The sequence below is a fragment of the Chitinophaga hostae genome (assembly GCF_018224885.1).
GTDB lineage: Bacteria > Bacteroidota > Bacteroidia > Chitinophagales > Chitinophagaceae > Chitinophaga > Chitinophaga hostae.
In genome coordinates this window covers 115344-173014 of the sequence record NZ_JAGTXB010000004.1, presented here as the reverse complement: position 1 = coordinate 173014, position 57671 = coordinate 115344, and the positions used below count along the sequence as shown (strand labels likewise).

Genomic DNA, 57671 nt, shown 5'->3' with positions numbered 1-57671 from the left:
ATCCTCTTTTATTATCTCCATCATAATTAAGAAGTAATTGATTAGATATTTCTAATTCAGAATCATACTTACCGATAATTTTGTTTCTTAACTTATTTTGTTTAAATTTTTCTTCTCCACATGGTATATGAACAACTACGTTATCTAAGCTAACAAACGAATTTTCCTTTGCAATATAATATCCTCGCTCCAATGTAATTAACTCCATTGCATTTAAATCAATATCTAAAATTGAATATCCAATATCTCCTCCGTCAAAGCATAAAGTTGCATGAGTGGTATTACAGTAAATGCCATTATGTGAATTAAATTGAGTTTCTATATGCTCTTTATGAACGTGTCCGGCCAGCATTAAATTGAAGCTTCTATGAATTAAATCCTGCAACTCATGGTAGTTGTATTCCCTAAAATAGTTTAAAGGATGATGAAGCATTAATATTTTGCAATCTGAATCGTCAATTTTATTAATAGCTTGCTTCAACTTATCTGTGGGAAATAATAAATTTCCATTGTCTTCATGGAATCCAGAACACAACCAAGAAGAATTAATCGTTACAATCGCAACCTTTTTCCCTTCCATTGAAACTTTATGAATTGTGAAAAACTCATTAAATATTTCAGATTTATCGGAAAAATTTAGTGCAGCGTATTCATAATAATTCTTCCCAGACTGCAAGCTTAAATCAAAATCTCTAGGATTACCGGAAATCCAACTATTCAATTCCTCATTACTTCTTATTTTAGATCCTTGATCTGAAAAGTAGTCTATAATAACCCTTGAGCAATCATCCCTATTAATATCATGATTACCTGAGCAAATAAAGACATGCTCCTTACTAACATGTAATTCCTCTATTAATGGCTTAATTAATAAATCGTGTGCACCTTCAAAATCTTCTTTCTTTTTGCCACTAAATACAAGGTCTCCTGAAAATAATATTAAGTTGACGGGACTTCGAGAACTTAGATGGCTAATTAATTTTTTAACTATATTTTTTTGTTCATATTCATTCTTATTACTTCTGTAGTGGAAATCGCCAATGTGTAGAATTCTCATTTAGTGGTAATTTGAGTGATGAAATAGATGTGATTTAAAGGTGCTCGTTAGGGAGAAAATCTTTAGGAGAGCATTTAAAAAAGCCTGCTATTAAATTCAGATGACTTATATTGTATTTTTTACTATATTTAATATTTTCTACTTGAGCTACAAACCCATTTGATTTAAAGCCCAACGCAATAGACAAGTCTTCTTGCGAGAACCCTCTCTCAGTTCTCATTTCCTTTACCTTCTTAATAACGTAGATATCAATTGGAGTACGCATCAATCACCTATTGGTAAGTAGCAAAAATGGCGATTCAATAAAAAAATGACAATCACCTATAGGTAAGTGTTATTATTTTCCTTAGATTCGCAAGAAACAATTGAGGTTTTTCCTTTATTATGATAGGGCTTTTTTGGGCAAAAAGTCTTGGGGACTACATTCCAGAATCTTTGCTAGCTGATTAAGATGCTTGATGTTATAATGAGATGGATATTTTGAGCTCTCCACTTTACCAATAAAGCCCACCGACATGCCTAATTCATTTGCGAGATCGGCCTGAGATAAACCTATCTCAATCCGCTTCTCTTTTACCTTATTGATAACATATAAATCAATCTTGCTTTTCATAATCACCTATGGGATAGTATAAAGATCGGATAGACGTACATGAAAGACAATCACCTATAGGAAAGTATTTTAATAAATAAGATATGGGATTATACATAACTAATAACTCACCGGAAAACGACAAACATTTTCGTTTGTTCCTTCGAGGTGATGAAACAGGGCTGAACTACATATACAATAACCTGTACAAACCAATCTTCTATTACGCCAGGCGAATAATAGAGGATTCTTTTGTTATAAATTCCATCCTCCAGGAAGCCTTCCTCCGGGCATGGGATTTCAGAACCCGAATGATCAGCATGCTTCATCTTTTCCGGTTCATCCGTTTATGTGTCCGGTGGGGCTGTTATGAATACCTCAGAAAGAAGGTCAGTAAATTCCACAGTAGCTTTATGTACCTCGAATTTCTGGAGAACAGCCATCATGCCTCCTTTAACCCAGAGGAGGAGGTAGAATCCCTCCAACTATCAGGGAAAGATATTGAACGCCTAGAAAGAATAGAAAAGGCCATTCCATATTTACCCACCAACAGGCAAACCATCATAAGGCTTTATATGCTCCACGGTCTTAACTATAAAGAAATAGCAAAACGATTTGCGGCTCCTTACCAGCATATAACAACAGAAATCCAGGAAAGCATTGAATCTCTAAAATCAATGTTAATGCCTCCTCTTCCAAAGCATGCCACCATCAGAAAAAAATATCACGATAACTATACAGCACACCTAACACCAGAACAAGCCCAGATATATAAGCTACGTCACCAGGACAAATACAACTTTGACAGGATTTCCCAGGAAATAAACAGACCACTAGCCGATGTCGTAAATCAGTACGTTTCAGCCAATCAAACCTTACAAAAGGCCCGCAATCATGGAAACAAGAAAAATCACCGTTACACGTAAAATACAGCTACTCATCAATAGTGATGACGACCAGGTAAGACATACAACCTGGCAAACGCTTTGGCAATGGCAGCATTTCTGCTTCCGGGCGGCCAACCAAATAGCTACCCATCATTTTATCCAGGATCAAATAAAAGAGTTGTTTTATCTAAAGGATGAGACAAAGGTAAAACTGTCCGACGTCCACAAAGATCCGGATGGAATATTAACCACATCCAAAACAAATACTACTTATCAGTTCCTCAGCAAACGATATAAGCAGGAAATGCCAATGGCAATACTTGGGTGCCTTAATAATACCCTCGTATCTACCTATAATAAAGAAAAAGAATCATATTGGATAGGAGACAGATCGCTGAGGAACTATAAGCGCAACATCCCAATACCAATACCCGCCAAAGCTTTACTCAACATACATGCTATTGAAGGAAGCAGAAACTACTCTCTTTCTCTCTATGGCCTTCTCTTTAGGACCTACTTCGGTAAGGATATAGACGATAAATACAGTATGTGGAAACGGTCGATAGATGGAGATTATAAACGCTGTGACAGCTCCCTGCAATTAGATGGTAGCAAGATTTACCTACTAACTGTTTTCCAGTTTGCTAAGCAGGTAGGTAATCTGAAGCCTGAGATAATTGCAGAAGCCTCGCTTTCTATGGAAATACCCATCGTCGTAAAAATCAACAGGTATCAATATAGAATAGGCACAAAAGAAGATTTTCTTTATCGCCGCCTGGCCATCCAGGAAGCCATCCAACGTTGTCAGAAATCATCCAGTTTTAACAGGACAAAGAACGGTAAAGCACGGATGCGCCAAAAAGTGAATTCCTTTCGCGATGCAGAAAAAAGGTATATCAACTATAAACTCCATGTTTATAGTAAGCGGGTAATAGATCTGTGTATTAAACATCAAGCCGGCACCTTGCTTCTGCTGGATCAGCAAGCAACGGAAGACCTGGCAAAAGAAAATAAATTCATAGTAAGAAACTGGAACTACGGAGGATTGAGGCAAAAGATAGGCTACAAAGCCAATAAAGCGGGAATTAATATAATCATAGAATAGCTCCGTTATCTAAAAAATATTAGAGGGTGCTTGTACACCCGTAGAGTGAGGCTTCATGTGTACTCACTAAATATCCTTTCCTTTTACAGTATCCATATCAAGGGTATATACAATTACATGGTTCGCGGCTCACCAACAAGCGTACCTGCAATATTGAAGGGTGTATACAACAGAGTCAGTACTCAACAACGTATTAAACCATTTTTATTATTTATCTAACCTTCTAGAATTATGAAAAATAGTAACCCGCCAATCGACTTGTCTGACATTAAAGACGACTACAGCCAACGGCCATTCAGACTTTCACAACATGAAATAGATAATCCGCAATTGGTAATTGCAGATTTTTGGGGAAGATATTCCCTTTCAAACTTTAGAAAACTGTTATGGAATGGATTTATTAAAAATCTGATAATGGGTCAGATAGATCCCCTTGAAACCACAGAGCTATACATAGATATAGAAAGAATGATTGAAGTTACTTTCCTCCTCAGAAGTCAGACTCCTGATCATCCACAGGAAGACATATAACGTCTTACCAATAGTAGGCGTAGTGATTCCAAAATAAATATCAACTCAAGACATCTATGGTACAAAATAATTCAGCACATATATTTTGGCTAGAGAATTTCCGGGGAGTAGCCCACGGTAAGCACTTCGTTTCCCTCATCGACTTACCTGAATTCATAAAAAAATGTAGTGAAACCGGGCTGCGCGTTGTTGGCTTTAATCTCGACAGCCCGGTTCAATACCTAGAATGCATTCTTGAAGCCAACGAAAGTTATATTCATCATTTTGGGAAGAAATCACTAGAAACATGGTATTTCAGACCTTAGATAATATCAACTGCCCTTCAACTTCTATATAATGCTCTAATCAGGTTTTGTCAAGGAATGGGACTGTACTTGTTGATGCTGAATAATGCTACGGATGATGATACAGTCCCATTCCTTGACAAAGCAGCCCCCGGCAGGGGAGCAAACATCCCTGATTCCTGGCAGTTCTATTATGGAACTGTCCCTTAATCTAAAATATTAAAGCGATCGTCCCTTCCTCCTTCTTTTCTTTTGTCTCCGTTCATATGCTTCCTGGGTTAATTCGTAAGGCAGGTATCCAGATGTCATTTCGGGTTCCAATAATATCTCGATTAAACTTGATAGTTGATCAATAACCGGAGCCAGAGAAGAAACATAATCAATTTTACTGATGAAATCCTTGTCGGTGCTTCTCCTGGCAAGCGCGTCTAAAGTTTTCTGTTCTAATTGCTTATGTCTCAATTCCATCTTTAGGGATAGAATCCTTTCAATTTTTGCCAGAGAGAAACCAACTTCACTCCCTTTGATCTTCACTTTTTTTTCATCAACAAAGGAAATGCCTCTTCCTTTAATTATTGTATACCCCAATACTGCCATGGCTTTTTCAAAGGCCGGATAATCATTTGCCGCTCTTAGTGTTTGCTTAATATCATTTTTCAGTTTCGTTTTCCGCTCATCTTTCCGGGGAATTAACCTTTGCTCTTTTGATAAAAAAGCCCGGGGACTTAGTACCTCTTTCAGTCCCAATCTTTGTTCCTGTATCCGGCAAAATGCTGCCATTCGCTTGTAGTTATTACTATCACTGGCCGCTTTACCGTCAAGGCCTACCCTATTAGCCACAATATGAAAATGCTGTTCACGGGTATCTTTATGTAAAACTACCAGGTATTGATGATCTGCAATATCAAACTCCTTTGCCAGTGCCTCTCCCAATTCAATCAATTGATCCCTTGTCAGGTGGTCGCCGTCAGCCAGCCGGATAGAAAGGTGCAACACTGGTTTTTCCACCCGTTTACTCAGGCGGGCTACATCCTTAAATTGCTCCGTCAACTCATATTTATCTCCGAAACATTGATTGTAAGCAAGTATTTCAGCCCTGTCTTTATGTTGAATGTTATCTTGTAGGGACATATTTTCTTTCCGGTCTTCGGACAAGGATCTTTTATCTTCCAACACATAACTAATCAGATGATAGAAAGAACTCCCAGTTACCACCATGCCGATCACCTTAGATAATTTTTTATGGCCACCGCTATTTCCTTCAATACCGACACCAGTCTTTGAAGATTTCCCCGTTCCTCAAGAGATAAATTCTCACCTTTGTTTCTCTTCCAGGCTATTTGATTAATGTTGGCGGCAATATGATTAAGCGTTCCTGAGAACGCCAATACTTCTGGAGGAAGTACTTTTACCCGGCGATCAGCCTGACCATTTATACAGATCTCCCGGATATATTCCGAGATATTCTGGTTTGATTCCCTGGCCTTTTGAGCAATTATCATCTTTTCAACTGCTGAACATTTTAGCGTTAGGATAATGTTCTTCCTGATTTCTTTTGAAGGACGCCCTCCTTTATTCCGCTGCCTCATTTCATTCTGCGTCATATTTCAATTCGTTTTATTTTTTGAATCCGCCGGTTAGCGGATGAAAAATCCTGTCCACAAATGCGCTAGCATGCGGTGGGTCAGAAGTTTTGGTATTACCAAAACATAGCTGGCTATACCGAACTTCAAGACCCATATGCTCCTGCCCGCATGATGTTGTATCCTATAATTTGTCTTCTAATTTAGGAGAAGTCATCTTTTTACCCTCCCCATCCTTTCCGATTTTCCTGGATCCTGGGTTAGCCGATTTATTCTGAGACGATAACTCTACCTCAAAAATCATGGGGTTATCTATTCCGTGTTTATAGATATTCTTTTTCAAGTCCATCCAAAGTTGAATGTTATAATCAGCTAGTTCCAGCAATTCATCGCGGGTTAGGCGGAAGGGATTATGTACGGATGTTGGGGAATTACTTTCAGAAACGCCATCGTTGCAGGCAAATATATTAGGGCGATACCCTTCGCCAAGTTCCAACGATTTTCCAATAGCTATGCTATTTCCAAATAACTTAATCTGCTTACCAGAGCTTAAATGCAATATTTTCCTTTTGAAGTCAGCCATAATTAGGGGTTTTAAACAATTAAATAATTGCTCCAGATGGGAGCGAGATACATTGAAAAGTACCAGCAGGATCACTTCTATGCCTGTTCGTGATATCAGGTTGGACGCAATTCCTGAAGTTATCCGGCGAACGCCCAGGGGTTTACGCCGGTAAGATTAGATGAAAGACAGCAGACCAACATCTATAGTCGGTTTATTCTCATAACGGAGGCAGGCAGACCTTCACGACCATTTACAATAATATTATCTGACGCGATTAATATTATGTTATTACATAATTTCCATTCATAGCAAGATGATTTGAACACCTTAAACTGTCGCATTCTCTCCTTTTTCTGTTTCATACTTCATGATTTAGTCATCAAATATGAACTTACTTGTAAGAAAAAAAGAGGTAAGTATACTTGTTTCTGGTAATCATTTCAGATTCCTTTGTTTCTACAAAAAATTGGCAACTCTATCTCAGTATCGCATTCAGCCTTCCGGTCGCTACGATAATACACATTGAAATTATCAGACTGTTCGCGAAGATTCCAACGCTTCAATTCACATAAAACAGCCGAACTTTCAATTTAGCTGCCATTTGAGGTCAATAAACTGTTATTCCGGGTTTTTGCTTATGAAAATAAAAACGGCTGGTTTTTTCACCTGCTTTTATCCTTGAAAAAGGTATCTGCTGACAAAATTTGCTATCACCTACTGAAGGTATTAGGCGCATTAGGACTGTTAGGTTTTGAGAAAAATAATTCAGCTGAAATCCTGGTATACAATTGAACGGTAAAATACAAAATGCTCAATAGTAGTAATTCTATCAAACTTTAGTGCTAACTTCGACAGACGTTTTTCAAATATTCTGCGTAACTCATAGCTGGGACCCCATCCGAGTTCTCGGCAGACCTATTGTTTATGAAATGAATGAAACACACTCAAACTTCGTTGTCTATGAATCTGGCTGGACTATTTCAGGTCCAGTAGTTCGCATTGTTCATGGAGACAGTAAATCGATTAACATTGGACAGAACCTGGCATCCACCAATGGTAAAGGTTACATTGTTAAAAGCAAAGACACGAACCTTGGTAGTCAGGGTAATAAACGTGCAGAGAAACTCTTTGGTGGGCTACCTTGGCTAGTTATTGTAATGGAAGCTGTTGGACATAAAGAACGCGCATCCGTAGGTGAGATGCAGCATGTTTGGCCCGAAGGTATTTGATATCATTGATTTAAAAGTGAAAGCAATTTCTGTAAAGCGTCCTTGCAATTTTTATATGACAAAAGCTTTAAACCCAGACCAAAGCCAACTTGCAAATATAATGACCGACATTTCTGAAAGATGTCATTTTGCTGCCTGGTTGACAAATTTGGAATATGTTTTATGGGACGCTGTTATAAATGGACAAAGAAAATATGGACATGACGAAATTACACCACATGATATAGGTGAATTAAAAAAATTATCTAAGGCATGTAATTCATGGATCTATTTTGACGATGAAACTGAGGAGACAGCCATTAATTTAAGCACCTGGACGCTAATGTTCGACAAAGCTGTCAATGATAAGCCAAATATATTACAAGGTTGACAATACTGCACACAAAAGCCCACCAACGCAAAGCCCAAAACCGTTACCTACTATTATACTAGCCGTTATGCTGACAAAGTTTTCTGAACAGACTGTTGACAATTTTTATTTTCCCTCATTCATTTTAACAAAGGGTGACATTATAATTATTCATCTTCCTTGCGGACCATATTTTCGACCCGTTGAACTGAAAATGATTGATATACTGACAGGAAAACAGTACAATGACTTAATTGAAATCAATACGCCTTTAAAATATGTAGAACACATAGCAGAAAAGTCGTTTTGGCATCGCTTTTTTCCTTTGACCGTTGGCGGCTATCTTGACAAGTATGCCAACAAGTCAAATCCAGTTTGCAACATGATCTATAACACAAAATGGATTACGCCAAAGACCAAAATACAAACACTAGCAGGAACTCCCAGACGACAACTTTCCCTTTATGCAACTTTATCATGGACAGACAAAATCATTTTTGACTTGGCAGGGGTTGATCCCCAAGGTGGACAACAAATTTATAATTTTGTAAAAACGGTAGTTCAATCAGGCGGTTCAGCTATACTGTTCGACTATACTGACGAATTTAAAGATGATTGCACAAGATTTATCAAAGCGCAGTACTTGGGCGAAGACAAATAACAACAGGCAACAGTGATTTTGTATTATGCTGGGATAACCAACAAAGATTATCTTTAGTTTTAAATTTGGCTTTTAGTTATGAGCTGGGATAATGTTCCTTAATTACAACCACAACACAAAGCCGTAAACCGTTATATGGTATTCTGGAAGAACCAACTCCGAAAAAAACCTTTCGCTACCTCATATCAGGAATCGAACCACGCAAACTATTCTTTTATAACGACTTAAATATTAAGTTGTAAATTCTCCTAATTTTTGAAAAATTAGGAGAATTTAGAAAGCGTACACATAATTTTTCAAATTAATTTTTCCGCTAAGCAAATGCGTCTATTTTAATTCGACTAAAGACCAGTTATATATACAAAAAATATTTAAATTCAAAAGATAAAATAATTTTGGCTTTTATCCAGATGCAGCAATTCCTAGTCAAACCATTTGGTCTGCCGTTTCTTTAAAGATCAAGGCCAAGTTCCAAGGAGATATCTTTTGTCAACTTAGAAAAAATCCTTTTGTGGTGTTTATCCGGCCTGCCGCTGGCACCGAAAATCAATTCTTTTACTTCTTCTTCAGAGTGGAACAGGTACTTTCCATCAATTTTAAAATCCTTAAGGTCCTTAATTGCGCTGTTGCTGTACAAATAGGACTTTGTAAGAATATCCTGGACGTGTGAAAGATCGTAATTGTAGCGCTCCTTCAGGGCAAACAATTCTTTGTTCCTATTCGCCTGCTCTAGTCTATCTGGATCAGCACCGGGGCATGGAATTAAATCAAGCGCAAATTTTTCCCTGTTGATCAAAAAATCAAGCGCATTTACTTTTATGCTGAATGCAAGCAGATTATCAAAACCATAGATAAAAGGATGCAAATACTCACCTGGCTGAACTAGAGTGTCCCTTTTCAAATTTGAATTGCACACATAACAAGCCGGTATAAGGTTGTAAAATGATAATGCTAAATAGGGATAATCTGCTTTGCCATAAAAGTGATCAAATGTTGGCCTTGTTTTTTGAGCGCCTTTTTTTAATGTTATTGTATATTGAGCATTACAATACAAACACGTATTGGTTCCTATATTTTTAGCATGATTATAAGCGAGTTCACCCTTGTTTTTCAAAGTGAAGCTGTAATTATTCCGGTCGTAATTCCAAATCGAAAGTATTATTTTGTTAAACCATTTTTTAGCGTCCTTTGCAGTTTTCCTTGGGTACCTTCCACGATAGCGGTTCATTGCCAGCACGATTTTAGGCTCCAATTGAGCAATATGATTTTCTAACCTATCTAATCTACCAATGAGAATATCTTCCAGATTTGCCTCCAGATATTGGAATACTTCTCCCAGGTAAGTCGGCTTGGGTTTGCGGCGAAGCTTCTTCTTAATAGGTATATTTTTTATAATCAGACGACCAAATTCCTGCGCCAAATCATCCAACTGATCTAAGGTAAGTGGGACTTTAATCATGTCCTTTTATTTATTTAGCTTTTACTCTTTTTTAGTTTCTTCCGCTTGATTTCCTCAATTCTCCGAGTTAAAATTTCTAGTTCGCCATCATCCGCATTTTGCGTTTGCCAAATCATTTCCATTTTTCTTCTTAAAATGGGCTCTCCAATCTGGTCGATAAGTTTAAGATGCTGGTCTTTCTCTTTTTTATTAAATTTTCTGTTGTAATTCTCTTCGTTTAAGTCTTTTAGTAATCCTTGCAGCTTATCCTTTGCAAAATCCCCGATTAAGATACCTTCCATGTAAAAGGAATCTGAAAACAAGGTATGAATGTTAGCTCCAAAGGTCAATTCGCGGTCATTGTTCTTTCCTAAAATTTCCAGTGGCTCCCCTTCCTCCTTATTTAAAAAGACAATATTACTTTTTGGCAGATCGGAAGAGATAAATGGGCTGTTGGCCGTGAAAATGATTTGCAGCCTGTTGTCCTTAAATAATGTGGACAGAAAATCGATTGTGGTCTTTAGAAATTTGCGCTGCCAGGCAGGATGATAACCAATATCCCCTTCGTCGATTAAGATGACCAGATCCTTATAATAGCCCCACTTTAAATCCTTTGCTACGGAAAAGAACCTAGCCATAAAAGACAGATAAGACTGTTCACCGCCGCTTAAACTGCGCCAAAAAAAACTCACAAATGGGGTTTGCCCTTTCAATTGTAAAATATATCCCATGAGTTCCCTAAAATCATTCATTGTCGTATCCACAATGGGGATGCTAAATGACTTCTGCCGGACTTTCGAAAATGTACTTCCCGTTTTGGGCAAGATCATTTGTTTAAGTTTGTCGAAAAAGGACTCTATTACACCCGCATAGTCTCTGTATTGCTTCGGAAGAAGCTTTGATGCCTCGTCGTTTTCAGACAACTCCTTGAAAAATGCTTTTAAAAATTGGACTGGACTTAGGGAGTCAATTTTGTGGATGGCTTTGTTCTCCCTAAATGGGGCAATGTTAGGATGAGCATCAAGGACTTGCCGGCAGAAATTGGCAAAGATGGCAATAGCCAATTCCTCAAAAACATAAAACTCATTTGTTGCTTTGCTTAAATTTTGCCTTAGTTTATTCAGTACGCCCTGCACCTGACTCAAGCCGGGACTAATGTTTTTTTTGCTTTGTAAATACAACTGATCATCTTCAAGTATACCAACATCAACACTACTTGGCAAATAGTCTAGTCCGTGATCTTTCATACTTGCAATCAGATCAATTGCTTTGGCAACCTCACTTGTGATGAGGTGATCCAGATCAGAATTGCTGTCAAAGTCAATTTTAGTGATCCCTAATTCCCTGAATTCCTCCATATTCCTTCTCCGCTGGCTAGAAAGAAAAAAGGTGGTGGACAAATTATAAAAACCTGTATTTTCCAGTGCCTGCAAATTTGAATTGTAGTCCAGTAAATAAGAATAATAGATATAGTTGTTCTGCTTAAGATGTTCTTTAACCGGACCACTTAATGGTTTCTGATACGGTATAAATTTAAATGTTTCATTCGTTTCATTAACCTTATTGAGTTTCATCGTATGGGGATGAAGCACATAAAAAACCTCATTTTCACTCTCCAATACAGAATAAACCAGTACATCTTCGCTAAGAGTGTCCAAAAATCCTTCTGAAAAATGGTCACACATGTAGCCCAATATGCTGGATTTACCGGCGCCATTTTTTCCTATAATCGCATTTACATTTACAATATTTTCCTGCTCAAATAAAAACGGTAGATAGTCATTGTTCTTCTTAATGATCATTTTATACTGGGAATGATCGAAAGGATGATCTTTTGGTAAGTCGGGCTGCATTTCAATAATATACCGGGATGAAACGTTGATGCCGGACTCCTTAATGGAATTGTAGCTCTTAATCCAGATGTAATGTATTTCCATATTGTCTATAATAAACCAAAGTGAAACTTATTCTTTCTATACGATAACCTTATGGCTGTTTAATTTTAGCATTACTTTTTAAGACCCTCTTAACCACAGGCATGGTTTATACCCTGATTACTGGATAGGGAAGTTTGCAGTCTTTGGTTAAACCATAGACTGCAAACATTTATTCATCGTTCGAAGATCTGCGCATTAAAGGTGATTCCAATATTGGGATGGAATCCGGCCATATCATTTGGTAACTCCTTTTTTTCTTTGACCGCCCATCTTAGGTCCGTAAATATCTGAAAGTAATTAATCTGTGCTGCAAACTTTACACCCAGGCAATTGACCTTGGTTGCAACATTGTCATTCCTTTCTTGTTTAATCAGGTATTTATAATCTTTCTCACTCGAAGAAGGCACCACAACGCGGCTATAATAAGGGGTCAGCGAAATAGTAATATTAATATCATCATCCCGCAAAAGCCATTGTACTGAGCCACCCAGTGTGTAATTTAACGTATAGAAGTTTTTTGTAGAATCAGCCAGCCTTCCGCGTATATTCTTAAAGGAAAATTCAGCAAAAGGAGAAAGCAGAAAGAACTCCATATCTGAACTCCCGTTAAACTTAAAATTATAACTGCCTCTTAGATAAGAAGAATTAACTCCTACATCCGGAAACAGGAAAGTACTGTTTAACAAACTATCTGTATTGGTGGCATTGATATTAAAAGCCATTAATATCTCTGCAAACTGGCGCTCAGATCTAAAGGGGCGGAAATATCCCGAGAACTTACCCGAAGCATTCAGGTTTGATAATGTGGATGTACTGGTATTCCCGATACCATAAATCCCGAACCTCGCTAACTCCTTTATACTGAACTTTCCGCTTTGGGGTTCCAAATTATTGTATTCAGTTTCCACCTTACTTTTTTCTTCCTCAAGGCTCTTTTGCTCCCTTTGTAATTCGAAAATTTTGGCCCTCAATTTTGCCACTACCGTCAACTCTGAAACTCCGCTGGGTGCAATCGCGAGCAGTTCACCAGATTCTCCTAGGCTTTCCTGATTCTTCTTCAATTTTTCTTTGAGTTCGGACAACTTTGCCTCAAGCTCTGATTTTTTCTTCTGATAGTTACCATCTCTTGATTTCAGGTTCAAATTAACAGAGGTTTGGCCCAAGACGATAAGGGGAAATACAATCACTAGCAAAAATAGGATGTGCTTGATCATAGTGGGGTTTTTTGATTAGGAATATTTTGAGTTATTGATACTCATTTTGAGGGTATTCCATACAGATATAGTAAAATTCAGGTATTCTATCCCTATTTTCCTTCCCCTTACAAAAATCTTAAAGTGACGGGTCTAATTACCTGCACGTCCTCTCCCAGGTCAGAAAATATGGAAAAAATAATTTTGACTGCTACAACTCGAATTCATACATCTTTGGTTGATTCTCAAATAGGGATTCTACAAAGAGCCTTCTGGAAACCAATGGTTTCCTAAAAAGCATGTTAAAAATAAGGGATTGTATCAATTCCGCCTAATTTTCTGATGCCAAACACTTGCTTCATTTACCGTACGATCATACCCGGTAAATAAGATAAAAAAGTAACAATGGTTTTATTTACGATTTAATGATACTGGGCTTTCAGGAAAGCGATCACCTTTTCTTTTGTGATCTCAAAGCGCTTCAGTGTACGCCGGACTTCTTCCCGGCTCTCACTTTCTCCGCAAAAACGACGGTTGTGGAAGTCTATCACATCGCATAAAGTCCGTGATTTCGCCGTAATTCCGGCGAAAGAATTTTTAACAATGGCAGTGCGGGCCAATGGTAGAAAATTGCAGGTTGGCAAAATCCATACTGTTCATGACCTGTAGTAAATGAGGCTATTTTCTGCCTTTGGAATTTCTACAAAACTCGTGAGCAGATTAACATTTTATAAGCGTCACCTCTTCAAATCCCTTTAAATTATTACTTTGCTCCCAGATTTCTCTAATTTTACGACCAGCTTCTTCCGGGGTAATCCTTATGTACTTATAAAAATCACGCAAACTCTTATGTCCACTTATTTTCATAATTAGTTCAACCGGAGTACCTGCAAAAAATTCATAGGTGCAAAAAGAGCGACGACAGGTATGAGACGTTGTAGCCTATTGTTTGTCTTCTGATTTAAGAGAAGCCGCCTTTTTACCCTCCCTTCCTTTCCGATTTTCCTGGATCCTGGGTTAGTCGATTTATTCTGAGACGATAACTCTACCTCAAAAATCATGGGGTTATCTATTCCGTGTTTATAGATATTCTTTTTCAAGTCCATCCACTTACTTGTAAGAAAAAAAGAGGTAAATATACTTATTTCTGATAGTCGACCCAAGATCCCTCTTCTACAAAAAATTGGTAATCCTATCTCCGTATCACACCCTACTTTCCAATTGCTATGATAGTACATATTGAAATTCTCAGATTGATCGCGAAGACTCCAGCGCTTCAATTCACATAAAACAGCTGAACTTTCAATTTAACTGTCATTAGGGTTAATAAACAGTTACCTTGGCTTTTTGCTTACGAGAATAAAAATGGCTGGTTATAATTCACGAATGAAACTTTTCCGGCCCTGAGGCTTCTCTTCTGCAATACCGCATCGAAAGAATCGCCGTGTTTACATCAATTTGCTATCACCTCGTACTTCAGCAACAAAAAATCGGCTGGATGCTTTATACTAAACTCACATAAACCAGCGTTGCCCACTTTCCTGATAAAAATTTGTCCGGTCTTAAGATTGCTTACTTTAATCATTTTCCCCGCCAGGAATTTCAATTTCACTTTTCTCATAGCCTCCTGATTATTGATTTCCCTGAACAATAAAAGGTAATTGTCTTTCAACCCTTCCTCGCTAACCATCTGAAACCCGGACCAACTTTCATTATCTGGTTGATGTCCAATTGGGAAAGTGTAAGCTGTAAACATACTTTTTCTATACCTTTTATACAATGCAATAAAGTCTTTCAATTCCCTTGTACCGGCGGAATCAAGGTACTGGGCACTTTGAAAAAAACATGGTACAAAAGGCAACCCCATCGCAAAACAATAGGAGTGGCTGTGCAACGGAGCATCACTACGATCCCCGTTTGAACGCTTTGGGTTTTGCAGCAACACTTGCAGTTTGTTACTATTAAAATATTTCGACATTAGCCAATGCTGCATCAATACCTGATAGGGTACCATAGTGAGATGTTCTGGCAATCCTTCCTGTATATTTTGAAAGTAAATACTGCCATACTCCTTGAAATAGTACCACCCATAGCGAGGATCATCATATTCGGGACAAAGCGTGAACTGAGTTTTCATAGGTGCATATTTCATGACATCCCTATATTTTTGGGTGCGGTCTTCATAATCTTTTCTGTCTTTCAGATGATCAAAGTCCATTTTCCAGGAAACGAATCCCAATTCATCCACATTTTTCCTCAGTTCTTCGGTGGTAACATATTGCGCTGTTGCCCATAGGCCAAACCTTAACTTATATTCGTCTGCTTTAGCTTTTAAATCCTTCCAACCGTTTTTATACTTTGGGGTAAAGCCTTTTGCATCGCTGAAGCGGCCCCCCTTTTGCCAGCCATCATCTATTTGCATGAGTTCCACGCCTACATTGGCCAGCGCAGGAATTTCCTTCATTAAATAATTTTCATCTGTGAATTGTGCACCATCCGGATTGGCCGGTCCCCAGGTATTGCTCAATAAAAACATATCTCTATCAGGAAAAACCGGATACCTGGCCCTATCAAACTTTTTCAATGCCAGTTGCATTCCGTCATTGCCCCCATCCCAGAGTATAATCCAGGTGGCCCAACACTCCCGGTAACGTTCGGGCAGTATTTCCTTTGCCGAAAGGCCCCACCCCGTAACTGACAGGCCAATGGGGCTGGAATAAAAACTTCCTGTGTAATGTGCTTTCTGGTTAACGCATTTGGGTGATTCTTTTACAACACATACTCCTTCACTTCCCTGGTTATATTCCACGCTGATGCCGCTGGCCCAGTCGTTATCTTCCGTTAAAAAAAGCGGGTAACCTGTTACTATCTTTTCCTCCAACATCAAGCGGCTGGGATCGTGCCGGCCACCGGGATTGTTGTAATATCCCCAATACCTACGCTGGTTTTCCGCCTTAAAATTCAAAGGCAAATAGTCACAACGGGGTCCAGGCGTAGCCATATTATTTCCAAAGCGATTTTCTATCCCTTCATCATCTTTGATATTGACGGGATCAAATCCCGGCATGGCTTTCACGCGAATTTGTGTACGCATGCCCACCGCATCCGGGTAGACCCAGACCACGTATTGAAGCATTAGTTTTGCATAGGGATACCTAAATTCCGAAATGATCTGTAAATGCCGATTACTGAAGCCTTCATCATCATCTTCAGACACTGTTGTTTTCAGCCATTCTGCGGTTGATGTATCATTTATAGCGCCTGGAAGGTCCCAGTCGCAGACTGCTTTTGGATTTGAAACAGCAAATTCCCTTTTCTTGCGCAGATCCTGCAGACTAATGGTTTGCAGTCCCTGGCCCGTCAATTTCCATGCACGCGCTATTTTACCTGTTGATGCAATGATTTCCGGACCTTTCAGCGTAACACGAGCATTTTTTAAAATGAATACCGAATCGCTTTGGCGTTGTATGATACAATGGTTGTCTTCGGCTTTTAGAAAAAAGGGAAGAGAAAGAAAAAAGATAATAAACATTAACAGCCGGGAATTACTATGCATCAAAATCGATTTTATTTGACTGAGAAAGTATTAGTTTAATATAGTGAACCAAGTTTTTCGTAACCTCATCTGTGTTACATTACTAAAATTGTCCCGGCGTGAAATTATAACATGCCGGGACAATTTACGGATACGGCTTGCAACAAAATTTATTTTCACGGTGCGTCCCAACCCGGATTTTGCGTAAGATTCCTGTTACTCCGGGTAATATCTTCCAAAGGAATTGGAGACAGGTAATCTTTTTCTGGTCTGAACTTAAAACCGTTAGGAAGCACAGATTTCCAGGGGTCATAATACCCTTTGCTATCCAACTGGGTTGACAGCGTTGCATTGGTAGCAGCGTCGTAATCAGCCGGATCGTATTTGAATCCCCGGGGTCTGCTGGCGTCGCTATTGAATAAGGCATGCGCCCTCCAGCGCTTCCAGTCATCCATTCTGTATCCTTCACCAAACAGTTCGGTATTACGTTCATTGCGAACAATGGCCAGGATATCAGCAATAATGTACCCATAATTCGGCCAGGTGGCATCTACATTAGGAAGATGATTGGTAAGCGCCGGCATTCCAACCCTCGCCCTTATCTTGTCTATGTTATCGGACAAGTCGGGCAGGGTATTGTTTAATTCCACATAGGCTTCTACATAGTTAAGCATTATTTCCGGTACCCTAAAGCAAATACCTGAGGTCGTAGGATTTCCCGCCTGGCTGTTGTAGTTAATGTCAGGATTATTCCCCTTTTTAGGCCAATAGCCGGTTGCAGTTGCATTGTAATAATTAGTGCCAAGATTTTCACAAATGGTATAAACCCGGTTAGGATCAAGCACATTATTAAAATGGTCGCCAGGAACAAAAATGGATTGCCCAAAACGAGGATCTAATGCTGCCTTCAGATCGGGTAAACAAGAGGCGCCCTTCTTAGGAAACAGTGTATTGTTGGTAACATCAATCGTATTCCCATTTTTATCAAGGAAAGCCTGAGCCAAAGCCAGTGTATATCCTCTGTCAAAATATCCAACTGTTGTCCACCAGTTTACGGAATTACCTGTAGCTCCGATAATATTGTTTGAATAAGTATGACTTAACGTAACCTCATTCACGGTGGAATAATTTTCCTGGTTAAACAGATTAAAATAATCTACCCCAGGATGCCCTGTACTGTAAATCATACCTGCAAAATCGCCTGAAATTGATTTCAATTGTGTATAAGCATCTATGACCTTCTGGAAATATGCGCTGGCATTTACCCCAGAGGCCGAAGGTGTATTTTTATGATACTTTGCCCAGCTGGCCTCATATAGTGCCACTCTTGATTTATAGATAAGAGCTGTTTCTTTGTTAATTCTATTAACTCCCACTGTGGCACGAGTTCCTAAAAGATCTATGGATTTATCTATTAATGCCATAATAGAATCTACCACCAGTGCGCGAGTGTCTCTTTTCCGGGTCAATGCCGCCTGGTCAGTAGCGCTAATGGCATGTGAGTACCATGGAACATCACCAAACTGCTTTACCAGGTTGTGATATACCAACGCCTTTAAAAAACAGGCTTCTCCTAATGTCTGTTTGTATTTTTCGAAAGGATCTTTGCATTGCTGATAATTATCGAAGAAATAGTTTATTTCATACACAGGCCCCCAGCTCCAGCCGCCACTACCGGCCGCTGTTGGAGTAACGGTTTGCCCATTCATATATCGACTATATCCTCCAACATAGCCCCCTCCCATCATATTGTCAGAGGTAGCATCATTCCAAAAATTAGTTTCGGGAAGCCATTGGTATTTCCCAACTATATACATATCAAGCTGGGCTGCGGTTTGCCAGTAATTTGTTTGAGATAAGGTATCCAGTGGCCCTTTATCTAAAAATTTTGTGCACGATACCAATAAAATGGTAAATACCAGTAGTAGCAGCCATCTCGCTTTTTTACAGTTTGTATATACTGAGGTATTCATTGTTATAATTTTTTAAATTGAGCATTAAAATCCAAGGTTAACACCGAAAGAATAACTTGCCTGTTGGAAATAATTCCTTCCCACCCATCCGGCGTAAGAGTTAGAGGCTGGTATTTCCGGATCTACCCAATAAGGCAAGGAAGAAGAATGGATAGTAAAGAGGTTCTCACCGGAAAAATATATCCGGCAGCTCTGAAACCTCGATCTATGTACCCATTCAGCAGGCAGTGTATACATCAGCTGAATATTCTTGATCCGCAGATAGGCCAGATTAATCAGATAACGATCGCTTGGCTGGAAGTTTTTAAAACCGTCACCGCCAATATATGGCCTTGGGAAAAAGGCATTCGTATTGGACCCTAGTTTTGCCAACAACTCGGGTGAGCTAGATGCATCCCTATAAAAATCCAGCTGTTTTCCTCCTTTGTAAATATTGACATCAGAGTTATTGCCGGTTTCTGATCCCATACCCCAATAATACATAGAGTAGTTGCCTACCTGGTCACGCTTTCCAACCCCTTGTGCCAGTATGGAAAAATCGAGCCGCCCTGCCTTTCCTAAAGCGTAGCCCAGGCTGATATTAATACTGTAGTTATATCTTGGCGTGGTGTTGCCAATCACCTTTCGATCTCCTGGATTTTCAACGGTTCCATCTCCTGTTGACAATGCATCAGTCGATTTATTGTTCAATTTTTCATATTTCACATCCCCAGAATACCAGTTTGTGCTAAAGATGGATTGAGATATTTTTAAGGTATTGTCGGGATTAAAGTCATTCTGATTTAATAACCGTTCTACATGGTAGCCCCATATTTCCCCCATTTTCATACCTGGATACCATTGTCCCACATAGTTTTGCGCCACATTATACTTTGTAATGGTGCTTTGCGCATCTGATACGAAAACCCTTACGCCATAGTCCAGCTTGTTGGAAATTTTATCCTTCCATCCCAGCTGCAACTCAAATCCCTTCGTCACAAATGCGGCATTATTTACTAATGGCGCAGTAGTACCCAGCACTGATGGTACCGGGCTTGGAGGCCCCAACATATCCCAGGACCTTCGGCTGAACCAGTCAAACTCCGCAGAAAGCCGGCTGTCAAGGAACTTCAGTTCGGTGCCAATATTAAGGGTGGTTATTTTATTCCAGGTAATATCGGGGTTTAGCAATCCCGGTGTATTCACATACGGTAACGTTTGGGCACCAAAAACCCAGCTGGTATTCGGGCTAACGGATAAAGTAGGAATATACAGGAAGTTAGCAATGTTACCCTGATCACCTAGTGTACCGTAAGATGCCTTGATCTTAGCATAATTTACGATATGCTGCAATTTACCCCAAAACTTTTCGCTGCTAATGTTCCATCCGGCAGACATAGAAGGGAAAAATCCCCATCGTTTGCTTTGAGCATAACGCGCCGAACCATCATAACGACCGTTCACCTCCAGCAAAAACCTGTCATCAAAGACATAATTAACCCTTCCAAAAAAACCAGCAGTCGACCAGGTGCTCATGGCGTCGCTAGCAGTCTTATTCTGTTGGGATAAATTGATGGAATAGTTATCTGGAATAAGCATATTTCCACCGCTGCCACTCAACCCACGATTATTCGTTTCCTCGGCTTGCATACCTCCCATTACTTTGATGAAATGTTTACCTAATGTGGTAGTATAGGAAGTATAGCCTTGTGTTGTCCAATAGTTGGAAAAATTGTATGTTTTGCTAATAGATGAACTACCGGCAATAATTGTTCTTCCATCCGCATAAAAATGTTGTACGACCTGGTTATTCAATGCCTGATAATCTTCAAAAAACATTCGCCACGTACCATCAATATGGATATCCCAACCTTTTGCGGGATTGAGATTCAGTTCCAGTACGTTATCCAAACGGTGCTGATCATCGCGGCTTTGTCCCCCCTGTTCTCCGTCAGCGATACGACTGGACCAGTTATAGTAGCCATTAGGATTTTTTTCAGGCACCACTGGCCATGCTCCATATACATAACCATAAAGCAGTCCCATGCCAGCCCCCCCTAAGGTGGGGGTAACTGTTTTAGCTAACGAATAACGGGTGCGAAAACCCAGTTTAATCCAACTGTTAATATCTGTATTAAAACCACCATTCAGGCTGAATCTCTTATAATTATCAAAATCAGACACGTGTTTAAATATGCCTGGTTGATTCAGGTACCCTGCGGAAACGAAGTAATTTGTTTTCTCTGTTCCGCCGCGCAACGACAATTCGTGTGTTTGCCTTTTAGCGTCTTTCAGCCATACTTTAAACCAGTTGGTATTAGCCATTCCATTTTGTCCCCATCCCCATGATCCATCCGCCAATAATGGTACGAGCTGGTCTAGGGTATATTTTCCAGGATTCTCCACATTTCCTTTAATGATGGCTAATTGGTCGGCATTAAAATAAACGCTTTGATGAGAGTTGATGTAAGATTCATTTCTGGCCAGTGCGAATGTATAGGCATCCAGGGGATCAGGATAGTTCACTGGCTTTACAATAGCATAACTACCTGAATAGGTAAAAGCTGGTTTCTGATTCTTCTTTCCCTTTTTCAGTGTAACCATCAACACTCCGTAAGGCGCACGTGATCCATAAATAGCACTGGCCGCTGCATCCTTCAAAACAACCACGCTTTCAACATCATCTGGATTCAATGTATTAAAATCCTCCATATTGGTAGGTATTCCGTCAATAACCACCAGTGGGGGTGTACTACTATTCAAAGAAGCATTTCCCCTGATAGCAATCGTTTGTGCTTTTCCCGGAGCAAATCCAGAAGCTGGTGCATTGAAAGTGATTCCGTTTGCAGTGCCTTGCAGCAAGGCTGTTACATTAGTCGCGGGCCTGTTTTCCAGTTCTTTTCCACTAATCACCTGTACTGCACCTGTAAGGTTTACTTTCTTTTGGGTACCGTATCCGACTACCACTACCTCGTCTACTTTACTTTCAGCCGACTTCAGTGTAATATTCAAATACTGTTGAGAGGCAACTGTAACTTCCAGTGGTGAATACCCTACGTAAGAAAATGACAGTACCTGCCCAACCTCCACGCCAATTGAGAAATGCCCATCTGAGGCTGTACTGGTACCAGTTGTTTTTCCTTTTATCTTTATCGAAACACCCGGTAGCGGTTCCCCTTTTTCATTCTTTACTATTCCTGTAATCGTGTTCGCATAATTATCTTTTGTACGTACAATAAATTCATTAAATGTGGAATTGTCTGAAACAGTTGAGGCAAGTTCTCGGTTGATGTTTTTTCGGCCATCTCCGGCAGAAACATTTAAGCTAATTAAAGAAAGGAAAGTTACTATTTTCAAGTAAGGGGATATTTTTCTGCGCGGAACGGCGTATGACCATAGGTCATAAGAACAGTTTTTCATACCTTTATTTTGTTTGATTCACATAATCACAAATGTCTTGCAGGGCATTTATTGTTATTATCAGACGGAGGAGAATGTTTTCCGCATTCTCCTTTTTTTAATTCAAGTGGAATTATTACTCATGGCAAAAGGTTTTGGTTGATTATAAATAAGAAGGCTTATTTCTCCTTCAAAGAATACTTTAAAAACAGCGCTGCTCCTAATGCGCTGGCATATTCCTGCATTTGCGAAACTTCAATAGGTACAGGTTCCCCGATCGGGTAACGAAATACCTGGCGGTTTACTTTTTCCCTTACTTTGTCTAAAAAGAGATCGGCGGCCAGGGTTGCGCCTCCTCCTAATATGATCAATTCCGGTGAATAGGCATGTACTGCATTTACGATCAGGTTAGCCAGGTTATCGCTCCATTTTTCCATTTCCCGAAAGCAAACGGTGTCTCCCTGGCGACAGGCATATGTAATCTTTTCGAAATCCACCAATAATGGGTCTGCAAAATATTCGTCAGACAAAATACAAGGTAAGCCCCGCTGAATGGCACCTCGTACTTGCAATACCAATGCTGTAGCCGAACATAGCGTTTCTCCCGTGCCATAATTTCCGGTAAGACATAACTGATTGCTGGCTGAGTTCAAAATTAAATGACCCACCTGTGTACCAAACAACAAAGAGCGATTTGTCAGCATCCGCCCATCGATAATTACCCCTGATCCTATCCCAGTGCCAATAGTAAGCCCCACCACCCAGTTCTTATCTTTCGCAAGTCCTATGTGTTTTTCTGCATATACCGCCAGCCGTCCATCATTATCGGCAATAACCGGCAATTGAAATTTCTCCTTTAGTTTTTCTACCAATGGAAACCCCTCCAGCATCTTAAACTTTCCCGGCAGGTAAACAACCCCCTTATCAGTATCTATCACACCCGACAGGCTTAGGCCAATACCCAGCAACCCATCGCCCATTTCCGATTGAGTACCGGCAACCGATTCTTCGATAGCCTTCATCAGCGCATCTGCTCCATGGTGCGCGTTTGAAGAAGTATAAAAAGTTTTCAATACTCTTTCTTCGTCCGCCGCCATCACCACGGCCTTCAAGCGGGTACCACCAGCATCAAATGATATAATAAAATCTTGACTCATGGTTCATCAATTATTGCTCCGTGACGTAAAAGTTGTTGACGTAACATGGCTGCATCGAGCATTACAGGAGAAATATCCCCGGCAACACATAAGGCTGCCGCAGTGCCTGCCGCTTCACCCATGGCCATACATTGCGCCATAGAGCGCACACTACTGTGTGCCACATGGCTGGCGCTAAAGCAGCGACCCGCGACCAGCATGTTTTGCGTATTCTTCGGTATCAGGGTGCGATAAGGGATGCCTACCGTCTTCCCGTCTGGCAAGTATCCCCATTTGGTGTCTGCTCCATCGTGATGATCTTCCATCGGCGCCCCACAAAGGCCTACCTGATCTTCAAACTGCCTGGCTGCTAATACATCCGCTTCTGTAAGCCGGTATTCACCGTATATTCTTCTTGTTTCCCTGATACCAATCTGCACACCAAAAGTCGAGAGTTGTGCTCTTTCATAACCTGGTACACAGTCCTGCAGAAAACGGATATACTCCAATGCCTGCTGTCTTCCCCTTATTTCTGCACTACTCAACAACTCGGGATTAGTAGCATTGACCGTTTTTCCATTCAGCACGTCATAGGATTTCAGCCTTGTCATGATGGTAGCCGTCATCCCCGTAACGGGTGTAATATGATCACTGCCTTCTTTTCTTGGTAGGTTATATTTTCCACTTTCCGCTGCATCTGTCATCAGCTGATGAAAAGCTTCTTTAGAAAGTGCTTTCCTGCTGACAGCATCTACATTAACCATCTTAAAAGTGGTGGTCAGTGTCTGAGCAGGTTCCTGTTCTCCTGCCAGTTCAAAATCATATCCAGCCAGGTAAACAATATCTGCATCCCCTGTTGTATCAACATATTGCTTTGCCTTATATAAGGCCAGTCCACTTTTAGTAGCTACGACCAGGCTATCAATATAGTCACCGTTCTTCATTACATCCTGTACCCAGGCGTTCAACAGTATATCGCATCCAGCCTTTAGTACCAGGTTTTCCCAAACGATCTTCAGATACTCTGGGTGATAGGTAATACCGGTACCCGCGCCAAAGGTATTAGGTCGCTCAAAACAAGCGTTGTAACTTTTCAATTCCTGTACTACCACATCAGCAATACCACCAACAATCTTATTAGATTTTTTGCCCGGAGTATAGTAACCATAAAATGTATCTAATACCGCAGTGCTGATACCCCCCAGGAATGGCAACCGCTCTATCAGCAGCGTTTTTGCGCCTGCTCTGGCAGCAGCAATAGCAGCTGTGGAACCGGCAGATCCGGAACCAGTAACAATTACATCATACTCGCCCTTTAATTCAATGCTTTTTACATAATTCATGATTTATAACCCTGGAATTTTTTTGTTAGGAAATGCTCCACCCTGCGTCTACCGTGAGTGTTTCACCGGTTATCATGCAGGAATTGTCATTTAACAGAAACACAGCTGATTTAGCTACGTCTTTTGCTGGCATTGTTGCTCCTGCCAATGGCTGTTTTTCTTTCATGTAAGCGACAATCTCTTCATTTTCTGATGCCCTTGCGCTCATGTTTGTGAATGCTAATCCCGGCGCTATCGCATTGATTCTTATTTTATCTTTAGCATAATATGCAGCGGCGGCCTTTGTCATACTGATAATGGCGCCCTTACTGGTGGCATATGCTATGGCATTGAAATTTCTTGCCTCAGGAGAAAAAGCCAACACACTGGACATATTCAGTATAACTCCTCTCATACCATTTTCATCCGGCTTTTGCATAAGCATTTGATTCAATACACATTTACACATCTGAAATTGTGTGGTCAGGTTGTTATTTAATGTAACTTGCCATCCCTCCAATGTACATTCATGCAACGGACCATCCCCATACTTTCTGCCACTGATACCAGCTACGTTAAACAATCCTTCGATGCGGCCATATTTATTAACGCAAACTGACACGAGTTGTTGAACTACGTGAACATCCGTAAGATCACCGGTCATATAGTCTGCATGTAAATACAACTTCTGCAACTCATCTGCAAGAGTCTCACATTGAGCGGCTTCCTTACCGATGAAAAACACCCGATGACCAGCAGCAGCCAATAACTTAATTGTTTCGGCGGCAATGCCACTGGCACCCGTGATAATATACACACCTTTTGTTCTCACTCTCATACTATTTACTCATAGGCTTCACCGCTTCCTCGTTGTTAGTTGCTTTGGCATATCTCCGGCGCTGGTCCCTCAGCCATGAGTCATAGTTTACGGAGGTATCATTCAGATGCATATTTTGCAACACAAAATGTGCTATCCCCCTTTCTGTCAATGCCTGCAATGTAAGTTCGTTCAGCGATTGTACCACCGTTAGTGCACCAATAGAACTCAGCGGGCAAATTTTATAGGTACGTTCAGGTGCAGCCACTTCGGTACTTAAGTCGCCTGTTGGCATGGCATTATCAATAAAATACCCTCTTTCCGCTTTTTCAATTACTGCCCATAAATTTAGGCCTGAGCTGTGTTTTGCAGGAGCGTTTTTCGACTGTTCTGCACATGACAGCGCTACAATAGGCAATGAAGGATACCGTTTAATAAACTCCTGTGCTACATCCACCGCTGCCGCCGTGGTACCCGTGGCTGTCACCACCAGCAATACATCGTGGGGACCAAAATCAATTTCATCAAGGAGAGCAGCTCCGCTATTTTCTACTTTCTCAAAAAACTGATTTAACCTTAATCCATTTGAACCCACAACATCAGTAAAAGTAGTCAGGCCGGTAGATAGAATAGCTCGAAAACCTGTTAAGGCCCCCATCCGTATACACAATTCTTCTACTGTAACGCGGGAGTGACCGTTGGCATATACATGTATTAATCCTCCATGTTCAATTGCATCAGCATATAAACCAGCTACTTGCTTCAGGATTTCTTCCTGCTGAAATATTTTCTGCTGAATCGTCTCCAACTGGTATGGGAACGTTAGTTTCATATAATTCTTCCGTTTTAGTTTTAACTACCCTAAAGTTAGGCTGTATTGTTAGTGAAAAAATATACAATCCTTTAAAAAAGATAGATTATACTATCTTTGTTTCGGCATCATTTAATTAACAAATTCCATGCAGCAGGATAGACAAACAGACATCAGTTATGAAGGCGGGCAGGTAGTTGCTTTTCCTAAAAAGATATTATCCAAATGTAGCCGTCTCCCTTTAATACAAAGATTATACATTAATCGTATGGGTATTTTCCCCCATGCAGTGAATCACTACTATAAAAGAGAGGCCGGGCAGGTTTCCTATGCGGTGCTATTATATTGTTTTGATGGTGAAGGATGGATAATACTAGGCAAAAAGAAATTTATCCTTAAAGCTGGGGATGCTTACATTATACCACCTTTTTCTGCGCATAGCTATGGCGCTGCTGACAAGTCTCCCTGGAGCATTTTCTGGGTACATATTGCCGGGAGCGGCGCTGGTGAAATAGCGGATGCAGTTAAAATCACGCAAAAAGACGCCCCTATTCATACCGTTTACTCCGAAGAAAGAAACAACCTGTTTAATCAGATGCTTAAAACATTGTCAAATGGTTTTAGCGTTGCTAATTTGCTTTATGCCAATCTTATATTGCCGAATTACCTGGGCAGCTTTATATGTCCGGCTAGTTTCAATAGCTTTTCTACAACATCGCCCATTGAAGAAAATATCTTGAATGAAGCTGTTCTTTTTATGAAAAAAAATGTGGAGCAAAAAATAACTGTAGAAGTAGTTGCTAAACATATAGGTATGTCACCTTCTTTCTTCTTTAAACAATTTAAGAAGCATACAGGATATTCTCCGGTAGCTTATTTTAATTTTTTAAAAATTCAAAAGGCAATACAGCTCATTCATACCACCCAATATAATATTAGTGAAGTAGGATCAAAAATTGGCATTGACGACCCATATTATTTTTCCAGATTATTCAAAAAACAGATGGGTATTTCGCCCAGACAATATATAAATGAATTCATCTTGCCCTCCCGGACGTATCAATAACGCTACCTTGGTACGGTTGCTGATAGCAACATCAGCCAACCAGCGTCTTCTCAATTTCTTCCAGTGATTTCCCTTTAGTTTCGGGAATCCGTTTTTCTATAAAGAAAAAATATAGCAGGCAAAGCACACCGTGCAGGATGAACGTAAACGGCAATCCCCAAATTGATTTTAAAACAGGGAAAGAGGCGGTAGAAAAAAAATTAGCCAGCCAGAGCGCAAAAGTACAGGCTGCCATGGCATTTCCCCGAATACGGTTGGGAAATATCTCCGACAATGCCACCCAGGTTACCGGCCCTATAGTAGCCGAATAAATAGCGATGAATGTTAATACAAAAATCAGTGTCCAAGCGCCATTCCAGTGAAAGTAAAAACTGGCAGCCAGCAACAGGGCATTTATAAAAAGCAGTAATGAGCCAACCCTTAGCAAGGTTTTACGTCCTGCTTTATCAATTAATCCAATTGCAATAAACGTAAACAGAAAATTAATTACGCCAATAATCAGGGATTGCAGGAACGCCGATTCTTGCGCTATTCCTACGTGCCTGAAAATCTGCGGGGCATATGAAAACAGGGAATTTTGACCCACCGCCTGTGAAAAAACGGCAATAGCGAGGCCGGTAATCAAAATGAACCACATTTTTTTCTGAAATAGATCGGCCAATCGTTCTCTCTTTTCATTTGCAAAACTATTGATGATAATGTTCACCTGCTCCTTTGCATACAAATCACCACCAATTCTGGATAAGATGGCCGAAGCTTCTGTGATTTTGTTTTTACGTATCAACCAACGGGGGCTTTCTGATACCAGTATTAGTCCGGTAAAAAACAAAGTAGCAGGGATCGACTGAGCGGTAAACATCCATCTCCAGTTGTCAGCTCCTGTGTTCAACAAAAGATAGTTGGAAAGATAAGCCAGCAGGATACCAATAGTGATTGCGAGCTGATAAAAAGATACCATTCTGCCGCGTAAATAGGCCGGGGAAATCTCCGCTATATAGAGCGGGCACACTAGTGCTGCTGCCCCTACTGCTACGCCACTCAATAGCCTAAAACAAATAAAGAAATCAAAACCCGATGCCCAGCCAGTGCCAGCTCCTGTTATAGCAAACAATGCAGCGCAAAAAATCAACAGCTTTTTCCTTCCCAAGGTGTCACTAAGCTTTCCGCCAATCAGGGCGCCAACAATACACCCCAGGTTAATGGAACCTACCGCCCAGCCTTGCTCTAAATCGTTCAGTTGAAAATGTGCAGTCAAAAAACTGATGGCGCCCGAAATAGTCACCAGGTCAAATCCAAACAATACGCCGCCAAGTGCGGTAATGGCACATACCAGAAAGACATAACCTTTGTTGACAACCATTTTTCTCGTGGCAACATCTTGTGCTATAGGGGAAATGACAGGCATAAATCAATTTTAAACGTATCTGTTGGAACGTCGGTTTTACCGGGTGATGGCAATTGAGCATCTTACATTTTCTGTGATGATGTCAAAACCTTTTTGCCCTATCAACTCTTCGGAGGCTATCCATGAACCTCCTGCTGCCAATACAATATTGAGGGCCGTATATTCATGCAAATTGGATAGATTGATCCCTCCCATTGGAATAAACTGAATGCCAGTATGTGCATATGGTGATTGCAACGCCCGGATTAAACCTATTCCCCCCGAAAGATTACAGGGAAATATTTTTACGAGCCTACAACCAAGCGTCAATGCTTTCTCCAGTTCCGAAGCTGTAATTATGCCAGGAATAAAAGGAAAGTTTTTTTCAGCGGCAGTGCCTATTACCTTTTCGTTTAGTCCGGGAGCTACTCCAAATGAGGCCCCTGCCTGAACAGCGATAGCCAGTTGTTCTGAATTCAGCAGCGTTCCTGCCCCAACAATCATTTCGGGAAAATTCTTTCTCACCAGTTCGATAGCTTTTGCCGCAATACCTGTACGAAATGTAATTTCCATCACATCCAATCCGCCTTCCTGTAATGCATTGGTGACCGGCAAAACATCCTCTATATTGTGAAATGTGATGGCAGGCATTAATTTATGTTTGAAGAAACTTGTCAGCATAGTTAATAGTTAGTAATTCGAAATAGCTTCTTTTACCTTCATGTTCAGCGCCAGTGCCGCCTGTTCAACCATTGTTTTTCCAGTCTCAATATCTGCGGCTGAAGGGTTGCCGTTAATCCCTCCGGAACGAGGGTCCAGTGCATATCTTGAACGTATTTTATACCAGGGCTTTTGTACTTTGAAGTCTTTTACCCGCTCCATATAAGCCGTAGTGCCTAATGCCAATGCCACCTCTGTTTCACCTTTATCTGCATGATGAATACCTCGAATACCACAATCGCTCCACCAGTTCCAGCAAACACCTTTGAACATTGGAAACTGTTCCCACACCTTATAGAACGCCATTTCGCAGGGAATTTTATTTGCACCATGTCCCGCAATAAAAATAATTTTCATAAACCCCTTCTTGCACAATGCGAGGCATATATCCGTTATCACTGCCATGTAAGTTGTCGCAGTAACACCCAATGTTCCCGGATACTCTGCCATTTCATCGGCAAATCCATACTGAACAGCTGGTGCCAAGATAGCACCCGTTTCATCTGCCACCCTCCTGGAAAAGTAAAGTGCAGCATCTGTGTCTACACTCACTGCCAGATGGGGACCATGTGCTTCCGTAAGCCCAAGCGGAATGATTACCGGCAGACTTCTGTTTAACTGGTCTACTTCATCTGAGGTAAGGTGTATCCACTCTTTCATATGCATTGGTCTTTAAAAATAACGTGAAATAATAACATGTCACTCAAAACTATGTAATGCATTTAGATAAAAAATTCACAATACTTTTAAATTAATAGATTATTCTATCTAAGGCAACGTCATACCTATATTTGTATTCCAATCATGGAATAGATTATAAAATAAGAAGACCGCAGATTGCTGAAAGGGTTAAATCTTCTTCCGGGGCTATCGGGAAATATACTTCAAATTACCATTCTTATACCTTCCTTCATACACTTTCCCATAAGGTCCCGTGAGTTTAAATGCAACATTCCACTCCCTTGGCCATGCCGGCAACAATTTTACGCGATCTGTGTCATATTGTATCAGCATCCGTTGCAGTGCTATCATTGCGACGTTCCCATGATCCTGGTCAGGAGTCCAGTCATAGTTTGGTCCCCAAAATGCAGGGAAACGCATATTTTTATCCCGGGTAGAAAAGTTCTCTATAATCATTCTTTTAGCTTCATCAGAGAGTCCTAAATAGGCCGCCTGAATAGAACTTTGTTGCCAGCCACCATTTTCTTTATGTGTTCTGCTCAGAAAGGTGTTTACACCGATTTGCAAACCAGGTTTGCCTAATACGAAAGCACGGTAGGGAAATACCCCATACATTTCCGGGTTTTCGGAATTAGCTTTGTTGCTATACTCATGCGCGGGAGACAGTAATGTATCTTTACCTACAGTACGTAAGGGAACTGCAGGGAGATCTTCGATGAGTTTTAACCATTGGCTTCTTAGTTTATCTGTGGTAAACGCTTTGGGCAGGCTCAACATTTTTTCGGCCACTGCTCTGATTCCAACGATTTCAGGTAGTGGATCAACTGCTTTGTGAAAAGTTTCGAGTGATGCTGATGGATTGAACAGAATTTTCCCATCATTCCCCCGCTTCCAATGCTGGTCAAAAAATGTAAGTATTTCTGTAACAAAGGGAACCAGCGTATCTCTGGCAAATCCAGTGTTTTTAGTAAAATTATAGTAATCATTCATCATCAGAGAAAGTTCTAAAGCACCCTGCCAATAATACGTAATATAGGGGTTCCTGGCAAAGCCCAGTGGTACATTAGTTCTATCACATCCATAATCGCCATCTGCATAAGTTCCCCAAAAATTCATGGTTTCAGGATAGTAGGCGCCCTCATGACCATAGTACTTTCTGGTAGCATCTTTGCGAAGCGGTAATGCTGCCATGTACATTCTGAACAGTGGACGCATAAGATCAAAGTCCCCTGAAAGCAACATACTCCAATAGGGTAAACGGGTATTTTGCCACCAATAACATCCACCCCAAAGGCGGAAGTCAGCGTCAAAGCCTTTGTACGGACCATCTATTTCATAAGTGTCTACCGTAAAAATGCTACCATTGAATTTAACCGGTGAATTGCCACGGCCACCACATGCGTTAATAAAGCGCTGCAGTATATAACCTTGTGTTACAATATTAGCCCATTGTTGCTGCTCCGGGTTATCTGCAGAAACGTAGATATATGATCTGTTCCAGAATGACTTCCACCACCGTTCATGCATCGCCACACGCTTCTTCGATGGTGTAGCCGCTATAGCAAAGACTTGTTCGCCCAGTTTTTGTTGCCATTCCTTTATGCTGCCCTGGGTGGTGAGTGGATAGCTATTAATTTGGATGCTGGTGGAAGCTTTACTACTTATCAAAATAGTATCAGACTGGTTAATCAGACCACTGCCTTTTATCATCAGGCCAAAATTACGATGCATCAATGGATCGGGCTGATAAGTGGAAATGTCAGTCAATGACTGTATTTCCAGGTTATGTTTCCAAATAGAATAATCATTGTGATGACAAGCAGTAATATTGTCTTTATTTCCGGAAAACACAGTATCAGGTTCGGAAAAAATCTCAGTAGGACAGTCTTTTGTTACCTGCCTGGCACCAATTCCCCAAACTGAGCCGTCTTCTTGCCCAACAATAGGGCGTTTTGTTTTCCTCCAGTTTTCATATACCACTTTGACCCGGATCGGCTTTTTACTTCGTATATCTGTCTGAATTACCGGGTGATGGGCATCTATCCAAAATTTGATCTTTGTATCGCCATAGCTGATCTGTATTTCACCATTTTGTAGTCGCAATTCCTGTATGAATGCCTTTTCATTGAAGGGATTTGGTGAAATAGAAACTCTCACCCGCCCCAATTTTAGCAGCCTTCCTATTTCGCTCCAGGCGTCTGTTTTGGAAACGTAAAATACCAAATCCCCATTTGCTGCAATCCAAACGTTGGCACCAATATCACCGTTACCAATAGGCATGGAACCATTTGAATTTTCTCCTGGTGTAGTCCATTTGATATTATAGTCGTCTACCTGTTGTGCAAAGGATGCAGCGAAACCGAATAAGAAAATAAAGAGAAGAAACCATTTTCTTTTAATCATTGTACCAATTTTTCAACTAAATATGACTTTCACCTGTTTTTTAACTGAAAGATTATCATGCTTCTTGTTATTGTATTTCGGACAAGGCAAGTATTTTCGTCTCTCCTGCCTTTACATTCACTATTGGGCACCGGCTTATAAATCCTTGCGGATAAACGGAGGTCATTTTCCTATCCACAAACACCCTGATACTCGCATCAAACCTTGTGGAGTTAGTAATCGTCAATGTATTACCCTTCACCGTTGCCGTTACATGATCAAATACCATCAGTTCATTTCTGGCCGGATTTATATAAATGCCGGGAATTTCCGCCACGGTGAGCATAGCGCTTACCTGCGCCCAGGTATTGCCATGAAAAATATCCCCTATAGCTTCTTTCCCTTCCCAGTCGCTAAGATTTACTCTTTCATTAATCCAACCGATGTGTTGGTCTTTAATAGGGCGGTCGGCGCGTGCAATATATTGCATAATGTTATGTGCTATATCGTATATCATTTGCAGATACAATTTATTACCCGTGGCACGATATAATTTAAACAAACAATCGCCGGAAGCAGTACAAATACCCGGTCCTCCATGTTTGTTTTGAGTGTTCGCCCATATAGCACCAGTCGTTTTCATATCCAATCTACCGAACAAAGATTTTTCTGGAAACCTATAATCATAAGTTACCATCCAGGTGGTACAAAAAGCAGCGGCATCTTCCGCATATTGCAGCCATTCCTTTTCGCCGGTCACTTCATACAACACTACGAAAGATTCCAAGGTTGCAAAAGCCGACTCTGCATCGTTGTTTTGCAAAATTTCGCCTGGCCCACCACAGGAGATCCCCTTCACTATAAAATTCCTATAATAATATCTGGCGGCTTCTTTAGCCACCTGTAAATACTGCGGATTACTTTCATACTTTGATGCCAAAGCTAATCCCGCAATTGCCGTCACTGCACTATTACTGCCTCCTACTTTTATTTCCCCTGTCTCAATTTCCACAAACTGTCCGAACTGATAATTTTCTTTCCATAGTTTCACAAAAGCGTCAGCTTGCCGGTGTAGCGGCGCGCTCCAGGCTTCAGGCAGCTGCCATCCTGGATTTCTATTTCTTTGAGAAGAAACATATTTATAAGTAAAATATAACGCATCTGCATTTTTACGAAGCAAATGGAGATTATCAGGATGTGGGCTACCAAAACAGTCGCTACACCAGATCTTGCCATTCCCGCAACCATAAAAGAAACCACTTGGGGACTGGCTCTGTGTCAAAATTTTATAGTAATTTTTATATGCCCTGTCCGCAGAACTATCTCCTCCTGCTTCACTCAGCGGTAATGTAACCATCAAGCCCCCCACCCAACCTAATTGCCATTTCATATTAAGCGTTTCACCGCCCAATGTATAGAGACTATCCTTTCTACTCCACCATTCGTTTTCTTGTTTTTCCATTAACTCAAACGCTTTGCTGAAAGGCAACTGGTTAATGTAAGCAGAAGTACCATAGCTTTTACGGATAGCTGGAAACTTCTTATTCAGATCATTGGGAGAACTAAGGTTGCTGTAAGTATAAACTTTGTATCGAATAGTTACTTTATCACCTTCCTTTAAATCCTTCCCCGTTTCATTAGAAGGAGAAAGATTTGCCATAGAATAATATTCCTCCCTCACACAAGGCGCAGCAATAGTGAAAGTAGCTTTATTTCGAGCTTCATTTTCTTTAAATATCAAAGCACTGTTACCCAGCTCTGTGGCTTGTTCGGTTAGTATCCAAATTCCTTTCCCGGTTTTAGGGAAATAAACACCTACTGCCGGTGTAGCTAAATCTCCGGTATTAAAATCCATCCTCGACTTTCCTTCATACTTATTCAATCTGGGTATATTCGTAATGGTGACAGGTAAATTTTTATTATAGTCTTTAGACTTAAACAAAGGTGGATAACCGTATTCCAATACGTCAAATCTATTACCATCATAAGCCGCGGCAGGCATAATGACATAGTTTTTCACATCCCAATGATCAAATAAAAAATCAATCGACAGACCTGCCTTATCCATGGAACCTTTTTTTAACTCAAATGTATAAACCGTCTCATTACCTGCCTTGTTATCATATTTCTTACAATTCCATTCAGCTTGATTAATGAGCATCGATGCCTTGTTTTTCTCAAACGAAAAAGTCTGTTGTTTTTCGGGAGTACGCCCCTTGTAATAAGTTACTTGAGCCCTTGTAGCAAGGTCTGGCAATGGCTGTTGCGACATAACATGAAGACTCGCGAAAACACCTGCAACTAAAAGTTGGATTTTTAGCATATGTAAATACCGTTTGAACTTAAATATATTTTGGTTGTGCATTGAAATACGATTCAAAACTATATAATGTCGCAAAACAAAAAATCCACAATCCTTCTAAATTAATAGATTATTCTATCCTATCTGATGTACTAATTTCGAGAAACAGGACCAACAGGAATCTAACAGACAGGTTCATGAATACCAAATGATTCAAATTAATGCCTTGGTTGAAGTGAGTTTGTATTATTCTCTTTTCTTTTTGGGGAGGGGGGAGGGAGATAGTTGTGCTTCTAAGAGAATGATCAATTGAGCCCATGCAATATCTACGGGTATACATATTATCGGAATTTCTTCGCCTGTTTTTTCGCCTATATAGTAATTGTCCTTATCCTCTTTAGTAAGCATCTTTCTTTTTCATAGCTTTTTTTAGAATGCTTCTTCCCTCGCTAAGGTGCCATTTTACGGTTCCTTCGCTAATTTGAAAATGCGCTGCAATTTCTCTGACTAAAAAACCATCAAGATAAAACATAATGCAAACAGTACGTGTCATTGCAGGTAATACTGATAAATATAAATAAATATCTTTCGATGCTAGTGACACAATAGGATTGCAAGGTGAAGGCAGATCCATACAATCATCCATATTCAAATGTTCTTTTTCTTTGGCGTTGAGTTTATTTCTCAAATAGGTAAGTGCAGCATGTTTTACTATGGCATATGCCCAGGGAAATATATCTCCTTTCTTAACATCATACATCCCCAAATTTCTAAAAATGTTTAGCATTCCGTTATTTACTACGGTTACTATATCTTGTTCACAAACAAAATATTTTCTACATAACGAAAATAGCCCCGGATACAACAGTCTATACAACTTCTCCTGGCTTATTCTATCATTGCGGTTGCAACCTTCTATTATATTTTGCAGACTCTCCAAACTAAAGCAACAAAACCCGCCCGGTTTAATGGGCGGGTGATTTCAGTTCGTATTATATGGATTGAGGTGAAATAATTACTCCGCTGGTATAAGACCAGGTGAAGTTAAAATGAGTTCCTTTTTTAACTACAGATCCTATATAATCCTTATTATTGAATTTAATAGTAAAACTGTAAGTTCCGTCTACTGGCATATAAAGAGCATTTGTTGCAACTGCTTTCGACTTCCCGGCAGTACAAATACTTGCATCAGGTACTTCTACACCAATGTATTTCAGCGTAAACGCATTTGAAGCTTCGCTATAAACACTCACCAAAAAATTATTAAGGCAGTCATAATCCTTCTTAGTCTCCGCCCTAATCAACAGATAATTGATTGAATCTTTAGGAAAAGACGGTACGAGAGTAATTTCATCACCATCCAATGATGCTGTAGTTGAAACCACCTTATTAGAACTACTACCAGTGGCACTAACCGACAAACGTTGTACAGCCTGCTGAGAGCCTGATTGGGCTGTAACAACAAAATCACCAGCTTTCGAAAATATGACAGTAGCCGTATTTCCGGAAGAGTGAATTTGAACATTTCCCGCCGGAGTAATTTTCCAGTCAACGGCACCATCTTTGGCAAGACCATTGAATTTAAAACTTACCAATTCTCCTGGTTTTGCCGATGATCCGCTTGAAGATTCGATAGTTGCATTTCCCTGAACATTATCTTTCTTTGAACAGGCATAGATTCCCAAAATTGTTACTGACAGTACTGCTAACAGTGTTCTTGTAATTTTCATTTTAATCTTAATTTAAATTGTACTTTATAGGTTATGTTTTGAAAGGCCTTTAAACAGTATACAACTTTGAAGAAGTAAAAGGTTGGGTATTAAACTTTTTTTAACAATTTATATCAGTCAGCGAACATGCGCCTTATTTTTCTTTATGATATTCCACGAAATATCCACTACTAGCATTTTCAGGAGACAATTTTAATGTGGTTTCTGAGATTGTCTTAATCAACAGAGTATCTATAGACTTAACACTATTTTTCACCCCTTCTGAGTGGCTCCAAAGGAAAAGAGTGTCTGCGGAGAATGCCCAATTATCGTAGATCAATGTATGAATGTTTAATGACAAACAAGTATTGTCTTCATTCAACTGAAAACCCTGTTGGTGATTTTGCTCACCAGGGATAGGTTGTAACCACCTTCCAATCATCATGTCCTTAGTGACATTTAATTTTTGCAAAGAGCTACGGCTTTCATTGACCGACTCCAATGTCTTGCTTTCTTTACTTTTCTGTTTAATCTGGCAAGCAGAAAAAATGCCTGGAAATACCATAAGAAATATTCTCTTTTTCATGCGTTTATTATAGATTTAAATGTGTAAAAATGTTAAATGATCACATCCCCGGACCAATATTCCAGCTTACTCCTAAAATTAACAGAACAGTTAGCAAATGGCCTTAATTACAAGAATGACAATACTTCATGGATATTTGGGTTATTAAATCAATTAATAAGGCTAAAAATACGTACAGCATACGCTACATCAGACTGTTGTACTAAATTGAATCCAGTTTATTGTTATAGAAAACACCTACTAAAACCATAGCTATAGAAAGTAAGGATCGACTACCAGAATGACATCGATCCTTATTATTGTTCACTATTCTAAGTTTTCTGACTGAAAATTCGCTTCCCTTTGACATTAGCGCCAGTAACAATTTTTCCCGCGCTAATAGTCGCCTATATAATATTCTCCAGCGACTCCTTTACATTGTCAGGCATCCCAATCCACGCAATATTTCCATCCAATGAAAACTACTGGCTTTGAAAAACTATCTGGCAAAAATCTGGCTGCAGTATATTTGGTTGCACCATCTGGCATTTTTTCAAGTTTCATAGGCTCAACAGGCCTGGTTGCGAAGTCAAAAATCGTTACATCATAAGGACCCGAATCCGAAGGCTTCCAATCCCGACAATCCAGGGTACCAACTTGAGCAAAATATTGATCCAAGAGGGCATTGAATGCAGGCATTCTCACCGGATATTCAGCTAAAAATGCTTCTTTCTCCATCATCCCGGGATAGAATCGGCCGGCTTCTGGTAAAGCCTTGTTTGGGTTGTACCCAACAAAAAGTACCTTCAAAAATTTTTGGTATGTATGCTTTGCGCATTTAGAGCAGCGGTACACAATACTGCTCATAATATGATTAAACTTACAATTCTACTCTTCATTGTTTAGCATTTTTTTGATGTATGTTAAAAAGCTGGGATATTAAATACTACTTTCGGATCATCTGGTTGGATTACCATTTCATTACCATTATTATCTGCAGCAATCCTCTTCATTGGTAGGCCGTTTCGGAAATAATCATAGCCAATTTGACCTTCAAACGCTAATTCGACACGTCGTTCTTTCAACACAGCATTCAATAGATCTGAGTTATTAATATTCTCAATATCAGATGCAGGCAGGCCCGCACGAACATGGATTAATTGAAGATCAGCTTTACAGGCAGAAAAATTTTTCAACTTCGCATTAGCTTCCGCTCTGTTTAAATAAACTTCCGCAAAACGAAATAATATCTCAGGAGCGCGTGTAACAAAAGTTGAATTTGAGACTAACCATTTGGTGGTTTCAAGTGTTTGGGTATTGACATTTTTCTTCAAAAATGTTGCGCGTAAATCACCAGAGGGCAATGTCAAAACGAAATCTGAAGATGGCTTAAATATCCCGCCACCAGAACGATTATCGTAATGATAAAATTGCCCTAACTTAATCCCATCTATAGAATTATTCAATGCAAAAATAATCTCTCTATTGTCATTAAACACCAATCGTTTCAATGTTCCGTCCTCATCGTCGCCGAACATTTGAAGATAATCTTTTCCCTGCCTTAAGCTATATTTTTCACTATTAATAATACTGTCCGCGTACAATACCGAGAGTTGATTATAGGTGGCATTAGGTGACGATACAGTCCCCCCCATGTAGAGATACATCCTCGACAACAATGCCCACGCTGCTCCAGTGTTGGCAAATGCGTTCGTCTTGCTAATTGGTACCTTCATTAATTGCGCGGCCATTTGAAGTTCCGGAATAAGAAAATCATAGATTTGCTTCACCGTTGCCCTTCGGGGATTATCGTTAATATCAGAAGTCTTCTTTAGTGGCACAGCAAGGCTGTTCTGAGCATCCTGGTAAAAGGGCTTCCCATATATTCTTGTCAGATTAAAGTAGGTCAACGCACGAATGAAAATATTCTCACCCTTTGCATATAATAAATCATTTTTTTCTTTCTCTGTTAACGTTCGAAAATTTTTCCCAAGACGCTCAATTCCTTCAAGAGCTGCATTTGCACCAACAATAATCTGATATGCCCCTCGGTATAAAGTTGCGCTATACCCAAGTTGTTCAGCGGAACTATTGCGGTAGAAAAAGGCGTCAGTCATGTTTGAGACTGGTGCATATTGCCTTAAGGTAACATTGTTACCCCTGCTTTCACTAATGCTTTCCAATGCAGAACTATAATCGCCCAGTCCATTACCGATAAGCAGTAAATAATTGCCAGCTGTTACTTCCTGAACACCTGCCACCGAACTTAGCTCCCCCTGCTGGTCAATTTTAGTGAGTGGCCTAATCTCGTCAATCTGTTTATTACAACCTGCTAACACAACATAAACTCCTATTGCTACTATGATATTTTTCATGATAACTTCATTATGGTTCAATTCTAAAAGGTAAGTTGAATGCCAAATAAATATTTTCTTGGTATTCCAAGGCCAACACCTGATCCACCAAAATCCTGTGCTTGCCCTACAGATGGCCCTTCTGGGTTAAGTGCAACAATATTGTGGACGTAATAGGTATACAGGTTGTCCCCGCTTAAATAAAATGTACAATTAGCCAGCTTTAGATTTCTCAACATTTTCTTAGGCAAATCATATGATAATCGGATATTACGAAGGGTAATATTGCTGGCATCAAACATATATGTATCTGATCCAAAATAGCTGGTATTATTATGGTAATAAAGCTTGGGAATAGTAGCGTTGGTTTGGCCAGGTGTAGTCCATACTACCTGGTTCTTTAAAAATTCAATCTGATTAGCAGCTTGTACACGTGCGCCTTGATAACTCTCGGCCAGGCCGTTTCGTAATGTATATTTCATCGCATAGGTGAGCAGGATACTGAGACTGAATTGCCTGTAGGCAAAAGTGTTGGTTAAACCGCCAAAATATCGTGGTTGGAAACTTCCAATTTTTTGAAATTGACGATTATCAGATACAGCATCCACTTCACCCAGTGAATTCACCAATTTAATTCCCGATAATTTGCCCGAATTGTCAAACAACAATTTCTCGAATTGAGGCTTTCCACTCTGGGGATCAACTCCCGCATATTTTACGGCTTTCAGGGTATTAATATCATCTCCCGGATAGAGATAAAACCTATTTTGGGCATAGTATCCCTGTCTTAGTGCACCATTTGCTACACTAATAATTTCATTTTTATTAAAACTAATATTAAACGAAGAATTCCATTTGAAGTCATCGTTGATAATATTATCTGAATTAATTACAACCTCTAAGCCCTTATTAACAACCGTAGCGACATTTTTCCACTGTGATGGGAACCCGGAAACTGATGCCAATTGAACCTTTTGCAAAAGGTTCTCAGATCTTCTCCTGTATAAATCCATAGTCATACTTACTCTATTAAACAGCCCCATTTCCACGCCTGTACTAAGTGTTTTTGTGACTTCCCATTTCAAATCCGGATTTCCCAACACAGAAATTTTTGCAGCAGTTGTGCCATTGTATACAAAAGATGGATCGTAAAGAGTTTGCGTAAGAAAATTATCCCCTAATTGTGATCCACTGGTACCATAGTTTGCTCTCAGCTTCAAATTGCTGATACAATTCACCTTCTTCATAAATGCTTCCTCACTAATGATCCAGGCCGTCCCCGCGGAGTAAAAGGTTCCATAGCGATTATTCCTCCCAAAACTGCTGGAAGCATCAGTACGTACCGAGCCGCTAAGGCTATAGCGAGAAAGATATGTGTATCCTAATTCTCCAAATAAGGAGTACATTGCTTTCACATCAGTTCCACCTTCAACATTTCCCGTCTTGGTTGCAGGCCTTCCGAATGCGGAAAAGTCGTATAAAGCTCCGATTTGACTCCCAAGAGAAATTACCGGATAGCCAGCGCGAACATGATTTACATTTGTGGTGGTGAACTCAGTCGTTGTTTTACCGAACTCCATACCCACAAGTGCATGAAAAGCATGTCCACTAGCTGTTTTGTGGAAATTCAATTGATTGGAGCTTAAATATGACATGATATTGCCCGTAACAGTACCTAAAAATCCTTGAGGAGCAAATCTGCTTAGGCCGCCTGTATAAGTTCTCACATCATAATAGCTCACATTCTTATTGAAATTAAGATTGCCGGAATTAGTCGTGGAAAGGTCCAGCCAGTCATTAATGCGATATGTCAGTTTGAGAGAACCAAATATCAATTGAGACTGAGATTTCCGAAAGTTGTATTGCTGATTAAACAATGGATTGTCCGCCTGCATTAAACTTCCATCCATTTTATAGCTTAAAAAAGGCTTTATTGATCCATCAGCATTATAAGGAGAAGCCCATGGGATCAATGGTACCAGCGATGAGGCTGTGCCATCTGTCCCCATTTTCCCATCAATTAAAATACCATTGACAGCAACACTTGCCGTTAGCCGATCGGTCAAACGACTATCCAGGTTGATCCGGAAGGATTTCCGAATAATTCCATTCTGAATTCCCGTAGATTGTTCATTATAATAAGTTCCACCCATATAATATCGTGTTCGGTCGTTCCCTCCACTAGCAGAAAGGTTGACTTCAGTGGTATTGCTGTTTCTCAGTGCATACTTTGTCCAATCAAAAGAATTGGCCACATCAGATGGGGTTGGCAATTTATAATTCAGATAATCAGTTAAAGTGGGATAGTTAGATATTAAACTTGCGTTGTTAATCTGATAGTCTTGAGTGTAATACTCCTTTTGAAGATCATACAACTGCTGTCCGGACAAAAAACGAATTGTGCCTGGATTAGGCGCATTAATACCATATTTTAAATCAGCTGAAATTCGTGGTTTAGTAGCAGCCCCCTTTTTTGTTGTAATAACAATAACTCCGGCAGCTGCCCTAGATCCATAAATCGCGGAAGCAGAAGCATCTTTAAGTACAGTAATTTCCTCTACTTCCTGTGCTGTAACAATATCTTTCAAATTTTGGTTAGGCATGATCACACCATCCAGAACCAATAAGGGACCGTAAGACAGCGCAGGCAAAACGAATTCATTGTATTGGTCAACACCAACTCCCGCTATACTGCTTTGCCCCCTAACGAAGATTTGCCCTCCTTTGGAAGTCGGATCACCTGAATTTTGCTCAGAAATGTACAGCCCTGCCAGTTTTCCTTTTAACAGCGCAGCAGGATCTGAAGAAGTTAAGCTTTTCCGAATTTCCTCTCCTGAAATTCTTTGTGTCGAACCGGTAAGTTCTCTCGATTTTTTAACGCTATATCCAGTAACAATAACCTGCTCCAGTTTGGATATATCCTCCTGAAGCACTATGTTTATTGAAGCGGCAGCATCTACCACCATTTCCTTCTTCACAAATCCAATAAAAGAATATACCAATGTATTGCCTTTATCTACGCTAATAGCGTACATTCCTTTATTATCTGTTTGTGTTCCCTTGTTCCCTCCTTTGATCCCCACACTAACACCATATAAAGGATTTCCTTTAGAATCTGTTATTTGACCGGAAATAGTAATCAGGTCCTGTTGTGGTGAAGATAAAGGAATGCTACTGTCTTCTTTTTTAGTGACAATGATTGTTTTATCCTTAATCTCATAGCTGAAGGGCTGCCCCGCAAAACATTTTACTAATACAGACTTCAGGTCCTCATCTTTAGCCTGTATTGACACAAGCCTGGCTTCTTTGAGCAACTCATCTCTATACACAAAAGTATAGCCGCTTTGAAGTTTAATCTCCTTTAAAACTGTGCTTAACGAAACATCATGCTTCGAAATCGTAATTTTCTGAGCGAATACTGTCACGCTGAGAAATGTCATAACGGCAATAAATAAAACGATGGCAAATCGCATAACGTTCTCTACTTTAAAACTTCTGTTTGGGAATACAATCCAAATAGATTGTTTGTTTGTTTATACATTGTTTGATTTAATTTTTGCAACTTCTCCCAAACTGCCTGAGTTATAGGCGCCGCAATTATTTGGTTGAAAACTGTTCGCTTTAGCTCCCTGTGATCAGGTAACTAAATAAGTAAGTTAAATGGTTGGTTTTGATAAGTATTAAAACTTAATTTGAAACATAGACCCTTCTCCCTTCAATTTTAAAATGAACCTTACCCGATGCTTCCAATATTTGAAGCACATTTGATAAAGTATATGATCTAGATACACTTCCGCTATATTTTTCGTCTGATTTTTTTCCGTTATAAATTACTTCGACATCATACCATCTGGATACCTGTTTCATGATTGTCTCAATCTTTTCGCTGTCAAACATAATCTCATTGTTTTTCCATGCCGTTATTGATTCCAGGTTGGCTTTTGAAACCTCGATACATCCGCCCTTTGAAGAACTACCCTGCTGACCAGGCCTAAGAATAGTTACCGCTTGTTCAGAGCAAATATCACCCGAATTGAAGCTTAGTGAACGAACACCAACGCTGCCTTCAAAAAGGGTCGTTTTGCCGACTGAATCATCAAAATAACAATCAACATTAAATTGTGTTCCGAGAACCGCAATTTCCTGCTTATCCGTCTTTACTAAAAAAGGCTGACGACTGTCTCTTTCTATTTCAAAAAATGCCTCACCAACTAACTCAACCCATCGATTTTTGCTAGCGTTAAAACATACAGGATAACTCAAAGAGGAAGCCGCATTTAACGTAACCTTTGATCCATCAGGTAAAACAATGTTGTATGTTACTCCCGGTGGAGTGGAAAGAGTGTTGATTTTGTTTCCAGCTTTTTCTGCATCTGTGATTTCATACGTGATTTGTCCGTCAGTAGTTTGGGAAATGATCACCCCTGCCTCCTTAATCCTACCCTTATTATCAGGATTAGACAAAGAAATCCGCTCGCCATTGGCTAAAATTAATACCGCCGATTTCTTTTGATATGAAGTTTCTGCTATCTTACTTTTTTCTGATTTTGAATTTCCTCCTGTCAAATAATAATAAACAATCGTCGAAACGAACAGTATAACAACTGCCGCTGCAATGCGGGACCAGAAGTAAACTATTTTACCTGGCTTAGGATTTTGACGTTGATGAATCTCTGAAAGCACATTTGCATAGACAATTTCAAGATTTGCTTCAACATCTTTAACCCCATAGGCCTCGATAGATTCGTTTTCTAATTCCTGATAAATGAATTGTTTCAAAATATGATCATTATCAGATATTTTGAAATAGTCCAACAACTCCATTATCTCCTCATTTGAGCAACGGTCTAGCAAATATTTACTAAATAAAAGCTTTATTGACTTTTCCATTTTACATAATTGATAACTAATACACAGCCAAGTAGAAAAACAATGAGTCGATCTGAAGAAAAAAATATAAATAAATAAAACTATTTTATTTTCAATCAATTATACTTTATAATAAAACAATCTACCATCGTTGATATAGCCATAAATTTGGTTGCATTACTTTTTTTTATCTAAGTTTGCTTTAAATAACAATGGGATTGAAAATTCTAGCAGACGACATTCAAAAACAACTGCTTACGCTTCTTATAAAAAGCGACGAACCTGCATTCAATGAGCTATATAAAGTTTATAGCAAACCGCTTTATTTGCGAATATTAAGAATGGTGAAAAATCAGGATGATGCCCAGGAGCTTTTACAAGAACTGTTTATTAAATTATGGAATAAACGGGAAACCATTGATATTGAAAAGTCTTTTCAATCTTACTTATACACGATTGCTCAAAATCTGGTCTTTAATCATTTTCGTAAAATCGCAAATGACCAATCTTTAGTTAAGTCCTTACTGATCAATGCCACCGAATACTATTTAGACAGAATTGATTCATCAGAGAATAATGAAATAGCCAGAGTTCTACATCAGGCCATCGATCAATTACCTCCACAGGGAAAAAAAATCTTCCAACTCTGTAAATTAAGTGGAAAAAGCTATGAAGAAGTAGCCGATATTTTGGGCATTTCCATTGCTACAGTCAACAGCCACATGACTAAGTCTTTACAGTCTATCAGAAAGTACGTTATCACACATCGGAATGTCATTAGCATTGTGCTTACTACCTATATTACCCAGGGAACTTTTAAATGAGGCTTATTATTTTCCTAAGCGCTTGAGATTTGTTTTCCAATAAACATATTCGTAATTTATTTGACCTGCTTTATATAGTCCATGCAACATCATCGACGTATAAAACATATGATGGACTCCTTACCTAAAATAGAACAGAACACTTATCCAAGTGACTATCATTTCCTTTCAGTACAATTATATCTCGAACATTGTTCTTAAAAGCAGATTAACTAAGCCTGTAGGAAACCTGATTTTAATACCCTACCGGTCCCGCATACTCCTCCCGTGCTACGTCTTTATAATTCTGCCGGATAAGATTAGATTTTACATACCTGGCAAAATATCAGGAACACTATATTTAATAGAGTACCGTCTCTAAACGATATTAGAACGATCTTCTCTTAATGAAGCACCCAGATCAGGGTTTCACTTGACTATTTTTATTATACGCCCCAGCACAAAGCTGTTTTCAGTAAATAAATTATAGGAATGCGATCAACAAAACATTTTTTTAATACGAAAAATTATAACCATAAAATACCTGTTAGCGCTACGAAAGCTATTTTCTGTCTCCGGAATTTCTACAAAAATCATGGTAGATTAATATTTTATAAGCGTTACCTCTTCAAATCCCTCTAAATTATTCCTTTGCTGCCAGATTTCTCTAATTTTACGGCCAGCTTCTTCCGGGGTAATCCGGATGTACTTATAAAAATCACGCAAACCCTTATGTCCACTTATCTTCATAATTAGTTCAACCGGAGTACCTGCGAGAAATTCATTGGTGCAAAAAGATCGACGACAGGTATGAGACGTGATCCAACAGTACTTCGGTTTAATAATTTCAATGTCCTTATTGCCTTTCTTATACGAAAACTTAACCATGTCATTTATTCCCGCCAAACGACCAATTTCTTTAATATTGGCGTTAAAATCAGAGTTATGAACAATCGGTACTGCTTTCTTGAACCTGTTTACTAAAATTTCTTTAGCTGTACTCAACAGCGGAATAACCACCCAGTGATCGGACTTACCTTGTTTCTTATAAAGCATTCCATCTCGGATATCCTCTGGTCTGATATTCGAGAAGTCAGAAAACCTAAGCCCGGTGAGACAACCTAAAACAAATGAGTCCCGAAAAGGCACTAGATAAGAATGATCGGATAAATCTGTATGGAATATTTGGTTAATTTCCTTCCAGGAAAGATATATCGCATCTGATTGTTCATCCAATATCTTAAAATCGGACAAATCTATAGGTGAAATAATCTTCCGACGAACTCTGTCTCTAACAAAAATCCTTAACTGCTTGATTGTCTTACCTATAGTAGCAATTTTCAGACCTTTTATTACCCCTTTCCTCCTGACTTGCTGAAAGTCATAAATAAGAAAATCCACAAACTGCTCATAAAAGTTGAAATCCAGGCTTTGAAACCCTATTGGCATTCTTCTATAGTTCTGAAATGCCAGCAACTGCTCCGACATACACTTATAAATATTTAAAGTTGATTTAGCCACCTTTCCCTCTTTACATTTTATGTAATCATCTATCTGAAAGAATATATTTAGGTTGACCCTGGGGTTCGAGGCTGCGTCCTTGGCCGCCCTTTCTTCCAGGATTTCAACCTCAAAATCCGGCTGGAAAGTAGCTTTGAGAAAAGATCGTACATCAGAAATGTTCCTTTTTATTGCATGGCCAATAATATCTTCCGTTATTCGTAACTGTTCTACCAAACGGCTATTTAACGTTTCAGCAGAGCCATAGGCTTCCGGTAATTCTGAAGAAATACGTAAATATTTTCTATTCCAATAATTAGGAGGGATAGCGATTTCTGTATTTAATAGCATTGATTTACCATCTGGGCTACAATACTGGATAAAAATAATACTGGTGCCATCCCGGCGCACCTTGCTTTTGGGACAAATTGGCTTAATTGCTAACAACATAATTAGTCGAGTTTTTAGTCGAGTTCAATGTTGTTAACCACAATAAAGGTACTTTTAAAAAACGGCGAGTTTTGTTATTGAATACTGAAAATCAACGACTTAAAATAAGGACAGGTAAAAATCCATATGGTTAGTTACCTGGCTTGCAGTCCCGTCCGGTCCGCAACTAGGACTTCATTTAAAGTTAAAGCCGCATAAATCGTATGATTTACGCGGCTTTTCTGTTTTTAGCATGTAAAGGTAAACTACATCAAACGAATCTGAAAGGTTACAAATTAGGATACACTGACAAAGCCTAATTTTAGTGTAACCTTTTCCCCGCTAACACTTATCTGCACTGGGTTTAAAGGCTTCAAACCGAACCAAACAACACCAAACTAATTCGGTAACCTAAAACACCAGCAATGAAAGTAAGTCAAGAGTTATCAATCTTATTCTGGCTTCGTAAAGACAACAAGAACAAAGACGGAAAAGCCTCGATCAATGTTCGTATAACCATCAGCGGGGCAAGAGATGGTTTTTCATTGGGCTACCAGGTGGAGCCTAAAAAATTTGATACGAAGGCCGGCGCCATTATCGGCAAATCAGCTGAAGCCATAGAAATCAACAACCGGATAACACATGTCAAGTCTGAATTACTCCGGCATTATAACCTGCTCAAAGAAAGAAGCCCCAACGTTGACCCCCTGTCTTTAAAAAATGCTTACCTGGGTGTTCAGCAGCAGAAAAAAACATTGCTACAGGTAATTGACTTCCATAACACCCAGTTTGCAGAAAAGGTAGCTGCCGGCAAACGCGCGAAAGCCTCCCTCACAAAATGGATCACTACCAAAGACAAGCTGACACAGTTTCTAAAATCAACCTTCAACACGTCAGATTATCCACTGTACAAAATAGATTTTGCGTTCGGTGAGGATCTGCATCATTTCCTTACAGCCATACAGTGCCTCGGCGATAATACAGCCATGAAGTATATAAAGCAAACCAAGCAGCTGTTAAAACTGGCGGTACGCAGAAAATGGCTGGACGCAAACCCGCTGGAAGATTTCGAATGCCCGTACATAGATCCCGAAAGGAGCATCCTCGATGCAGAGGAGCTTTGCGTATTGTACAATAAGGCCATGCCGGTAAAGCGACTGGAAGAAGTCAGAGATGCTTATCTGTTTATGACACTCACCGGCTTTGCCTATAAAGACGCTTTGCAACTGAGTCCGGATCATCTTTGTAAATTCTTTGATGGCGAAGACTGGATAGTTAAAAACAGACAAAAGACCTGGTGCCGGGAAAATGTTCCGTTGCTGCCTATTGCAAAAGAGATCCTACAGAAATACAAAAACCATCCTTACTGTGTTGCTAACAACTGCCTGTTACCTATCAACAGCAACCAGCGTTTCAATGGTTATCTGAAAGAGGTGGCCGATATATGTAGCATTAAAAAGCATCTCACCACGCACACAGCACGACATACTTTTGCTACTACGGTAACACTGGCCAACGGTGTACCACTGGAAACAGTCAGCGCCATGTTAGGCCATAAATCAATCAAGACAACACAGATCTACGCCAAGATCGTTGCATCCAAAGTGAGCAAGGACATGAAAGCGCTGAAAGGAATCTTTAACCTCTCTTTACCGGATTCTATGTTATTCAGCGCCGTTGCATAATAATAAATTTATCAAGCCAAATACTTTTATGTATTTGGCTTGATAATCAATGATTTTAACAAAACGTTAACAACAAAAACGATGGTAAAATCATTTATTGCACACCTCGTTGACACCATATCGAATCAAAGGCCCTGTTTCTCAGACAATGTGAATGTTTGAGATAACCAACCAAAACAATACTACCGGCACTCTAAAAAATCAGCTTACGTATGCAGCAGCATTATCAGTTATCTTTTTTTGAGAAATTAGTTCGAGTTGACCTTAAACACCAAGCCCTGAAACAAAAACAACCAGACAAAAATTTCTTCACCTACACCACCAGCGATGTTATCAGTCAAAAAGACAAGATGTTACATTGCTTTGGGCAGTATCTCTATGATCTGGGAAACAAAAAGCAGGTCGATTGGTATATTCAGAGACACCAGCATCAATTAGTGGTGCTAATGGACCAAACGGCAACCTATCTTTCAGAAGATGATATAATCGGCATCAATGACCACTCTACTGAAAATACTTGGGCAAATCTTTTCAAAATTATATACTGTAATCTTGCTGAGCTCCTAACCTATCTGGAATGTGAGTTTTCCCGTTACCTGGATGTTGATTGCAGAATACCCGTAACTTATTTGCTCTCAGCGCAGGCGGGACTAGTGAGTGAGCTGCAATCAATCAAGGACCAGTTTAAAAAGCATGGAGTAGATGATGGCCTTCTCGCAATCATCTTTCTACCGTTCGACAACTTCATAGAAGCAGAGCATATCGGCTGTTCGATAAGCTATCATCAACTTTTCTATTTACGGGAATTTAAGAAGAAGTTAGGCAATCTTCTTATAAGCCAAAGCGCTGATGTGGATCTTTCTGAAAAACTTAAAGACCTACTGCAATACCTCAACTTCAATAACATTCACTATTTCAGGTACTGGACAGCAATTGTTACTGCTGAAATTGAGGAACTGCCAACCATTCGGGAAAAACTGGACCGGCTTATATTCCTGCAGAAGAAAATAAGCCAAACAGCTATCAAGCCAGACTTTATTTTCAGTAAAGTTCACCCACCTTTACAAAACCAACTACAGTCCTGGCTGTCCGATGAAATCGTGTATCAGAAAGAAAAAGAATCTCTGTTAAACAGCGGCCACATTCCGGACGAACTAAGCCGCTGGAAAGACTTCAAGGTTATTACCGTCTTCTCTGTTTCGCAGCTTGGCAACATTCTAAAACTATTGTTGGAAAGCGGGCTTTATCTAAATAAGAACAAAACCGAGCTATTAGATTTCTTCTCTTATTTTTTCACTACAGCCAAGCAGGACAACGTTTCCTCTGGTAGCTTGCGTAGTAATTTCTATAAAGACAACGCCGCCGTATCTAAGGCAGTGCGAGAGATTCTAATGGGGTTAGTTCAACGCTCCCATAAGACTATAAATATATTTGCTTACTGCATTTTCAGTTACCTTATCAGTTAATTCTAATTACCAATCTCACATTATAAAAACAATTATACAAAATTAGTTCTTTAGTTATCAAATAGTTACAGGGGGTACCGTCACCCCCGTGACTGTTCTTGTATTGATTATCTTCTTTCTTTTGCTGCCATCAAACAAAACCAAAGTTTATGGCAACAGAAATTCTCACCCGTGAAGATCTTGCAGTATTCAAAAAGGAATTATTTCTTGAACTGCGGGACCTTATGAACTCCCCCACCGCACAGCCCCGCAAGTGGCTCAAATCTTACGAAGTCCGCGACATGTTAGGTATTTCCCCGGGTACCCTGCAAAACATGCGCATTAACGGAACACTTTCTTTTACAAAAATCGGCGGGCTTATTTTCTACGATTTCAGCGACATCACTAAGCTGATGGAAGGCACGAAGAAAAACGTCAAAAGCAGCTGATGAAAGCATCATCAGCACAAATCAACTACATCAGGCATCTAAATGCCTTCTTCGCACAGGCGCGGAAAGATGATCGTTTACATGCGCATCATATGAGCCTGTATATGGCATTATTTCAGGTCTGGAATCAGTATCGTTTTCAAAATCCTTTTCCCGTCCTGCGCGAAGAAGTCATGAGCCTTTCCCGTATTGGCTCCCGCAGCACCTATGTTGGTTGTCTGAAGCATCTGCATGCCTGTCAGTATATCGTCTATCAGCCGGCAAAACACCCATATGCACCCAGCCTGATAACGATCCTCTCATTGACTGATTTTGTTGCAGATCCTACACGGGAACAACTTCTACTTTTTAGCAGTGCAATGTGGCCCAAAAGTAAGCCACGTAATGAGTACGAAACTGGGCCACACATGAGGCCCGAAACCGGGCCACGTTCAGGCCCAAAAGTGGGCCACTTTTATAATAAACATATAAACAATTTAAAACAGGAGGGAGAAAACACACTCCCGCCCACTAAAAAAATTAAAAAAAATGAAGTTAAAAAAGATCAACTCGATACGGGTGCACCAGGCGCGGAAAATGCACCAGGCACCGCGCGAATTCTCCCCGCCCTATCCGAGACACAGGAATTTTTTAACGCCCACGTCTACCCGAAGGTGGAAGCAGACAAGTTTTTCCACCACTACCAGGCAAACGGATGGCGACAAGGCGGCAAGACGCTGATCACCGACTGGCAGGCAGCTGCCCATAAATGGGTACTAAATATTCATCCACAAAAACCTGAAAGCAATGACAGACACACCAAACCAGCAACAGGGGCAGGACGGCTCCACATCAACGAAAACAAAAGCTACTCAGACCCCTTATGACTACTATCAGCTGGTACAACTGTTGGAAGAACGCGGGAAAACTGCTTACAGTCCGCATTTCAAGGTCGATGACATAGACAGGCCCGTAGTACTCAAACTGCTGGCATATTTTCTCCGCGATGAACCGGTAGCTGCAGACGAAGGCATAGACCTGGATAAAGGTATATTGCTAACGGGTAGGATCGGCTGCGGCAAAACATCCCTCATCAGTCTTATGCGGTCATTGTGTGCAGAAGCCTACAGACCAGTCATCATATCCTGCCGGGACATTAGTTTTGAGTTTGGGAGAATTGGTTTTGATCTTATCGGGCGATACAGCCGGAACGCGTTTTTCCCATATTCCAACATTCCGCGGGTACATTGTTTTGATGATCTTGGATTGGAAACGAATATTAATTTTTGGGGGAACAATTGTAACGTGATGGCGGAAATCCTGCTATCGCGGTATGACTTGCTTATCTCCAATAAAATGCTCACGCATGTTACAACGAACCTCAACAGCCAAGAGCTGGAAGATCTTTATGGCAACCGTCTACGGAGCAGAATGCGGGCAATGTTCAACCTTATTGCGTTTGATCCTGCAACCACAGATAAAAGACGTTAAAAATCTATATCATGTATCCAACCTTCATTACTTTGGTCAGCACTAATGCCGCCGGAAGCCGGCTATTAAAAATTTGCGATCATGAATTTAAAGCATTTGATTACGACTGGTATATAGACGATGCCATCATGCTGGCAAAGCGTCGGATGCCTCACCAGATTAGCCACCAGCACATCCTTCATCTACGCACATGGATAAGGGAGAACTATCAGCATGGCCATGAAATACCATACAAACACATTCGTAGTATGCAAGGTTGCCGCCGCCTGGTTGAAAGCATCATACATGCCGAGTACGCGAATACAGGAGAAGAATATATACAAAGTCGTGACTCTGCGTTGAAGACCAATAGCCATATTTTTTCTCTTAATAGCAGTTGAGTGGTAACAACCGTAGGTTTGTAACCTATTTTTTAAAGATTACATTGCTGATAAAAACCCTTTATCTACTAGATAAAATCTGGATTTTACTTTCAAAATTCCAAATTTATTTTAGTACGATGGAAGCGATTGATTCCCAAGGGGTGAAGTGATAGACTTCCATAATCGCCTATTTGGGGAGAAGGTAAAATCCGGGATAAAGTCGGGACGAACGCTAAAACGCTTTGAGATTACTAAAGAAAAGGTGCTGGTCTTTCTAAAGGCTCATTTTGATGTTTCAGATAAACCGCTTTCTGAGATAAAAGTTACACCTGCAATACTTAATCTTAGAGTAATCTTTCTCTCTGTAATGCTTCCCGACAACAAGGCCATTATTATGTTGCGGATTACCATCGATGAATAGCGTGACGGTTGCGTACCAAGTGGGGTGACTAAATAGTAAATTTCAGTCACCCCTGTGTTGCTACGTCTTTTAATTGGTAAAATTCCAGCTAACACCGAAGAACCAGGAATGCTTCCATTGCTTTACTACAGGCACCACACTTGTTCCTTGGGGAATAAAGGCCGGTCTTAACGCACCGTTGGCGCCCGGACTTTCATGATAGCCTTCCTCCACTGAGTTACTGAGGCGTTCTACCTTACCCCATATCACGCCACCAGTGAGTACCAGGCGTCTTCTGGAGCCAAACAGGAGGCTCCCACCGGTAACAAAATTAATATCAAGGTTGGTGTTGGTGCTGATACCCACAGTAAGACTAACATTATAATTGGAGCTGAGCCTGGGATATACATGCATATAGATGCCAAAGTTTACACTGGACTTACCATCGTTTTCGCGGCGGATTATCTTGCCGGTGGTATCGCGTGGCAAGGTACCTGTGGCGGTATCTGTTCTATAGGAAACAACGGTATCTTTCAGTATATAGGTAAAATCTTTCAGGCCGGTGAGCGCGATACCGGTACTGAAATCTATTTTTAAACCACCTGATAAACGGATCTCTTCTTCTTTTTTGGTATTGCCCGCATCGTCTTTAAAGGTAAGCTCCAGGTAATCCATATTTTTCAATTTAAACGCGGTGAAACTTTGTGATTCCAGACCGTTAACGTTATTATAAGCATCACGGATTTTTTTCATCAGGGTATTCAGTGGATCGTCAGTATCCATTTCGATGAGGTAGGCCGACAGGAGACTTGAAAGATTTGTTCCAAAGGTTTGTACGATCTTTTGGTCAATTTCTTTCATGTTTTCCGCATGCTTTTCCGCGGTAGCCAGGTTTACATAAAAACGTTTGCTGTAATAAAGGAGGTCATTGCGCAGGGCTAGCAGGTTAGCGGCGGTTTTATCTTCCTTTTTACTTTCCAGCGCGACTTCATTTGTTTTTTCACCTGTTCCGGTAGCCGCCCCGGTGCTGTTGGCCCTTGTATTAAACGCTTGGAAGGTAGACCTAAAGGCCGCTTCATCTTCCAGAAAATTATCTTTATAACTGGCCGAAATATGCCAGTTGTCCTCCGCGTTTATGTTCATTAGTTGCACCTTGAACTGACTACCTATTGACGGCGTGAATAGAATGGATCGTTTCCATTTATAATACTCTACATAGGGACAATCTTTTGCGTCGCCAGGATCGCCCTCTTCCCATTTCCTTATCTTTTTTTTCAAGGTATAATAATCTCCCTTCTTCATATCATATAAGAGAATATATTCTCCGGGAAGTCTTCGTTTCTTTTTATTGGGAACGCACTCCTCTTTTTCCGAAAATCCCCAGTTACCGGATGACAGAAACATATTGTCGTTGATAAATATTTTGGGTGCAGTGAGAGTGTTTATATCCAGCGCTTTTAAATCCGTCAATACATTTTCGCGTTTGTTGAGTGTGGTAGCAGCTTTATCTGCTACACCTGCATCATGTCCGGCTGGCGTGGTTTCGCCCGGAGCAGCAGGAACAACACTGCCATCGGGCATAATGAGTTTAATACTGTCAGCACTTTTTTTTGCAGTGTTAAAGATAACAAGGGTCAGCGGCGGCATTAGTTTACCTTTGTCCTGTGCTATTTCCAGGCTGATAGTGATAGAGGAACTATCTTTTTGTTTTTTCCGGGTGACCGAATCCAGTAATTGCTGGTACTGAGCGAATGTTATGCTTGTTTTCTGATCATGTACTTTTGATTGCTGGACAACCTGGTCATATGATCCTTTAGGTATTTCCAGAAGGTTGAACCTTACCGTTCTAATCGCCTCCGGAATACTCGTCAACTTTGAATAGACGATATTGCCCGGTTCAGCAAGAGGTTTCTGGCTGGTATCCCTATGCGGTGGTGGAGGCGTCCTATCAGACAGCATGGCAGCATAAACCGTAACCTGAGCAAGAACGAGCAACAGACAGCAGGTAAAAATTGATTTCATATAATATAAAGATTAAGGAAGAACAAGAAGATCAGGAATCAGTTTATAGGCCGGGATAATGTAAGAGCATGTGACGCTGTCGCCCGCAAATACAAAGCCCACCAGCTTATTGTCCGCTGTAAATACGGCTGCACCGGAATCGCCGTCAACAGACAACATACCGGTATGCAATACATTTACAAAAAAATCTGCTCCTACCTGTATATTCCGCATGGTATGCGTAACACGCGCCGAGCCTTTGGTATATGCCCCGGAGGAAAAAACCATCGCTCCCCACAGTGAAGCTATCTCATCTTCCGTGCAGTAACCGTTGATAGGAATGCCTTTAAACTCATTTTTGTATAACACATCATTAGGAAGTCTTGCCAGCGCATAATCTACCGACTCAGTAAATTCTCCAGCCAATACCTCCAGAGTAGCAGACAGATTACCAGTGCTTAATGTGGCTGTCAGCTGGTCTTCTGATGTTACTTTAACAGTTCCTTTTTTAAGCAATGAGTCGGCCAGCACATGATAACAACTGAGCAGGCATTCTTCGCCGTTATAAAATCCTTTTACACCGGCGGTGCCGACTGCCACTTTGCTGCCGGGAAAAAAGGGGCCTTTCTGTAGTTTAGGAGGTTGGATCTGGATAATCTCTGTTTTGATACCATATCCCTTATGCTTGATCCTATCGGGTAGGAGCATTGTTACCACCTGCTTTTGATTTATAAAAATCGCAATGACAAGTTCCTGTATAGTCGGGTCTTGGCTTTTACCGGTGCCACATCCCAGGTATCCTGGTACTTTATTGCGATAATAGCTGCTGTAATTGTGCAGTATATCGGTAGTCACCGCTTTTAAAATTTCGGTTGTTTCCACTAGGTCGGGCACTTCAAATGCTACTTCTGTAATACCTCCGCTCCAATAATAGTAGCCTGTTTTACTGCGGTACCAGATGGCGTTACCATCCAATTCTTCGCCAATCAATACAGTGTCCAGGTCAATGCTATCGCCCGGCGACAGGTAGCCGGCCGTGGAGGCACTGGCAGATGCGTTGCCAACACGAATATTGAGGTATTTGCAAACGGTTAGTAACATATTAACCTACTCTTTTGACACTACTGGTTTCTTTAACTATAGCCGGGTCTGATGTGGTATCAGGTTTAGGGCCGGTACTTCGCAACTGTATCAGCTTGTTTAGCAGATCAAACCAGAAAGGCGCCCCCAGCGAAATAGCCAGGGCCGTCAGCAGCCAACCAAATATTTTTGAGTCATCCGATTGATACTTCTTGCTCACACTAAAGAGGCTCTGTGCTTTTTCTCCATCCCGCATAACGCTGTCCATAGTTGATTTGAGCGTTTTATCACTAACAAACACGGTGTCCCGGATGTGGACTACTTTTTTCCCTATCGAATCCACCTCCACTTTTGGGACGCCAACAGATACGTACCCGATATTTTTAATCATCGCTTCATACTTGTCGGTATTGGCTGTTGCCAGTTGCACCATCTGCTCTCTGACGGTTTTATCTATCGACAATAATTTATAAATGGCAATGGTATCTATGTTGAACCACAATGCCAGCAGAAATCCTATGATCAGCAATGTGAACTGAACTGTTCTTTTGTACCACCCGGCAGCACGTTCCATGGTTTCATTGAACCAGTCTTCCAGCATTGCTTTAAAACGGTCGCTATCCCGTTGGGCATTGTGGAATATATGGCGTAAATGCCGTAATGTTTCCTGTCCAATGACGATCATTTCATCACGCCCATTGATATTCGCTTTAAAGCTTTTTTTACGAAACAGGGTATCTTCTATATAATTGATCTGGGGCTGACTGGCATCATATTCTTCCCCTCTCAGCAGTTGTATAACAGTTTGTGAAAAGGTCTCCGGGCGGAGATAAGCAGGTTTGCGCTTCCATTCGCTCTCACCGAGGTATTTAATGGTAGGGTGGCTATAAAAAGCCCTTGTAAAAGTTTTACGCGGAAAAGGAATAAAAAAGTGACATACGATAAAAAACTGGCTCTTAAAATAACGGGCTATCAGCTTCCAGATTTCACATCCCTTATCTTCCTCGTTACGGTCTTCCAGCATTACCCGGATAGCGTAGGTGAGGTTATGGGTTCTCAACGATAACCATCTTGCGAGCATTTCCTGCAGAATTGTAGCCAGGAGACTGTATAACAAGTATATGAACACCAAGCCGATAAATATGTCGAGTACCGTGTTGTTAAACATTTTCCGGGGTATAGGAATGTTAATAAATATTAAACGATTTCTGTAAAAGGATGTTTATATCAAATATTGGGGCTCGAGATAACTATTTAGGGTTCGAGATATTATAATCTGTCCATAAATTACATAGCGAATATAAATATTTTTATCGGTATAAGAATATTTTTTCCAGAGGCGGTGAAACATTTGTGTTGATATACACTGAACCATAACCCTGTACTGAAAAAACGGTATTGATTATAATTAAAACAGAATAACAAATGAAAGTAGCAACAATAGATGCTTCTTTTTTAAATACTTGATGATATTTATTAATTTGCTGTCCATGATAAAAGGGGCATTAGCTATTTTTTGATCCACAGGATAACGACATCGTTTATAAGATGAGCCCTTTAAATTGTAATTAACATCATCCACGATATGGAGAATATACTAAAAATAATGCCTGTGGGCAATTTATTAAAACA

48 protein-coding genes (2 of these 48 cut by a window edge) are annotated in these 57671 nt (G+C 40.1%); 15 read left to right on the top strand and 33 right to left on the bottom strand.

Annotated elements, in window-relative coordinates; all coding sequences use genetic code 11:
• The 3 genes from KE626_RS10375 to KE626_RS35035 form a co-directional block, all read right to left on the bottom strand.
• Positions 1-1057 carry the 5' portion of a metallophosphoesterase gene (locus KE626_RS10375; RefSeq protein WP_211972821.1) on the bottom strand. Its footprint begins 2033 nt before the window's first position, so only the first 1057 of its 3090 coding nucleotides appear in the window; it begins with the start codon at positions 1055-1057; the stop codon falls past the left edge of the window.
• Positions 1058-1439: 382 nt separating this feature from the next.
• Positions 1440-1670, bottom strand: a complete 231-nt coding sequence (locus tag KE626_RS10370) for a helix-turn-helix domain-containing protein (protein ID WP_211972820.1) — start codon at positions 1668-1670, stop codon at positions 1440-1442.
• Between the two features lie 107 nt (positions 1671-1777).
• Positions 1778-1978 carry a hypothetical protein gene (locus tag KE626_RS35035; protein ID WP_346344391.1) on the bottom strand — a complete coding sequence of 67 codons (201 nt, stop codon included), beginning with the start codon at positions 1976-1978 and terminating at the stop codon, positions 1778-1780.
• Between KE626_RS35035 and KE626_RS10365 the strand changes: the two genes are divergently transcribed.
• The 3 genes from KE626_RS10365 (at position 1886) to KE626_RS10355 (ending at position 4172) form a co-directional block, all read left to right on the top strand.
• Positions 1886-2575: an RNA polymerase sigma factor gene (locus KE626_RS10365; protein WP_346344389.1), complete on the top strand. Its 690-nt coding sequence runs from the start codon at positions 1886-1888 to the stop codon at positions 2573-2575. The two genes, KE626_RS35035 and KE626_RS10365, sit on opposite strands and share 93 nt — an antisense overlap.
• Positions 2544-3641 carry a hypothetical protein gene (locus KE626_RS10360; protein ID WP_211972817.1) on the top strand — a complete coding sequence of 366 codons (1098 nt, stop codon included), beginning with the start codon at positions 2544-2546 and terminating at the stop codon, positions 3639-3641. The genes KE626_RS10365 and KE626_RS10360 overlap by 32 nt, the downstream gene beginning before the upstream one ends.
• A 231-nt stretch (positions 3642-3872) precedes the next feature.
• Positions 3873-4172 (top strand): hypothetical protein, encoded by a 300-nt coding sequence (locus tag KE626_RS10355; protein ID WP_211972815.1) that lies wholly within the window; start codon positions 3873-3875, stop codon positions 4170-4172.
• Between the two features lie 503 nt (positions 4173-4675).
• Here the strand turns inward: KE626_RS10355 and KE626_RS10350 are convergent.
• From KE626_RS10350 to KE626_RS10340, 3 genes are all read right to left on the bottom strand, one after another.
• Positions 4676-5674 (bottom strand): relaxase/mobilization nuclease domain-containing protein, encoded by a 999-nt coding sequence (locus KE626_RS10350; RefSeq protein WP_249207420.1) that lies wholly within the window; start codon positions 5672-5674, stop codon positions 4676-4678.
• Positions 5675-5679: 5 nt separating this feature from the next.
• Positions 5680-6060 (bottom strand): plasmid mobilization protein, encoded by a 381-nt coding sequence (locus KE626_RS10345; protein ID WP_211972813.1) that lies wholly within the window; start codon positions 6058-6060, stop codon positions 5680-5682.
• A gap of 163 nt (positions 6061-6223) precedes the next feature.
• On the bottom strand, positions 6224-6622 hold the full coding sequence (locus tag KE626_RS10340) for a hypothetical protein (protein WP_211972812.1): 399 nt from the start codon (positions 6620-6622) through the stop codon (positions 6224-6226).
• Positions 6623-7533: 911 nt separating this feature from the next.
• Between KE626_RS10340 and KE626_RS10335 the strand changes: the two genes are divergently transcribed.
• The 3 genes from KE626_RS10335 to KE626_RS10325 all read left to right on the top strand — a co-directional run bounded on the left by KE626_RS10335 (position 7534) and on the right by KE626_RS10325 (position 8843).
• Positions 7534-7833 (top strand): hypothetical protein, encoded by a 300-nt coding sequence (locus tag KE626_RS10335; protein ID WP_211972811.1) that lies wholly within the window; start codon positions 7534-7536, stop codon positions 7831-7833.
• Positions 7834-7849: 16 nt separating this feature from the next.
• Positions 7850-8203, top strand: a complete 354-nt coding sequence (locus tag KE626_RS10330; RefSeq protein WP_211972810.1) for a hypothetical protein — start codon at positions 7850-7852, stop codon at positions 8201-8203.
• A gap of 67 nt (positions 8204-8270) precedes the next feature.
• A complete protein-coding gene (locus KE626_RS10325; RefSeq protein ID WP_211972809.1) occupies positions 8271-8843 on the top strand; it encodes a hypothetical protein in 573 nt (190 codons plus the stop codon).
• Between the two features lie 451 nt (positions 8844-9294).
• Here KE626_RS10325 and KE626_RS10320 read toward each other — a convergent pair whose 3' ends face one another.
• From KE626_RS10320 to KE626_RS10270, 11 genes are all read right to left on the bottom strand, one after another.
• The gene (locus tag KE626_RS10320) at positions 9295-10302 is read right to left on the bottom strand and encodes a hypothetical protein (RefSeq protein ID WP_211972808.1); all 1008 of its coding nucleotides are present in this window, start codon (positions 10300-10302) and stop codon (positions 9295-9297) included.
• Between the two features lie 14 nt (positions 10303-10316).
• Positions 10317-12218: an ATP-binding protein gene (locus KE626_RS10315; RefSeq protein ID WP_211972807.1), complete on the bottom strand. Its 1902-nt coding sequence runs from the start codon at positions 12216-12218 to the stop codon at positions 10317-10319.
• A 173-nt stretch (positions 12219-12391) separates the two neighbouring features.
• Positions 12392-13432 (bottom strand): hypothetical protein, encoded by a 1041-nt coding sequence (locus KE626_RS10310; protein WP_211972806.1) that lies wholly within the window; start codon positions 13430-13432, stop codon positions 12392-12394.
• Positions 13433-13833: 401 nt separating this feature from the next.
• A complete protein-coding gene (locus tag KE626_RS10305; protein ID WP_211972805.1) occupies positions 13834-14031 on the bottom strand; it encodes a hypothetical protein in 198 nt (65 codons plus the stop codon).
• An 833-nt stretch (positions 14032-14864) separates the two neighbouring features.
• Positions 14865-16967, bottom strand: coding sequence for an alpha-galactosidase (locus KE626_RS10300; protein ID WP_211972804.1), 2103 nt, complete (start codon positions 16965-16967; stop codon positions 14865-14867).
• A gap of 155 nt (positions 16968-17122) precedes the next feature.
• Positions 17123-18919, bottom strand: a complete 1797-nt coding sequence (locus tag KE626_RS10295) for a RagB/SusD family nutrient uptake outer membrane protein (RefSeq protein WP_211972803.1) — start codon at positions 18917-18919, stop codon at positions 17123-17125.
• Positions 18920-18943: 24 nt separating this feature from the next.
• The gene (locus KE626_RS10290; RefSeq protein WP_211972802.1) at positions 18944-22255 is read right to left on the bottom strand and encodes a SusC/RagA family TonB-linked outer membrane protein; all 3312 of its coding nucleotides are present in this window, start codon (positions 22253-22255) and stop codon (positions 18944-18946) included.
• A gap of 221 nt (positions 22256-22476) precedes the next feature.
• Complete coding sequence (locus KE626_RS10285) at positions 22477-23454, bottom strand: ROK family protein (protein WP_211972801.1); 978 nt, start codon at positions 23452-23454, stop codon at positions 22477-22479.
• Positions 23451-24776 carry an FAD-dependent oxidoreductase gene (locus KE626_RS10280; RefSeq protein WP_211972800.1) on the bottom strand — a complete coding sequence of 442 codons (1326 nt, stop codon included), beginning with the start codon at positions 24774-24776 and terminating at the stop codon, positions 23451-23453. Before KE626_RS10280 ends, KE626_RS10285 begins: the two co-directional genes overlap by 4 nt.
• A 25-nt stretch (positions 24777-24801) precedes the next feature.
• Complete coding sequence (locus KE626_RS10275) at positions 24802-25587, bottom strand: SDR family NAD(P)-dependent oxidoreductase (protein ID WP_211972799.1); 786 nt, start codon at positions 25585-25587, stop codon at positions 24802-24804.
• Positions 25588-25594: 7 nt separating this feature from the next.
• Entirely contained in the window at positions 25595-26404 is an 810-nt protein-coding gene (locus KE626_RS10270) for an SIS domain-containing protein (protein ID WP_211972798.1), read from the bottom strand.
• Positions 26405-26531: 127 nt separating this feature from the next.
• Here KE626_RS10270 and KE626_RS10265 point away from each other — a divergent pair, with 127 nt between their 5' ends.
• Positions 26532-27449, top strand: a complete 918-nt coding sequence (locus tag KE626_RS10265) for an AraC family transcriptional regulator (RefSeq protein WP_211972797.1) — start codon at positions 26532-26534, stop codon at positions 27447-27449.
• Positions 27450-27480: 31 nt separating this feature from the next.
• On the opposite strand, the gene KE626_RS10260 is transcribed toward KE626_RS10265, so the two are convergent.
• The 12 genes from KE626_RS10260 to KE626_RS10205 form a co-directional block, all read right to left on the bottom strand.
• Positions 27481-28854, bottom strand: coding sequence for a sugar porter family MFS transporter (locus KE626_RS10260; RefSeq protein ID WP_211972796.1), 1374 nt, complete (start codon positions 28852-28854; stop codon positions 27481-27483).
• A 36-nt stretch (positions 28855-28890) separates the two neighbouring features.
• Positions 28891-29514: a bifunctional 4-hydroxy-2-oxoglutarate aldolase/2-dehydro-3-deoxy-phosphogluconate aldolase gene (gene eda, locus KE626_RS10255; protein WP_211972795.1), complete on the bottom strand. Its 624-nt coding sequence runs from the start codon at positions 29512-29514 to the stop codon at positions 28891-28893.
• A gap of 9 nt (positions 29515-29523) precedes the next feature.
• Entirely contained in the window at positions 29524-30213 is a 690-nt protein-coding gene (locus KE626_RS10250; RefSeq protein WP_211972794.1) for a creatininase family protein, read from the bottom strand.
• Between the two features lie 207 nt (positions 30214-30420).
• Positions 30421-32637 (bottom strand): DUF5703 domain-containing protein, encoded by a 2217-nt coding sequence (locus KE626_RS10245; protein ID WP_211972793.1) that lies wholly within the window; start codon positions 32635-32637, stop codon positions 30421-30423.
• Positions 32638-32704: 67 nt separating this feature from the next.
• Positions 32705-34939 (bottom strand): YyaL domain-containing protein, encoded by a 2235-nt coding sequence (locus KE626_RS10240; RefSeq protein ID WP_211972792.1) that lies wholly within the window; start codon positions 34937-34939, stop codon positions 32705-32707.
• 376 nt (positions 34940-35315) lie between these two features.
• Positions 35316-35795, bottom strand: coding sequence for an RNA polymerase sigma factor (locus tag KE626_RS10235; protein ID WP_283093145.1), 480 nt, complete (start codon positions 35793-35795; stop codon positions 35316-35318).
• 115 nt (positions 35796-35910) lie between these two features.
• Entirely contained in the window at positions 35911-36648 is a 738-nt protein-coding gene (locus tag KE626_RS10230) for a hypothetical protein (RefSeq protein WP_211972790.1), read from the bottom strand.
• A gap of 133 nt (positions 36649-36781) precedes the next feature.
• A complete protein-coding gene (locus KE626_RS10225) occupies positions 36782-37213 on the bottom strand; it encodes a lipocalin family protein (RefSeq protein ID WP_211972789.1) in 432 nt (143 codons plus the stop codon).
• Between the two features lie 420 nt (positions 37214-37633).
• Positions 37634-38059: a hypothetical protein gene (locus KE626_RS10220; protein WP_211972788.1), complete on the bottom strand. Its 426-nt coding sequence runs from the start codon at positions 38057-38059 to the stop codon at positions 37634-37636.
• A gap of 56 nt (positions 38060-38115) precedes the next feature.
• Positions 38116-39567 (bottom strand): RagB/SusD family nutrient uptake outer membrane protein, encoded by a 1452-nt coding sequence (locus tag KE626_RS10215; protein ID WP_211972787.1) that lies wholly within the window; start codon positions 39565-39567, stop codon positions 38116-38118.
• Positions 39568-39590: 23 nt separating this feature from the next.
• Entirely contained in the window at positions 39591-43019 is a 3429-nt protein-coding gene (locus tag KE626_RS10210; protein WP_211972786.1) for a SusC/RagA family TonB-linked outer membrane protein, read from the bottom strand.
• 214 nt (positions 43020-43233) lie between these two features.
• Positions 43234-44436 carry a FecR family protein gene (locus KE626_RS10205; RefSeq protein WP_211972785.1) on the bottom strand — a complete coding sequence of 401 codons (1203 nt, stop codon included), beginning with the start codon at positions 44434-44436 and terminating at the stop codon, positions 43234-43236.
• Between the two features lie 197 nt (positions 44437-44633).
• On the opposite strand from KE626_RS10205, the gene KE626_RS10200 reads away from it, so the two are divergent.
• A complete protein-coding gene (locus KE626_RS10200) occupies positions 44634-45239 on the top strand; it encodes an RNA polymerase sigma factor (RefSeq protein WP_211972784.1) in 606 nt (201 codons plus the stop codon).
• Positions 45240-45821: 582 nt separating this feature from the next.
• Here the strand turns inward: KE626_RS10200 and KE626_RS10195 are convergent.
• On the bottom strand, positions 45822-47168 hold the full coding sequence (locus KE626_RS10195) for a phage integrase SAM-like domain-containing protein (RefSeq protein WP_211972783.1): 1347 nt from the start codon (positions 47166-47168) through the stop codon (positions 45822-45824).
• 404 nt (positions 47169-47572) lie between these two features.
• Between KE626_RS10195 and KE626_RS10190 the strand changes: the two genes are divergently transcribed.
• The 6 genes from KE626_RS10190 to KE626_RS10165 all read left to right on the top strand — a co-directional run bounded on the left by KE626_RS10190 (position 47573) and on the right by KE626_RS10165 (position 52576).
• Positions 47573-48832, top strand: a complete 1260-nt coding sequence (locus KE626_RS10190; RefSeq protein WP_211972782.1) for a site-specific integrase — start codon at positions 47573-47575, stop codon at positions 48830-48832.
• A gap of 212 nt (positions 48833-49044) precedes the next feature.
• Positions 49045-50298, top strand: a complete 1254-nt coding sequence (locus KE626_RS10185; protein WP_211972781.1) for a hypothetical protein — start codon at positions 49045-49047, stop codon at positions 50296-50298.
• Positions 50299-50447: 149 nt separating this feature from the next.
• Positions 50448-50726, top strand: coding sequence for a helix-turn-helix domain-containing protein (locus KE626_RS10180; protein ID WP_211972780.1), 279 nt, complete (start codon positions 50448-50450; stop codon positions 50724-50726).
• Positions 50726-51592, top strand: a complete 867-nt coding sequence (locus KE626_RS10175) for a hypothetical protein (protein ID WP_211972779.1) — start codon at positions 50726-50728, stop codon at positions 51590-51592. Before KE626_RS10180 ends, KE626_RS10175 begins: the two co-directional genes overlap by 1 nt.
• A complete protein-coding gene (locus tag KE626_RS10170) occupies positions 51513-52196 on the top strand; it encodes a P-loop NTPase family protein (RefSeq protein ID WP_211972778.1) in 684 nt (227 codons plus the stop codon). Before KE626_RS10175 ends, KE626_RS10170 begins: the two co-directional genes overlap by 80 nt.
• Positions 52197-52207: 11 nt before the next feature.
• Positions 52208-52576 (top strand): hypothetical protein, encoded by a 369-nt coding sequence (locus KE626_RS10165; protein WP_211972777.1) that lies wholly within the window; start codon positions 52208-52210, stop codon positions 52574-52576.
• Between the two features lie 472 nt (positions 52577-53048).
• Here the strand turns inward: KE626_RS10165 and KE626_RS10160 are convergent, their stop codons facing one another.
• The 3 genes from KE626_RS10160 to KE626_RS10150 are packed head-to-tail and all read right to left on the bottom strand — an operon-like array spanning position 53049 to position 57207.
• On the bottom strand, positions 53049-54980 hold the full coding sequence (locus KE626_RS10160) for a hypothetical protein (protein ID WP_211972776.1): 1932 nt from the start codon (positions 54978-54980) through the stop codon (positions 53049-53051).
• A gap of 12 nt (positions 54981-54992) precedes the next feature.
• A complete protein-coding gene (locus KE626_RS10155; RefSeq protein ID WP_211972775.1) occupies positions 54993-56060 on the bottom strand; it encodes an SH3 domain-containing protein in 1068 nt (355 codons plus the stop codon).
• A 1-nt stretch (position 56061) separates the two neighbouring features.
• Positions 56062-57207, bottom strand: a complete 1146-nt coding sequence (locus KE626_RS10150) for a hypothetical protein (RefSeq protein ID WP_211972774.1) — start codon at positions 57205-57207, stop codon at positions 56062-56064.
• 417 nt (positions 57208-57624) lie between these two features.
• Here KE626_RS10150 and KE626_RS10145 point away from each other — a divergent pair, with 417 nt between their 5' ends.
• Positions 57625-57671 carry the 5' portion of a DUF262 domain-containing protein gene (locus KE626_RS10145; protein WP_211972773.1) on the top strand. 1852 nt of this gene lie beyond the right edge of the window, so only the first 47 of its 1899 coding nucleotides appear in the window; it begins with the start codon at positions 57625-57627; its stop codon lies beyond the right edge, outside the window.

Coding starts and splice junctions, on each gene's coding strand:
- KE626_RS10160 (WP_211972776.1), bottom strand. CDS start 54,980: ATGAAATCAATTTTTACCTGCTGTCTGTTGCTCGTTCTTGCTCAGGTT.
- KE626_RS10315 (WP_211972807.1), bottom strand. CDS start 12,218: ATGGAAATACATTACATCTGGATTAAGAGCTACAATTCCATTAAGGAG.
- KE626_RS10220 (WP_211972788.1), bottom strand. CDS start 38,059: ATGAGCAGTATTGTGTACCGCTGCTCTAAATGCGCAAAGCATACATAC.
- KE626_RS10340 (WP_211972812.1), bottom strand. CDS start 6,622: ATGGCTGACTTCAAAAGGAAAATATTGCATTTAAGCTCTGGTAAGCAG.
- KE626_RS10350 (WP_249207420.1), bottom strand. CDS start 5,674: ATGGTGGTAACTGGGAGTTCTTTCTATCATCTGATTAGTTATGTGTTG.
- KE626_RS10250 (WP_211972794.1), bottom strand. CDS start 30,213: ATGAAAGAGTGGATACACCTTACCTCAGATGAAGTAGACCAGTTAAAC.
- KE626_RS10150 (WP_211972774.1), bottom strand. CDS start 57,207: ATGTTTAACAACACGGTACTCGACATATTTATCGGCTTGGTGTTCATA.
- eda (WP_211972795.1), bottom strand. CDS start 29,514: ATGCTGACAAGTTTCTTCAAACATAAATTAATGCCTGCCATCACATTT.
- KE626_RS10190 (WP_211972782.1), top strand. CDS start 47,573: ATGAAAGTAAGTCAAGAGTTATCAATCTTATTCTGGCTTCGTAAAGAC.
- KE626_RS10325 (WP_211972809.1), top strand. CDS start 8,271: ATGCTGACAAAGTTTTCTGAACAGACTGTTGACAATTTTTATTTTCCC.
- KE626_RS10295 (WP_211972803.1), bottom strand. CDS start 18,919: ATGAATACCTCAGTATATACAAACTGTAAAAAAGCGAGATGGCTGCTA.
- KE626_RS10300 (WP_211972804.1), bottom strand. CDS start 16,967: ATGCATAGTAATTCCCGGCTGTTAATGTTTATTATCTTTTTTCTTTCT.
- KE626_RS10360 (WP_211972817.1), top strand. CDS start 2,544: ATGGAAACAAGAAAAATCACCGTTACACGTAAAATACAGCTACTCATC.
- KE626_RS10185 (WP_211972781.1), top strand. CDS start 49,045: ATGCAGCAGCATTATCAGTTATCTTTTTTTGAGAAATTAGTTCGAGTT.
- KE626_RS10180 (WP_211972780.1), top strand. CDS start 50,448: ATGGCAACAGAAATTCTCACCCGTGAAGATCTTGCAGTATTCAAAAAG.
- KE626_RS10230 (WP_211972790.1), bottom strand. CDS start 36,648: ATGAAAATTACAAGAACACTGTTAGCAGTACTGTCAGTAACAATTTTG.
- KE626_RS10310 (WP_211972806.1), bottom strand. CDS start 13,432: ATGATCAAGCACATCCTATTTTTGCTAGTGATTGTATTTCCCCTTATC.
- KE626_RS10335 (WP_211972811.1), top strand. CDS start 7,534: ATGAATGAAACACACTCAAACTTCGTTGTCTATGAATCTGGCTGGACT.
- KE626_RS10260 (WP_211972796.1), bottom strand. CDS start 28,854: ATGCCTGTCATTTCCCCTATAGCACAAGATGTTGCCACGAGAAAAATG.
- KE626_RS10155 (WP_211972775.1), bottom strand. CDS start 56,060: ATGTTACTAACCGTTTGCAAATACCTCAATATTCGTGTTGGCAACGCA.
- KE626_RS10210 (WP_211972786.1), bottom strand. CDS start 43,019: ATGCGATTTGCCATCGTTTTATTTATTGCCGTTATGACATTTCTCAGC.
- KE626_RS10215 (WP_211972787.1), bottom strand. CDS start 39,567: ATGAAAAATATCATAGTAGCAATAGGAGTTTATGTTGTGTTAGCAGGT.
- KE626_RS10205 (WP_211972785.1), bottom strand. CDS start 44,436: ATGGAAAAGTCAATAAAGCTTTTATTTAGTAAATATTTGCTAGACCGT.
- KE626_RS10175 (WP_211972779.1), top strand. CDS start 50,726: ATGAAAGCATCATCAGCACAAATCAACTACATCAGGCATCTAAATGCC.
- KE626_RS10165 (WP_211972777.1), top strand. CDS start 52,208: ATGTATCCAACCTTCATTACTTTGGTCAGCACTAATGCCGCCGGAAGC.
- KE626_RS10355 (WP_211972815.1), top strand. CDS start 3,873: ATGAAAAATAGTAACCCGCCAATCGACTTGTCTGACATTAAAGACGAC.
- KE626_RS10270 (WP_211972798.1), bottom strand. CDS start 26,404: ATGAAACTAACGTTCCCATACCAGTTGGAGACGATTCAGCAGAAAATA.
- KE626_RS10240 (WP_211972792.1), bottom strand. CDS start 34,939: ATGCTAAAAATCCAACTTTTAGTTGCAGGTGTTTTCGCGAGTCTTCAT.
- KE626_RS10245 (WP_211972793.1), bottom strand. CDS start 32,637: ATGATTAAAAGAAAATGGTTTCTTCTCTTTATTTTCTTATTCGGTTTC.
- KE626_RS10345 (WP_211972813.1), bottom strand. CDS start 6,060: ATGACGCAGAATGAAATGAGGCAGCGGAATAAAGGAGGGCGTCCTTCA.
- KE626_RS10170 (WP_211972778.1), top strand. CDS start 51,513: ATGACAGACACACCAAACCAGCAACAGGGGCAGGACGGCTCCACATCA.
- KE626_RS10225 (WP_211972789.1), bottom strand. CDS start 37,213: ATGAAAAAGAGAATATTTCTTATGGTATTTCCAGGCATTTTTTCTGCT.
- KE626_RS10195 (WP_211972783.1), bottom strand. CDS start 47,168: ATGTTGTTAGCAATTAAGCCAATTTGTCCCAAAAGCAAGGTGCGCCGG.
- KE626_RS10280 (WP_211972800.1), bottom strand. CDS start 24,776: ATGAATTATGTAAAAAGCATTGAATTAAAGGGCGAGTATGATGTAATT.
- KE626_RS35035 (WP_346344391.1), bottom strand. CDS start 1,978: ATGAAGCATGCTGATCATTCGGGTTCTGAAATCCCATGCCCGGAGGAA.
- KE626_RS10265 (WP_211972797.1), top strand. CDS start 26,532: ATGCAGCAGGATAGACAAACAGACATCAGTTATGAAGGCGGGCAGGTA.
- KE626_RS10320 (WP_211972808.1), bottom strand. CDS start 10,302: ATGATTAAAGTCCCACTTACCTTAGATCAGTTGGATGATTTGGCGCAG.
- KE626_RS10285 (WP_211972801.1), bottom strand. CDS start 23,454: ATGAGTCAAGATTTTATTATATCATTTGATGCTGGTGGTACCCGCTTG.
- KE626_RS10370 (WP_211972820.1), bottom strand. CDS start 1,670: ATGAAAAGCAAGATTGATTTATATGTTATCAATAAGGTAAAAGAGAAG.